The organism is Adlercreutzia sp. (assembly GCF_056795635.1).
This window is the reverse complement of record NZ_JBQIIT010000015.1, coordinates 1-41,934: the sequence shown is the minus strand read 5'-3', so window position 1 is coordinate 41,934 and position 41,934 is coordinate 1. Positions and strand designations below refer to the sequence as shown.

General features: G+C 68.7%; 31 protein-coding genes. 27 read left to right on the top strand and 4 right to left on the bottom strand.

The genetic code is table 11. The annotated features are described in order from the left end of the window. The first annotated feature begins 191 nt into the window (after nt 1-191). A complete protein-coding gene (locus ACTOXK_RS09175) occupies nt 192-1,874 on the top strand; it encodes an FAD-dependent oxidoreductase (protein ID WP_482279420.1) in 1,683 nt (560 codons plus the stop codon). A gap of 63 nt (nt 1,875-1,937) precedes the next feature. After that, the gene (locus ACTOXK_RS09170; RefSeq protein ID WP_482276569.1) at nt 1,938-2,708 is read left to right on the top strand and encodes a hypothetical protein; all 771 of its coding nucleotides are present in this window, start codon (nt 1,938-1,940) and stop codon (nt 2,706-2,708) included. 16 nt (nt 2,709-2,724) lie between these two features. Here ACTOXK_RS09170 and ACTOXK_RS09165 read toward each other — a convergent pair whose 3' ends face one another. Next, on the bottom strand, nt 2,725-3,654 hold the full coding sequence (locus ACTOXK_RS09165; protein WP_482276570.1) for a MarR family transcriptional regulator: 930 nt from the start codon (nt 3,652-3,654) through the stop codon (nt 2,725-2,727). 213 nt (nt 3,655-3,867) lie between these two features. Beyond that, nucleotides 3,868-4,851, bottom strand: a complete 984-nt coding sequence (locus tag ACTOXK_RS09160; RefSeq protein ID WP_482276571.1) for an FAD:protein FMN transferase — start codon at nt 4,849-4,851, stop codon at nt 3,868-3,870. Nucleotides 4,852-5,129: 278 nt separating this feature from the next. Between ACTOXK_RS09160 and ACTOXK_RS09155 the strand changes: the two genes are divergently transcribed. The 5 genes from ACTOXK_RS09155 to ACTOXK_RS09135 all read left to right on the top strand — a co-directional run bounded on the left by ACTOXK_RS09155 (nt 5,130) and on the right by ACTOXK_RS09135 (nt 11,106). Further along, the gene (locus ACTOXK_RS09155) at nt 5,130-5,942 is read left to right on the top strand and encodes a UTP--glucose-1-phosphate uridylyltransferase (protein ID WP_482276572.1); all 813 of its coding nucleotides are present in this window, start codon (nt 5,130-5,132) and stop codon (nt 5,940-5,942) included. Nucleotides 5,943-6,527: 585 nt separating this feature from the next. Beyond that, complete coding sequence (folP, locus tag ACTOXK_RS09150) at nt 6,528-7,841, top strand: dihydropteroate synthase (protein ID WP_482276573.1); 1,314 nt, start codon at nt 6,528-6,530, stop codon at nt 7,839-7,841. Then, nucleotides 7,842-8,687 (top strand): biotin--[acetyl-CoA-carboxylase] ligase, encoded by an 846-nt coding sequence (locus tag ACTOXK_RS09145; protein ID WP_482276575.1) that lies wholly within the window; start codon nt 7,842-7,844, stop codon nt 8,685-8,687. A gap of 45 nt (nt 8,688-8,732) precedes the next feature. Further along, nucleotides 8,733-10,328, top strand: a complete 1,596-nt coding sequence (locus ACTOXK_RS09140) for an MATE family efflux transporter (RefSeq protein ID WP_482276576.1) — start codon at nt 8,733-8,735, stop codon at nt 10,326-10,328. A gap of 136 nt (nt 10,329-10,464) precedes the next feature. Beyond that, nucleotides 10,465-11,106: a biotin transporter BioY gene (locus ACTOXK_RS09135; protein WP_482276577.1), complete on the top strand. Its 642-nt coding sequence runs from the start codon at nt 10,465-10,467 to the stop codon at nt 11,104-11,106. Nucleotides 11,107-11,215: 109 nt separating this feature from the next. Here ACTOXK_RS09135 and ACTOXK_RS09130 read toward each other — a convergent pair whose 3' ends face one another. Further along, nucleotides 11,216-11,911 (bottom strand): response regulator transcription factor, encoded by a 696-nt coding sequence (locus tag ACTOXK_RS09130; protein WP_482276578.1) that lies wholly within the window; start codon nt 11,909-11,911, stop codon nt 11,216-11,218. 137 nt (nt 11,912-12,048) lie between these two features. Between ACTOXK_RS09130 and ACTOXK_RS09125 the strand changes: the two genes are divergently transcribed. The 16 genes from ACTOXK_RS09125 (at nt 12,049) to alaS (ending at nt 36,321) form a co-directional block, all read left to right on the top strand. Beyond that, on the top strand, nt 12,049-12,816 hold the full coding sequence (locus tag ACTOXK_RS09125) for a type III pantothenate kinase (protein ID WP_482276579.1): 768 nt from the start codon (nt 12,049-12,051) through the stop codon (nt 12,814-12,816). 175 nt (nt 12,817-12,991) lie between these two features. Then, nucleotides 12,992-14,680 (top strand): formate--tetrahydrofolate ligase, encoded by a 1,689-nt coding sequence (locus ACTOXK_RS09120; RefSeq protein ID WP_482276580.1) that lies wholly within the window; start codon nt 12,992-12,994, stop codon nt 14,678-14,680. A 374-nt stretch (nt 14,681-15,054) separates the two neighbouring features. Then, complete coding sequence (locus ACTOXK_RS09115) at nt 15,055-15,669, top strand: cyclodeaminase/cyclohydrolase family protein (protein ID WP_482276581.1); 615 nt, start codon at nt 15,055-15,057, stop codon at nt 15,667-15,669. Further along, a complete protein-coding gene (locus ACTOXK_RS09110; protein WP_482276582.1) occupies nt 15,669-16,529 on the top strand; it encodes a bifunctional 5,10-methylenetetrahydrofolate dehydrogenase/5,10-methenyltetrahydrofolate cyclohydrolase in 861 nt (286 codons plus the stop codon). The genes ACTOXK_RS09115 and ACTOXK_RS09110 overlap by 1 nt, the downstream gene beginning before the upstream one ends. A gap of 100 nt (nt 16,530-16,629) precedes the next feature. Continuing rightward, nucleotides 16,630-17,451 carry a formate/nitrite transporter family protein gene (locus ACTOXK_RS09105; protein ID WP_482276583.1) on the top strand — a complete coding sequence of 274 codons (822 nt, stop codon included), beginning with the start codon at nt 16,630-16,632 and terminating at the stop codon, nt 17,449-17,451. A gap of 115 nt (nt 17,452-17,566) precedes the next feature. After that, nucleotides 17,567-18,079 (top strand): tRNA (adenosine(37)-N6)-threonylcarbamoyltransferase complex ATPase subunit type 1 TsaE, encoded by a 513-nt coding sequence (gene tsaE / locus ACTOXK_RS09100; protein ID WP_482276584.1) that lies wholly within the window; start codon nt 17,567-17,569, stop codon nt 18,077-18,079. Between the two features lie 107 nt (nt 18,080-18,186). Beyond that, entirely contained in the window at nt 18,187-20,649 is a 2,463-nt protein-coding gene (tsaD, locus tag ACTOXK_RS09095) for a tRNA (adenosine(37)-N6)-threonylcarbamoyltransferase complex transferase subunit TsaD (RefSeq protein ID WP_482279909.1), read from the top strand. A 492-nt stretch (nt 20,650-21,141) separates the two neighbouring features. After that, nucleotides 21,142-22,929: a potassium-transporting ATPase subunit KdpA gene (gene kdpA, locus ACTOXK_RS09090; RefSeq protein WP_482276586.1), complete on the top strand. Its 1,788-nt coding sequence runs from the start codon at nt 21,142-21,144 to the stop codon at nt 22,927-22,929. A 15-nt stretch (nt 22,930-22,944) separates the two neighbouring features. Then, nucleotides 22,945-25,170, top strand: coding sequence for a potassium-transporting ATPase subunit KdpB (gene kdpB / locus ACTOXK_RS09085; protein ID WP_482276587.1), 2,226 nt, complete (start codon nt 22,945-22,947; stop codon nt 25,168-25,170). 15 nt (nt 25,171-25,185) lie between these two features. Further along, entirely contained in the window at nt 25,186-25,794 is a 609-nt protein-coding gene (locus ACTOXK_RS09080) for a potassium-transporting ATPase subunit C (RefSeq protein WP_482276588.1), read from the top strand. A 243-nt stretch (nt 25,795-26,037) separates the two neighbouring features. Next, nucleotides 26,038-28,869: an ATP-binding protein gene (locus ACTOXK_RS09075; RefSeq protein WP_482276589.1), complete on the top strand. Its 2,832-nt coding sequence runs from the start codon at nt 26,038-26,040 to the stop codon at nt 28,867-28,869. Further along, nucleotides 28,853-29,563, top strand: coding sequence for a response regulator (locus ACTOXK_RS09070; RefSeq protein ID WP_482276590.1), 711 nt, complete (start codon nt 28,853-28,855; stop codon nt 29,561-29,563). Before ACTOXK_RS09075 ends, ACTOXK_RS09070 begins: the two co-directional genes overlap by 17 nt. A 92-nt stretch (nt 29,564-29,655) precedes the next feature. Further along, nucleotides 29,656-30,966: a replication-associated recombination protein A gene (locus ACTOXK_RS09065; RefSeq protein ID WP_482276591.1), complete on the top strand. Its 1,311-nt coding sequence runs from the start codon at nt 29,656-29,658 to the stop codon at nt 30,964-30,966. A 150-nt stretch (nt 30,967-31,116) separates the two neighbouring features. Then, complete coding sequence (locus tag ACTOXK_RS09060; protein WP_482276592.1) at nt 31,117-31,965, top strand: DUF948 domain-containing protein; 849 nt, start codon at nt 31,117-31,119, stop codon at nt 31,963-31,965. A 22-nt stretch (nt 31,966-31,987) separates the two neighbouring features. Continuing rightward, on the top strand, nt 31,988-33,370 hold the full coding sequence (locus ACTOXK_RS09055) for an AI-2E family transporter (protein ID WP_482276593.1): 1,383 nt from the start codon (nt 31,988-31,990) through the stop codon (nt 33,368-33,370). Between the two features lie 314 nt (nt 33,371-33,684). Then, complete coding sequence (gene alaS, locus ACTOXK_RS09050) at nt 33,685-36,321, top strand: alanine--tRNA ligase (RefSeq protein WP_482276594.1); 2,637 nt, start codon at nt 33,685-33,687, stop codon at nt 36,319-36,321. Between the two features lie 89 nt (nt 36,322-36,410). Here the strand turns inward: alaS and ACTOXK_RS09045 are convergent, their stop codons facing one another. Further along, complete coding sequence (locus tag ACTOXK_RS09045; RefSeq protein WP_482276595.1) at nt 36,411-37,451, bottom strand: Fic family protein; 1,041 nt, start codon at nt 37,449-37,451, stop codon at nt 36,411-36,413. A 357-nt stretch (nt 37,452-37,808) separates the two neighbouring features. Here ACTOXK_RS09045 and ACTOXK_RS09040 point away from each other — a divergent pair, with 357 nt between their 5' ends. The 4 genes from ACTOXK_RS09040 to ACTOXK_RS09025 all read left to right on the top strand — a co-directional run. Further along, nucleotides 37,809-39,467, top strand: coding sequence for a 5-bromo-4-chloroindolyl phosphate hydrolysis family protein (locus tag ACTOXK_RS09040; protein ID WP_482276596.1), 1,659 nt, complete (start codon nt 37,809-37,811; stop codon nt 39,465-39,467). Between the two features lie 75 nt (nt 39,468-39,542). Continuing rightward, a complete protein-coding gene (locus ACTOXK_RS09035; protein ID WP_482276597.1) occupies nt 39,543-40,691 on the top strand; it encodes a toxic anion resistance protein in 1,149 nt (382 codons plus the stop codon). A 2-nt stretch (nt 40,692-40,693) separates the two neighbouring features. Next, on the top strand, nt 40,694-41,122 hold the full coding sequence (gene ruvX, locus ACTOXK_RS09030) for a Holliday junction resolvase RuvX (protein ID WP_482276598.1): 429 nt from the start codon (nt 40,694-40,696) through the stop codon (nt 41,120-41,122). 45 nt (nt 41,123-41,167) lie between these two features. Then, nucleotides 41,168-41,934, top strand: a 767-nt coding sequence (locus tag ACTOXK_RS09025) for an endolytic transglycosylase MltG (RefSeq protein WP_482279908.1), incomplete at its 3' end; no start/stop codon positions are given.

The following is a 41,934-nucleotide window of genomic DNA, read 5'->3' as shown; positions in this document are numbered from 1 at the left end:
TGTCGCGCACCGCCTTGAAATAGCCGGGCGAGGCGTTGCGCCAGGGCGAAAGGCCTTGCGCCAGACGCGCGGTTTCCTCCGGGTCGGCCCTGGCCGCGGCCGGGGCCGCTGCCGCAGGGCTGCTCGCTCCCGAGGCGGCCCTCGCCGCGAGCGCCGAGCGCCGGGGCGACTGGACGCGGGAGGGCGACCCCGTGGCCGCCTCCGACCCGAGCCATGCCACCAACGCGAGCGCCGCCGACGGCACCTTCCGGGAGCACGACGCCGCGAGCTTCCCCGCCAACGACGCCACGCCCATTCCGCCCCGGGCCGTGCCCGCAGCGTGGGACTACGAGTGCGACATCTGCGTGGTGGGCGCCGGAGGCGGTGGCCTGAACGCCGCGGCTCGCGCCTGCGAGCTGGGGGCCGAGGTCATCTGCGTGGAGGCCATGGGGCTTCCCGGCGGCAACGCCCAGGAGGCGGGCATGTGCGGCATCCTCGGCGGCTACTCCGGCCAGGAGGAGAAGAAGTTCGCCTTCCCGAGCTACCCCTTCTCGCCCCAGGCCCTGACCGACTGGGCCATGGACGAGTACCACTACGCGGCCGACCCCAAGCTCATCTACAAGATCGCCGAGGAAGGGGGCAGGAGCCTCGACTGGATGGCCGACTGCGGCGTGCACTGGCGCCTCGGCGAGGTGCCCGTGTACGTGGCCCCCAAGCGCTCGACGCTGGACCACCACGTGCTGAAGATGAAGGATGCCACCGATGCCATGTTCAACTACGGCTACAAGCACGGGGTGGAGTTCCTCTTCCAGAGCCCGGCGGTGGCGCTTGTGCAGGACGGGGACGGGCGCATCGTGGGCGTCGTGGTGAACGAGGACTACGGCGCGGAGAAGTTCATCCACGCGAAGCGCGCCGTCGTCCTCACGGCCGGCGGCTTCTGCAACAACAAGGCGCTGCTCGACAAGTACATCCCCACGGCGGCCATGGGCTGCGCCTCCAGCTATCTGACGGCCGGCGAGACCGGCGAGTGCTTCCGCATGGGGCTCGGAGTGGGGGCCGATGTGTCCGGCTTCAACAGCTCAGCCTCCTTCGACGGCGGTGTGGACTGGCAGGCCGAGGGCGGCACCTGGGCGCGGTTCCTCTACGACGGCATGACCCAGCTGTCGCGCCAGCCGTGGCTGACCATCGACCGCTGCGGCAACCGCCTGCGCTATATGGACTCCCGCGTGGCCGAGGACGGCGCCAACGCCATCTACGCCCTGGGCGACTTGGCCACCATCCAGATGACCCCGCCGGGCCACCGCTCCTACATCGTCTTCGACGCGAACTACGAGGATCACTTGGCGGGCTTCGCCCAGGAGCACTGCCGCAAGCTGCTGACCCCGGACCTGGAGCAGATCGAGAAGGTGCCCGAGCACTACCGCGACTGGCACCACGGCGTGGCCGATGCCATCGAGGCCGACGTGCTGAAGCGCCGCGACACCTTAGAAGAGCTGGAGGCCGACCTGGGCCTGGCCGAAGGGGTGCTCACCGAGGCCGTGGAGCGGTGGAATGCGGCCTGCGAGCGGGGCGAGGACGACTTCATGTACCCCATGCCGTCCGAGTGGCTGCACGCCATCACCACGCCGCCCTTCTACGGCTGCCGCATCGGCGGCAACCTCTACGGCACCAAGGCCGGCCTGCTCATCAACGACCAGATGCAGGTGGTGGGCACGAGCGGCCGCGTCATTCCGGGGCTCTACGCCGGCTGGCACACCGCGGGCGGCGCCTGCGGCGAGAACAGCTACATCGGCGATCCCATTCTGGGATCGCTCATGGGCGATGTGGGCTTGGCGTTCTGCGGCGGCTACCTCTGCGGTACCTCGGCGGTGGAAAACGAGATGGGCGAGGCCTAGGGCCGCGCTCGGAACGCGCGGGGCGCAGGACGTTCCGCGGGATTGCTTCGGAAGGAGCTGACTATGAACGATATGAAAGCAATGGCGCGGCCGTTTCTCACGCTGTACGCCATGGCGCTCGTGATGGCTATTCTGGCCCGCATCGGGCTTGCCGTGGCCGGGGGCACCGGCGTGCTCGCCTTCGACTACATCTCGGCGTCCGGCGTGCCCATTCTGGATGTGATCTGCTCCATCCTCACGGGCTCGGCCTTCGTGGCCTTCCTGTTCGCGGCGGGGCTCGCGCTCGTGGTGTCCACGGCCGGTCCGGTGCTCTACGGGGCGCTTGCGGCCCGCGGCGAGGGGCGGCCGCGCCCGGCAACGGCGTTTCTATGGGGCTGGGCCACGGCGCTGGTGGCCATTGTGTGCCTGGTCGTGGTGGTGCTCGGCATCCTGTCGGCGGTGCAGGTGGGCTCCATGAGCTCGAAGTTGCCGGGGCTGCCCGTCATTGTGCTGGGCGTTATCGCCTTCGCCGCTTTCCTGGGCACGCTGCTCGGCGCGGCATCGATGGTGGTGTGTGCCTGTGTGGCCCGCGCCCGTGCGGGGCACAGCTTGGGGACGAGCCTTGTGGCGGCCGCAGCTGGCTGCGGCGCGGTGGTAATGCTGCTCACCGTGGGCACCTTCTCGGCCCTGAACGTGGCGACGGTGAGCCTGCCGGTCCTCGGCGGCTGGGCGGCGGCCGACCTGGTCGTGAATGTGGCCCTGCTGTTCGGCTCCGCGGCCCTTATCCGCAAGCTGGAAGGCACTCCGGCGCCGAAGGCGAGCGTACCGGTGCAGCCAAAGGCGGCGCTGTCGTAGCGGGTGGCGAAATACCCTAGATTTCCTGGAGCAGGTCGTAGGCGGCCTGCTCCTTTGCTTGGCGGCGGGCGTCCAGCTCGGCCACCACGACGTGGCCGACGCGCTCGATGGCCTCGCGCTGGCCGGGGGTAAGGTGGGCCCACAGCTTCGTGGCGGCCAGCTCATTTACCGTGGCGCTGATGAGGAACCCCTGGTAGACGCCCTCGTCGGTGAGGGCTACGTAGACCGCCTTCTTATCGGCGGGCGACTTCAGGCGCCGCGCCCAGCCGCGCCCGACGAGGCGCTCGGTGGCCCGGGCGGCGTTCACCGGGGACAGGTGCAGGGCCGCCGCCAACTCGCCGACGCGCTCGGGGCGGTCGGTCTCGCTCAGGCGCTGCACGATGCGGCACTCGTTGAACGAGGCACCCGTGGCCTCGCGCAGGGTGCGCTCGGTCTCGGCCCGCAAAAGCTCGATGGACACGAGGGAGCGGGTGGCGGGGAAGCGGTTGGCCATCTCCGAATTCAGCGGCGGCTCGATCTGGGCCGCCGCTGCCACGGCCGCCTCCAAAATGGTGCGGTAGGTGGGGTTGGCCGTGGGGAAGTGCTCGTAGAGGCTCTCGACGAGGGCCTCGTTCACGGCGGCGACATGGGCCGCGCCGGCATCGGTGACGCGCAGAAAGCGGGTGCGCCCGTCGGCCCGACCGCTCTCCCGGGTTGCGAGCCCCCGGGCTTCCAGCGCATCCACGGCCTGGGTGATGCCGTTGGGTTTCATGCCGAGGAGTTTCCCCAGGGCGCCCTGGTTCACGGCCTCGCCGGCTTGCAGCAGCTTGGTGAGCACCCGGTACTGGGTGATGTTCAGATCGCTGGCAGCGGCCAAGCCCCGGGCCAGGGCCTCGTGGGCCATCTCGAAGGCCACGAAATAGGTGGAGTCCAGGTTGAACTTGTCTTTTTCGGAAGTGGCGCCCACGGCCCGGCTCCTTGCCTCGGGAATAGTTCATTACTGTAACAATTATAGCGCTCCGGGCGGGCGGCGGAAACGGCTCGGGCGAAAGACCACAGAGGTGCGAGCGGCCCGCTGCGCAGGGTGGGAAGACCCCAGGGGCGCGTGCGGGCTGGCGGTGCGAAAGGCTACAGGGGTTCTAGCGGTCCGGGACTGAGGGCGCGAAAGACCCGGGGGGCTTTAGCGGGCCGGGGTGATGCGCCCCTCCCGGTCCACGAAGAAGGCTTGCTGGATTTCCGGGTGCCGCTGCACGAGGGCACGACCGCGCTCGCTCCCCAAGGCGAGCAGGGTGGTGGAGAACCCCTCGGCGTCGATGGACTGCTCGCAGATGACGGTCACGCCGGCCACGTCCGTCGCGGCGGGCATGCCGGTGCGCGGGTCCAGGATATGGTGGTAGAAGGTGCCGTCGGGGGCGGTGAAGCAGCGCTCGTAGATGCCGCTCGTGACCGCCGAGCCCGCGGCCAGGGGCACGGCGCCGAGCAGGGTGGCCGGGTCGGCCGGGTTGCGCACCCCGATGCCCCAGGGCTCGCCCGAGGGCTTCGTTCCGCGCACGGCCACGTTGCCCCCCAGGTTCACGATGATGCCGTCGAGGTTATGGGCGGCCAGGGCCTCGATGAGCCGGTCGGCGATCCAGCCCTTGGCAATGCCGCCCGCATCCACGGCGGCTGCCGGGTCGGCCAGCTGGGCGTGGCAGGTGCCGCCCTCCTTCCACAGCTTCAGCTGGCGCCAGTCCACATGGCCCACGGCCTCGGCCAGGGCGTCGGGGTCGGGCACCGTGCCCTCGTGGAAGTTCCACAGGCCCACGGCCGGCCCTACGGTGATGTCGAAGACGCCCTCGCTGGCCGCGCAGTAGGCGACGGCGCGCGAGAGCAGGTCGTAGGTGAGGGGGTCTATGGCCACCGCCGCCCCGTCGGCGCCGTTCACGCGGGCGATATCGGAGTGGGGAAGCGTGCGGCTGAACAGGCGCTCGTAGGTGCGGCAGAGGGTGCGGGCCTCGTCGAAGGCGGCCGCGCAGGCCCCGTCTTCGCCGTAGGCCTCGATATCCACCACGGTGTTGAAGGCGAGGAAGCGCACGGCGGCCGGCTTGCCGGCTTCGGCGGCGCGGTACCGGACGAAGGCCTCGTCGGGAATGGGGTCGGTATGTTGCCCGTTTTCGTTTTCCATGGCCCCAGTATAAATGAAGGCCGGCGCTTGGGGCGGTGTGGCTTGGAAATGGAGGTTGTGCGACAAGATCGGCCCCTCGGGTGAGGGGTGCGCGATACCGCCCGGGCATTTCCCCTGGTGCATCATGGCCAGGAAGGGGCCGGCAGTCCCGAAGCGTCGCACAACCTCGATTTTCAAGCCACGGGGGGTCGTGCGGGAGCAGGCGGTGGTATCATGGGCCGACGATATGCGAAGACACGGGGCCCGCCCGGTGCGGCCCCCTCAGAGAAAGGCGCCCGATGAAGGCTCTCATTCCCGCGGCGGGGCTCGGCACCCGCTTCCTGCCGGCTACGAAGGCCCAGCCCAAGGAGATGCTGCTGGTGGTGGACCGCCCGGCCATCCAGTACGTGGTAGAGGAGGGCCTGGCCTCGGGGGCCGACGGGGTCGTCATCATCAACAGCCGCGAGAAGCGCGCCATCGAGGAGCACTTCTCCCCGAACCCCGAACTGGTGGCCCTGCTGCGCGAGCGCGGCAAGGACGCCTACGCCGATGCCGTGGAGGCCGTGGGCAACTACCCGGTGAGCTACGTGTACCAGGAAGAGGCCCTGGGGCTCGGCCACGCGGTGCGCTGCGCCGCCGAGGCCTGCGCCGGCGAGCCCTTCTACGTGCTGTTGGGCGACGTGCTCGTGCCCGACAACAAGATGCTGCCGGCCATGAAGGCGGTATCGGACGCCCACGGCGGGGCCAGCGTCATCGCCGTCATGCCCGTGCCCGACGACCAGGTGAGCCGCTTCGGCGTCATCGCCGGTGCGGCCGTGGCCGACGACGTGTGGAAGGTGGACTCGCTCGTGGAAAAGCCGGCGCTCGAGGACGCGCCGAGCAACCTGGCCGTGTTCGGCCGCTACCTGCTCTCGCCCCGGGTCATGGAGCTGCTCGCCGACGGAAAGCCGGGCGTGGGCGGCGAGATCCAGCTGACCGACGCCCTGGATGCGGTGCTCGCCGAAGAGGAGATGTACGCCCTCGTGGTGGATCCGGCCGACGGCTTCGACACCGGCACCGTGGAGAGCTGGCTCGAGACCAACAACATTCTGTTCCAGCGGAAAAACGGCTAGGGATCGCCGGCGCGGCCCGCGACGCCTGCGCCCCGCGACCCCCGAGGGCGCCGCGCGTTTCCGGGGGTCGCGGGTGAAGCTCGCGACAGCGGTGCGCTGCCGGTCTGCCGAAGCCGTGCGCAGGCTTTCCGGAAGCATCGCGCCGTCGGCCCTTGGGAGAGGCGCCTGCGTCCCGCTTCCGCGACCGTCGCGACGGCGTTGACGGGTTGTTACCGCTGATGGGAATTCTTCTCAATTCTGAAGAATTGCTTAAAGATGACCCGTTGAATCCACAAGTTCCCCACCTTCGCGTCATAGGGAATTCAAGGGCGGTTGTTATACTGAGCCCAGCAAGTGAGACAACCCCCTCCGATCACTTGCCTGCTTTGTCTCTGAAAAGCAGAAAGCGGCTCCTGAGAGAGTCGCATCCCCCCTCCTTCTGGCCCGGCTGGCCCCCTCCAGCCGGGCCGCTTCTTTTCTCGCCCTCGCTCTCGGAGCCCGCGCAGAGCCCGTACACGGGCCTTTCGCCCGAAAGTCAATGAAAAGCGGCGAGGTCGGCATTACACTGAGCGCTTAGGCTGGCAGACGGAAAGGCATTTTCCCTTCATGATTTGGCATTGCGGTCGCTTCGACTTCGATACATCGACGCCCATCGTCATGGGCATTCTGAACATCACGCCCGACTCGTTCTCCGACGGAGGCCTCTATCTCGATGCCGACGCGGCGGTGGAGCACGCCCTGGCCATGGTGGACGCTGGCGCGGCCATCATCGACGTGGGCGGCGAGTCCACCCGCCCCGGATCCGACCCGGTGGATCCGGCCGAGGAGTGGGAGCGCATCGGGGCCGTGATCGCGGCCTTGGCCGAGCGCGAGCTGTGCGTGTCGGTGGACACGCGCCACGCCGAGGTGGCCTCCCGGGCCCTGGCCGCGGGCGCCTCCATCGTCAACGACGTGTCCGGCTTCCGCGACCCGGCCATGGTGCAGGTCGTGGCGAAGAGCGGCTGCGGCTGCGTGGTGATGCACATGGCCGGCGAGCCGAAGACCATGCAGGACAACCCCGTCTACGACGACGTGGTGGCCGAGGTGCGCGACTACCTGCGCGACGCGGCCGCCGCCCTCGAGGAAGCGGGCGTCGACCATTCCCGCATCTGCATCGATCCGGGCCCCGGCTTCGGGAAGACCCCCAAGCAGACCATCGAGCTCATGCGCAACCTCCACGAGCTCGTGCACCTGGGCTATCCGGTCATGGTGGCCGCCTCCCGCAAGAGCTACGTGGGCTACGCCTACGGCGTGGAAGAGCCCCACGAGCGCGACGTGGCCTCGGCCGCCGAGGCGCTGCTCGCCTGCGAGCTGGGGGCGAGCGTGGTGCGCACCCACAACGTGCCCCTCACCGTGGCGGCCCTGGGCGACCTGCGCCCGGCCGTGGTGCTGGGCCTGGGCTCCAACGTGGCCCTGGTGGCCGAGCCCGGCGAGGAGACCGAGGCCAAGATCGCCCAGATCAATCTCGCCGTGGGACAGCTCTGCGCCCTGCCGGACACTCAGATCATCGACATGGCCCCCTTCTACGAGAGCGAGCCGGCCTACTACACCGACCAGGACGCCTTTGTGAACACCGTGGTGCTGCTGCGCACCGGGCTGCCCCCCAAGGAGCTGCTCGGCTACCTCCACGGCATCGAGAACTCCCTCGGCCGCGTGCGCACCGTGGAGAACGGCCCGCGCACCCTGGACCTGGATATCGTGGACTACCAGATGTACGTGGCCTCCGACGACGAGCTCACCCTGCCGCATCCCCGCGCTGTCGAGCGCGACTTCGTGGTGCGCCCCTTGCTCGATATCCTGCCCGGCTACGAGTTGGCCGACGGCACGGTCGCCGATGCGGTTCCGGCGGCCGAGCGCGTGGGGAAGGCGAGGCGGTTGTAGATGAAGCTCACGGTGATCGACGAGGTGACCTCGACCAACGAGGTGGTGAAGGAGGCCCTGCGCGAGGGCAAGGCCGAGGGGCTCGTGGTGCGGGCCCGGCGCCAGTCCGGCGGCTACGGCCGCCAGGGCCGCGGCTGGGACAGCCCCGAGGGCGGCCTGTACATGTCGCTGCTGCTGCGCCCCGACGTGGCCGGCAGCGGCCTGGCCACCTTAAGCCTGGTAGCGGGCCTGTCCGTGCAGCGGGCCCTCGCTTCCATGGCCGATCCGTCCCTCGAGGACGGCATCCAGCTGAAGTGGCCCAACGACGTAGTGTACATGCCCGCCGACTGCGAGCGGGCCGACGAGTACCGCAAGCTCTGCGGCATCTCGCTGGAGGCCTGCGGGGGAGGGGTGTGCGTGGGCATCGGCATCAACGTGTTCCCGCCCGATGTGGAGCGTCCCATCGAGGGCCGCAACATCCCCGAGTACCTGGCCGATCTCATGATGGATCCCGCTTCCGCCCCCGGCCATCCCGTCACCGTCCGCGCGGCCATCGAGGCGCTCGACGAGCCGGAGCAGGCGGCGCGCCGCGAGGAGCTCATCACCGACGTGCAGCGCGAGGTGCTCGCCCGGGTGCTCGTGAACTACGGCCGCTGGCGCGAACTGGGCTTCCAGCCCTCCCTGGCCACCTACGAGGCGGTGTCGTTCTTGGATGGGCGCCCCCTGCGCATCGAGACCATCGGCGGGGCGACCACGGTGGAGGGCGTCGGCGCCGGCGTGGACGAGCGCGGTCGGCTGCTCGTGCGCACCGCTGACGGCATAGTGCCCGTCGCCTCGGGGGAGGCCCACGTTATCCCGCTGCCCTAGGGGCTACAATGGCGCTCGGCGTTTTTGAGGAAAGGCACGAGCCCCATGGATGAACCGAAGCAGAGCGAACCGACCGAACCTATGACACCTTCCGACCGCACTCCGGGAGCCGACGGCCCCGGCGCGGGCGTTGCCGCGGCCGAGGACGGCTCCGGCCGCTCTTCGGGCGACGCGGCCCTGGACGACCGGGGAGAGGCGCTGCACGGCCGCTCGGCCGGCGACGAGAAGGTGCTCCGCATGGGCACCGCCTCCATCCCGCGGCTCATCACCGAGTTCGCCATCCCCTCGGTGGCCGGCATGCTCATCAACGGCTCCTACGCCATCATCGACTCGGTGTTCCTCGGCCACGCGGTGGGGGAGATCGGCCTGTCGGCCATGACCGTGGCCAACCCCATCATGATCGTGTTCATGGCCCTGGCCATGCTCATCGGCAACGGCGGCAACGCCCTGGCGGCCCTGCGCCTGGGGGAGGGCCGGCGCGAGGACGCGGAACGGGCCCTGGGCAACGTGGTGTCCCTGAGTCTCGTGGCCGCCGTGGTGGTGCTGTTCATCGGTTGGAACCCCCTGCTCGTGAACGGGGTGCTCGACCTGGCATCGGCCACCGAGGAAGTGCGCCCCTACGCCCTCACCTTCATCCAGATCCTCTGCTCGGGCTTCCTGTTCCAGTGCATCGGCATGGGCGTGAACAACTTCATCCGCACCTGCGGCGCCCCGAACCGGGCCCTCGGCACCATGGTGGTGGGCCTCGTGAGCTCGGTGGCCTTCAACTTCCTGTTCGTCATCATGCTCGGCTGGGGCGTGGCCGGCAGCGGCCTGGCCACGGTGCTCGGCTGGGCCTGCTCCTGCGCCACGGTGCTGTGGTACTTCTGCGGCCGGACCGATGTGCCCATGCGCCTGTCGGTGCGCTCCATGGTGCCGAGCGGGTCCCTCATCGGCACCATTTTGGGCTACGGGCTCCCGAGCTTCTGCGTGCAGGCCGGCATGGCCGTGGTGAACTTCGTCATCAACTTCCAGCTCGTGAAGTACGGCGCCCTCACCCCCATCGGTGCCGACGATGCCCTGGCGGCCATTGGGGTGGTGCAGCGTATCGGTCAGTTCACCGTCATGCCCCTCATCGGCATCGCCATCGCCCTGCAGCCGCTGCTCGGCTTCAACTACGGTGCCCGCAAGGTAGCCCGGGTGCGCAAGACGCTGTGGTACGGCATCGGGGCCGCCACCTCCATCGCCGTGGTCATGTTCGCCGGGGTGGAGCTGTTCGCCGCCCCCATCGCCCACGGCTTCGGCATCAAGCACGACGGGCTCGTGGACTTCACCGCCTTTGCCATCCGGGTGCAGTTCATCGTGCTGCCCTTCGTGGGCTTCCAAATCGTGAGCGCCAACTACTTCCAGGCCACGGGCCAGCCGGCCAAGTCGGTGTTCCTCACCCTGACGCGGCAGATCCTGTTCCTCGTGCCGCTGCTTTACCTGTTGCCCGAGGTGCTGCCCTCGGTGGCTTCGGGGCTCACGGGCCTCGATGCCCTGTACTTCGCCGCCCCCATCTCCGACCTGCTGGCCACCATCGTCACGGCCGTCTTCATCGGATGGGAGATGGCGCGCCTGCGCCGTCTGGCCCGGCTGTGCGCCCGGGGCGAGGAGGCCTGAGGCCGAGGCATTTTCATATTTTGTGCATTTGCTCAAAACTGAGCAAATCGCTTTCCATTGGCCGCTCAAGCGCGACTCTGGCGCCGGAAGCGCGCGGCGTCCCGTAGTATCTCCCTCGTCGAAAGGAGATATGACCATGGAAACTGTACGCACGAAAACCAGCGCTTCCGCGCGCACCCGTTCCGTGGCCTTTGTGGGCCTGACCATCGCCATTATGGCGGTATCGGCATGGGTGACCGTGCCGCTGGGGCCGGTGCCCTTCACGTTGCAGATGTTCGCCGTCACCTTCGCCATCGTGGTGCTGCGCCCCAAGGAGGCCATTGCCGCCATCGCGGGCTATCTGCTGCTCGGCGCCGTGGGCGTGCCGGTGTTCTCCGGCATGCGCGGGGGCATCGGGGTGCTGGCGGGCCCCACGGGCGGCTTTCTGTGGGGCTACCTCCTCGGTGTGAGCGCCGCGGTGCTGTTCCTGCACCTGGTGCGCACGGCCCGGGGCTCGGGCGCGGGGAGTGCTTCGCGCCCCACGGCCGCCGAGCGGGCCGCCCTCACCCCGGCCCAGCGGGCCGTGGCGTTCCTGCGCACCTTCGGGGCCGATCTGGCGGCCGGCCTCATCTTCACGGCCGTGGCCTACGTCTGCGGCTGCGCCCAGTATATGGCCGTGGGCCAGGTGGACCTCATGACGGCCTTCCTCACGGCCGTGGCCCCCTTCATGGTGGTGGACTTCTGCAAGATCGTGGCCGCCGTCATCTGCGCCGACGCCGTGAAGGCCGTGGTGAAGTAGGGCGGTTCGGGCGAATCGGCACATCCGCCGCTCCCGACCGAGAGGCGCGACCATAAGAAAGAGGCTCCCCGACGGGAGCCTCTTGACGTTCAAGATGGGTGTGCAGCGGTTACGCCTTGAAGCGGTAGCCGTAGCCGCGGACGGTCTCCACGAGGCCGGGATCGTAGCCGGCGGCGTGGATCTTGTCGCGCAGGCGCTTGATGTGGGTGTCCACGGTCTTGGTCTCGGTGAGGTACTCCCAGCCCCAGGCATCGCGGAGCAGGTCCTCGCGGGAGACCACCTTGCCGGCGCTCTTCATGAGGCTCGCGAGCAACTCGAACTCGCGCGGGGTGAGGTCGATCTCGCCGTGGTCGCCGGCGGCGGTATGGGCATCTTCGTCGAGCGTGATGCCCGAGGCGGTGATGGAATTGGAGGCACCCGGGAACTCGCCGCCCTGGCCGCGACGGAGCAGGGCGCGCACGCGGGCGATGAGCTCGCGGACACCGAAGGGCTTGGCCAGATAGTCGTCGCCGCCGATTTCCAGGCCGACGACCTTGTCGAGCTCGGTATCGCGGGCCGACAGGAACAGCACGGGAGCCGTGGTCTTGGAACGAAGGCGGCGGCACAGCTCGTAGCCGTCCATTCCCGGCAACATGATGTCGAGGACGAACAGATCGTAGTTGTTCGCGCTCGCGAGGGCGAAGGCCTCCTCGCCGTTGTCGACGATGTCGGCGTCGTAGCCTTCCTTCCGCAACGCGTAGCTGACGAATTCAGTGATCGATGGCTCGTCGTCAACGACAAGGATTCGGCTCGGTGTCTCAATCATAATCTTGCCTTTCTCTCGTCATGTCGACGATTGCCCCACGGGGGCAGATCGTTTAATCCTTGATATAATCAAGCACCGTGTTCACTATAAACACTGTGTCATATTTTACTGGAAAACTGAGGAAGATTGTCATAATTATGTTACTTGCTATTGACATAGGGAATACCCATACCGTTATCGGGGCCTACGACGGCGAGCGGCTCGCTGCCATGTGGCGCGTGGCCACCGATCGGTTGGTGACCGCCGACCAGCTGCGGGTGACCCTTTCCTCGCTTTTCGCCCTGGACGATCTCGCCCTAGCCGAGGTGCGGGCCTCGGCCGTGGCCTCGGTGGTGCCCCAGCTCAGCCGCGCGTGGATACAGGCCATCGCCGATGCCACGGGCACCGCGCCGCTCGTGTGCTCGGCCGAGACGGCGGCCGGGCTCTTCGAGGCGGACTACCCGCATCCCCACGAGATCGGGGCCGACCGCGTGGCCGATGCCGTGGCCGCCCGCAGTCTCTACGGGGCTCCGGTCGTGGTGGTCGATTTCGGCACCGCCACCAACATCGAGGTGATCGACGGCGAGGGGCGTTTCCGTGGCGGCATTATCGCGCCGGGCGTGCAGACCTCGGCCAACGCCCTGTTCACCCACGGGGCCCAGCTGCCCGACATCGCGCTGGTGGTGCCCCCGGCCCCCATCGGCACCTCCACGGTGGAGGCCATCCAAGCCGGCATCATGCTGGGGGAGGCCGATCGGGTGGACGGCCTCGTGCGCCGCATCTTCGCCCAGCTGGGCTACGAGGCCCCGGTCATCGCCACGGGCGGCCTGGCCCCGGTGGTGGCGCCCCATTCTGCCACCATCTCCACGGTGAACCCGGAACTGACCCTCCACGGCCTGCGCCTCATCGCCGAGCGGGCCCAATAGGGAAGAAGCCTCGGGGCCGTATCGGGGGGAAGTTGCGCCCTTGGGGGAACGGTGAGGGTCGCGGGGCGGTTCCATGGCTAGAATGGGGGCTGCGGCCCGCACGGGTGCGGGCGCATTCGTCAGAGGAGGCTGCCAGGACGTTCCCGGCGCCGTGACATGAGAAAGAGGGCCCGACGTGTTGACCGACATTGAAATTGCCCAGGCGACCGAACCGAAACCCATTGGCGAGATCGCCGCCATTGCCGGCGTCGACGAGAAGTACCTTGAGCTGTACGGCAACTACAAGGCCAAGGTGGATTTCAACCTGCTGCGCGAGGAGGAGCACGCTTCCGGCAAGCTCATCCTGGTGACCGCCATCAATCCCACGCCGGCCGGCGAGGGCAAGACCACCACCACCGTGGGTCTGGCCGACGCCCTGGCCCAGCGCGGGAAGAACGTGGTCGTGGCCCTGCGCGAGCCGTCGCTCGGCCCCGTGTTCGGCATCAAGGGCGGCGCTGCCGGCGGCGGCTATGCCCAGGTGGTGCCCATGGAGGACATCAACCTGCACTTCACCGGCGACTTCCATGCCATCGGCGCGGCGAACAACCTGCTCGCGGCTTTGCTGGACGCCCATATCCAGAACGGTAACGAGCTGAACATCGATGTCCGCAAGATCACCTGGAAGCGCGTGGTGGACATGAACGACCGCCAGCTGCGCCACATCGTGGACGGCCTGGGCGGCAAGGCCCACGGCGTGCCCCGCGAGGACGGCTTCGACATCACCGTGGCCAGCGAGGTCATGGCCATCTTCTGTTTGGCCACCTCCATTACCGACCTGAAGGAGCGTTTGGGCCGCATCGTGGTGGGCTACACCTACGACGATAAGCCGGTCACGGCCCACGACCTGAAGGCCGAGGGCGCCATGGCCGCGCTTTTGAAGGACGCCCTGAAGCCGAATCTCGTGCAGACCTTGGAAGGCACCCCGGCCTTCGTGCACGGCGGCCCCTTCGCCAACATCGCCCACGGCTGCAACTCCATCATGGCCACCCGCATGGCCATGGCCCTCGGCGACTACTGCGTGACCGAGGCCGGCTTCGGCGCCGATCTGGGCGCGGAGAAGTTCCTCGACATCAAGTGCCGCCTGGCGGGGCTTAAGCCCGATGCCGTGGTGGTTGTGGCTACCGTGCGCGCGCTCAAGAACCACGGCGGCGTGGCCAAGGCCGACCTGAACGAGGAGAACCTGGAGGCGCTGGAGGCGGGTCTGCCGAACTTGCTGCAGCACGTGGAGAACATCACCAACGTGTACAACCTGCCCTGCGTGGTGGCCATCAACGCCTTCCCGACCGACACCAAGGCCGAGCTGGACCTGGTGGAGGCCAAGTGCCGCGAGCTGGGCGTGAACGTGGCCCTGTCGGAGGTGTGGGCGCGCGGCGGCGAGGGCGGCCTGGCCCTGGCTGACGAGGTGGTGGCCCTCTGCGAGAACGGCGACGCGGCCGGCCGCTCGGCCGAGACCTTCGCGTTCTCCTATGAGGACGACCTGTCCATCGCCGAGAAGATCGAGGCCATTGCCCGTCGCGTCTACCGGGCCGACGGCGTGGTGTTCGAGCCCGCGGCGCAGAAGGAGATCGCGCAGCTGGAGGCGCTCGGCTTCGGCGATATGCCCGTGTGCATGGCCAAGACTCAGTACTCGTTCAGCGACGATGCCACCAAGCTCGGTGCCCCCCGCGGCTTCACCGTCACGGTGCGCCAGGTGAAGGTATCCGCCGGTGCCGGCTTCATCGTGGCGCTCACCGGCTCCATTATGACCATGCCCGGCCTGGGCAAGGCCCCGGCCGCCCACAAGATCGACGTGCTAGAAGACGGTACCATTGTGGGGTTGTTCTAAAGAACAACCCCACGCAGCTGCCGCTGCGGCTCCGACCGGCACCTGGCCTTGCACCTCACCGCTCTCCCTCGCGGCGCGAAGGCCGCTCGGCCGCGGTTCGGCCCAATGCCAGGCACCGGTCGAACCCTCGCTGACTTCCTTGGGCGAACCAGCGATTTTTGATATCTCGATTAAAAGGCCCGCAGCTTCAAGCTGGGGGCCTTGTTTGTTGCTAGAATAAAAAAAGAAAGCCCGGCGGCAACCGGGCTTAATCATTAACACCGCGCCGCCCGTACCAGGTCTAGCCACCTACGGGCTTTGCCAGTGCCCTTGTAGTATAACTGCTTCGGCGCCCTGGCGCAAGGAGGCGCGACCGCTCAAAGGGAGGAGCGAATATGGTAGATACCGAGTTCATCGACGCGCTGGCATCGAAGGCGCCCACGCCGGGCGGCGGCGGGGCGAGCGCCTACGCCGGGGCCCTGGCGAGCGCTTTGGCCTCCATGGTGGGCAACCTCACCGTGGGGAAGAAGAAGTACGCGGCGGTAGAGGAGCGCGTTCAGACTGAGCTGGCGGAACTTGAGGATACGCGCATCCGCCTGCTGGAGCTCATCGACGAGGACGCCGAGGCCTTCGCGCCCCTGGCGGCGGCCTACGGGCTGCCGCGGGGTACCGAGGAGGAGGCCGCTGCCCAGCGCGCGGCGCTCCAGGCGGCTCTCGTGGGTGCCTGTGAGGCGCCCCTGGCCATTATGGGCCAGTGCGTGCAGGTCATCGAATCCTGCGTGTTTTTGGCCCGTCACGGCTCGGTGCTGGCCGTGTCCGACGCCGGGGCCGGGGCGGTGCTGGCCAAGGCGGCCCTTCTGGCGGCCAGCCTGAACGTGCGCATCAACATCGGCTCCATGGACGACGAGGCCCGGGCCGCCGCCTACCGCGACCAGATGGAGGATCTCATCGCCGCTGGCAGCGCCCTGGCCGACGATGTGTACGCCGATGTGGTGGAGAGGTTGGGATAATGGCGAAGCTGCTTACCGGTAAGGAAGTGTCGGCGGCCCTGGCCGACGATCTGGTGCCGCGCATCGAGCGCCTCGCCGCGGCCGGCATGACCCCGACCCTGGCCATCGTGCGGGTGGGGGAGCGTCCCGACGACCTGTCCTACGAGCGCACCGCGCGCAAGCGGGCCGAGGCTCTCGGTATCGCCGTGCGCCGCTTCGAGCTGGCCGCTGAGGCGTCCCAGGCCGAGCTCGAGGCTGTCATCGAGGCGGTGAACGGCGACGAGGCCGTCCACGGCTGCCTGCTGTTCCGCCCCTTGCCCCCCTCCATGGACGAGCGCGCCGTCTGCGACCGTCTGGCTCCGGAAAAGGATATCGACGGTATCGGCTCCGCGTCGCTGGCGGGCGTGTTCGCCGACACGGGGGAGGGCTTTCCGCCGGCTACGGCCCAGGCCTGCCTGGAGATGCTGGACTTCTATGGCATTCCCGTGGCGGGCAAGCGGGTGGTGGTGCTCGGCCGCAGCCTGGTGATCGGGCGCCCGGTGGCCATGATGCTCTTGGCCCGCCATGCCACGGTCACCCTGGCCCATTCCCGCACCGAGGATGCGGCGGCCCACACGCGCGAGGCCGACATCGTGGTGTGCGCCACGGGCCGCGCCCGGGCCTTCGGGCCGGAGTTCTTCGCGCCGGGCCAGACGGTGCTCGACGTGGGCATCAACTTCGACGCCGACGGCAACCTCTGCGGGGACGTGGACTTCGACGCCGTGGAGTCCGTGCTGGGGCCCGAAGGCGCCATCACCCCGGTGCCCCGGGGCCTCGGCGGCGTGACCACGACGGTCACCATGGCCCACGTCGTGCGGGCTGCCGAGGCGGCCTGTCGGTAGGTCGTACCGCTGCCCGATTCCTCTGGGAGCCCCGTCTTTGGCGGGGCTTTCTCGTGAAATGATATGTCTTTCGCTGATATTCACGAGAAGGAGAGCGACCATGTCCATCTTCACGCCCACCGAGATCACCGATAACTACATGAAGGCTTCGGTGGGAAAGGCGGCATCGCCGGCGTGGCGCCTGTTCGTCCTCGCCGTGGCCGCGGGCCTGCTCATCGGCCTGGGCGGCGTGACCTCCTCCACGGCGGCCCACGCCCTCGACAACGCCGGCATGGTGCGCCTCGTCTCGGGCCTCATCTTCCCCGTGGGTCTCATGATGGTCATCCTCATGGGCACCGAGCTGTTCACGGGCAACGCCCTCATGATCACCGCCGCCCTCGACGGCAAGATCACCTGGGGGCGCCTCGGGCGCAACTGGGCCATCGTGTTCGCCGGCAACCTGGTGGGCGCGGTGCTCCTGGCCGCCTGCATGGCCTTCTTCGGCCAGCTGAACATCGGCGGGGGCGACTTGGCGGTGTACACGGCGAAGGTGGCCGCCACGAAGAACGGGCTGCCCTGGCTGAACGCCTTTGTGCTGGGCATCTTCTGCAACCTCATGGTGTGCATCGCGGTGTACCAGGCCAACACCGCCCAGGACACCGCCGGCCGCATCCTCGGCATCTTCTTCCCCATCATGGGCTTTGTGCTGGCCGGCTTCGAGCACTGCGTGGCCGACATGTACTACGTGCCCGCGGGCATCTTCGCCTATATGAACCCGGCCTACACCGGCATGATCGACGCGGCGGGCGTCAACACCGCCCTGCTCACCTTCGGCGACTTCATCACGGCGAACCTCATTCCCGTGACTCTGGGCAACATCGTGGGTGGCGTGGCCGTGGGCGTTGTCATGTACGCCTGCCACGCCACGAAGAAGCGGAAGTAGGCAACCGCTGACGAAATCGTCAGGGATGTCGGGGATGTGTGGGTTATCTGGTCAGGTTTTGCGGCTTCGGCCGTTTCGACTGATCAGCGCCGCGCGGGCGGGCTATGATAGCCCTATGGCCAACGGACTGACATACCAGCGCACAACCACCACCCCCGAGGCGACCAAGCAGCTCGCCTCCACCCTGGCGCCCTATCTGCACCCGGGCGACGTAGTGGTGCTCGACGGCGACTTGGGCGCCGGCAAGACCCAGTTCGTGCAAGGGGTGGCCGCCGCCCTCGGCGTGCGCTCGCCGGTGACGAGCCCCACCTTCAACATCCTGCTCGAGTACGGTGAGGGGCGCATTCCGGTATACCACTACGACCTGTACCGCCTCGACGATCGCTTCCAGCTGGAGGATATTGACTACTACAGCGCCATCGACGGCGATGGCGACGGGGTGGCCTTCGTGGAATGGGCCGAGAAGTTCCCCGAGGACATGCCCTACGACTACCTGGAGCTGACCGTCACCGTGGAGGGTGACGGCGCCCGCCGCATCGTGGCCCATTCCTACGGTGCCCGGTCGCGCCAGCTGCTCTGCGTGTGGGCCAACGACTCGAAATCCCGCCTGGGGAAGTGCAAGCTGTAGCCTCGCGCAACCGTCATTTTTGTCATCTCGCAGCGGCCGACGACCGCGCGCGGGGGCTGCGGTACAATACCGGGACGATATACCGACACGGCATGGAAGAGGTTTCCGTGAGTACAGCTGCGCGCTCCTTCGTTCTCGCTTTCGATACCGCCAACGAGGTCATTGCCCTGGGGCTCGGGCAGCTGTGCGCCGACAGGTCCGCGGTGACGGTCGTGGCCTCGGCGGAAGTGGAGGCGCGGCGAGCCTCGAACACCCAGCTCATTCCCCGCATTGACCGCCTGTGCGCCGAAGCGGGCGCGGCCCGCGACGAGATCGCCTGCGTGGCCGTGGGCCGCGGGCCGGGGTCGTTCACCGGCGTGCGCATTGCCCTCGCCACGGCCAAGGGCATCGCGAGCGCCCTGGGCGCGGCCCTTGTGGGGGTCTCTTCCCTGGATGCCGTGGCCTGGGGTCTGTGGGACGCGGGCCTGCGCGGCACCGGTGCCGTGGTGGCCGACGCCATGCGCCGGGAGGTATACCCGGTGCGCTTCGCGCTGACCGACGGCGGTGCGGTGCGCCTGACGGCCGACCGGGTGGTGAAGGCCGCCGAGGCCGCCGAAGAGCTGGCCGCGGGCGGTTCCCTGGATTTCGTGGCCGGCGATGGCCTGCGCAAGTACGGCGAGCTGTTTGCCGCGACGGCCCCCTGCGCCCCCGAGGCCCTCTGGGCGCCGACGGGCCGCGGCCTGCTCCAGGCGGTGCAGGCCGCTTGGCGGGCGGGGGAGTGCGACCCCCTCGACCGGGAGCGCCACGATCCGGGGCTGCTGCTGCCGGTATACACGCGCCTGTCCGACGCCGAGGAGAGCGAGCGGCAGCGCCTGGCCCGGGCCGATGGGGCTCTGGCGGGCACGCGCGGGTCGAGGCACGTGACCATGAACGACACGGCCATCGCCAACGCCCGGGCCAACGGCGAGGGCATTGCCTACAAGCCCCTGGACGCACGGCACGTGGCCGCCGTGGCCGCTTTGGAATCCCAGGTCATGGGATCGGATGCCTGGAGCGAGGCCCTCGTGGCCGACGAGCTGGGCCGTCCCGACCGCCTCTGGTGGGCCGCCTACGCCGCCGACCCGAAGATGCCGCTTACGGCCGACGCGCCCCTGGTGGGCTATGCCGGCGGCTGGGTGGTGGACGGCGACGTGCAGATCCTGAAGGTGGGGGTCGATCCGGCCTGGCGCCGCCACGGCATTGCCCGAATGCTGCTGGCCCGCGTGGCCGACGACGCCCGCAACCTGGGAGCCCGCACCTGCTCGCTGGAAGTGCGGGCGGCCAATGCGGGGGCCCAGGCGCTCTACGGGGCCCTCGGCCTGACCGTGGCGGGGAAGCGCCCGCGCTACTATTCCGACGGGGAAGACGCCGTCATCATGGCGGGCCCCTTGCCCACCCTGGCCCTGGCGGCCCTGCCCAACGGCGAGCCGGCCGCATCGGTGCCCGCGTCCGAGCCGGGATCGGGAACGGCGCCCTGCGGAAGCGCCCCGGAAGGGGAAGCAGCGGCCCCGGCGCACCCGCTCATCCTCGCCATCGAGTCGTCCTGCGACGAGACCGCCGCCGCCGTCATCGACGGTGCGGGCGTGCTGCGCAGCGACGTGGTGGCCACGCAGGTGGACTTCCATGCCCGCTTCGGCGGGGTGGTGCCCGAGATTGCCAGCCGCAAGCACATCGAGGCCATCTGCGGCGTGTGCGACGAGGCCCTGGACCGGGCCGCGGGAAGCCTCGGCCGGGGTGCCCTGGCCTGGCGCGATCTGGACGCCGTGGCCGTCACCTACGCCCCGGGGCTCGTGGGAGCGCTCGTGGTGGGCGTGGCCTTCGCCAAGGGGGCGGCCTGGGGCGCCGATCTCCCCTTCATCATCGTGAACCACCTGGAAGGGCACCTCTACGCCAACCGGATCGGCCTTGCGGACTTCGCGCCCCCGGCCGTGGTGTCGCTGGTGTCCGGCGGTAACACCATGCTCGTGTACATGGCCGGCTGGGGCGACTACCGCGTGCTCGGTGCCACCATCGACGATGCGGTGGGGGAGGCCTTCGACAAGGTGGCCAAGGCCCTGGGGCTCGGCTACCCGGGCGGCCCGGTGGTGTCGAAGTTCGCCGCCGAGGGCGACCCGGACGCCATTCCCTTCCCCCGAGCCATGCTGCATTCGGGGGATTTGCGCTTCTCTCTCTCGGGCCTGAAGACCGCCGTGGTCACCTATATCAACGGCGAGCGGGCCGCCGGCCGGGATCTGAACGTGCCCGACATCTGCGCGAGCTTCACGGCCGCCGTGGTGGACGTGCAGGTGGCCAAGGCCCGGACAGCTCTGGAAGAGACCGGGGCGCCGACGTTCTGCCTCGGGGGTGGCGTGGCGGCCAACCCCACGCTGCGGGCGGCCTACGAGCGGCTCTGCGCCGAGATGGGGGTGCGTCTCGTTATGCCCCCGCTCGCCTCCTGCGGCGACAACGCCGGCATGATCGCCGAGGTGGCCCTCGACCGCTACCGCGCCGGCGCCTTCGCCCCCCTCGACACCGACGCGGCGGCCCACGGCGATCTGGAAGAGCCCTACTAAGCCATCAATCCCATACCGATGACATCCCGCTGCGGAAGGGGAGGGCCCGCGGCGGACGTCTGAGCGCCCCTTGGAGAATGCGGCCGTTAAGAAGCAGATTCCACTTCAGCAGCAATGATGGCGGGATGGTACCGGCCTGCGTGCATCATCTTCTCTGCTTCTGTTGCCGCATTCGGAAAGGGACCAGCGCGAAGTCGGCCGCCGCGGGTCCTCCCCTTCCGCGATGCCGGGGCGGTCGGCTCTTTCCCATCTTAATACTCCCTTAATGCCCGAGCGCGAACCTTAAGGGCGCGTTTATCTCCCTTTTCCTAGACTGAGTTCATCCGGTGCGGAAGGCCGAGAGCGGCACCGCACCGTCGGTGACGGCGCGGCCCTGCGGGGCCCTGGACGAAAGGGGAGCGCCATGGCGTATGTGACGGCGGCGGTGGGCATGCTGGCCCTGGCCGCGATGGCGTACCTCGCGGTACTGCTGCTGAAAGACGGTGACGGGCGATGAGCGCGGAGGTGAGCGCGGCCCTGTTCACGGCGGCGGCCTACGGGGCCCTGCTGGTGGCCTGCGCGGTGCCGCTGTCCGGCTACCTCGTGAACGTGATGGAGGGCCGCCAGGCCCGGGCCCGGCGCATCGTCGGCCCGGTGGAGCGCGGCGCCTTCCGCCTTCTGCGGGTGAACCCGGACGACTCCATGGGCTGGAAGCGCTATCTGGTGTGCGTCGTGGCCTTCACGGGGGTGTCCATCGCGGGGCTGTTCGTGCTGCTGGTGGCCCAAGGGGCCCTGCCCGCCAACCCCGAGGGCTTCGGGGGGCTGCCCGCCGATACGGCCCTGAACATGGCCGTGAGCTTCGCGACCAACACCGATTGGCAGGCCGTGGCGGGGGAATCGCACCTCAGCTATTTGTCCCAGGCCGCGGGCCTGGCCGTGCAGAACTTCCTGTCACCGGCCGTGGGCATCGCCGTGGCCTTCGCCCTCATGCGGGGGCTGTGGTCGGCCGGCGACGGGCGGCTCGGGAACTTCTTCGCCGATGTGGTCCGCGTGACACTCTGCGTGCTTTTGCCCCTCTCCCTCGTTCTTTCCATAGCCCTGGCCTCCCAGGGCGTGCCCCAGACCTTCCAGGGCTACGAGACCGTGCAGCTGCTGGAACCTGTGGCCGTGGACGAGGCGGGCACCGTGGTGGCCGCCGACGATCCGGCGGCCGTGGAGGAGGTGACCGAGGCCGTGGTGCCCCTGGGCCCCCAGGCCTCTCAGGTGGCCATCAAGCAGCTGGGCACCAACGGCGGCGGTTTCAACGGGGCGAACTCCGCCTCGGCTCTGGAGAACCCCACGCCCTTGGCGAACCTGCTCGAATGCCTGGCCATTTTGCTTCTGCCCTTCACCCTCATCCTCAGCTTCGGGCGCATGGTGGCCGACCGGCGCCAGGGCCGGGCTCTGCTGGCCTGCGTGCTCATCCTGCTGGCTGCCGGCACCGCCGTGCTCGTGGGGGCGGAGTTCCAGGCCACGCCCCAGCTGTCTCAGGACGGGGCCGTCTACACGGGCTCCCTTTCCCAGGCCGCCGGCAACATGGAGGGGAAGGAGTGCCGCATCGGCACGGCCGGTTCCGCCATCTGGACCGCGTTCACCACGGCGGCGGCCAACGGGTCGACCAACGCCTCTCTGGAGGGGCTCACGCCCATCGGCACCCTGGTGCCGCTCGTGTTCATGGGGCTCGGCGAGGTGGTGGGCGGCGGGGCCGGCACGGGCCTGGCGGCCCTGGTGGGATTTGCCGTGCTCACGGTGTTCATCGCGAGCCTCATGGTGGGCCGCACCCCCGAGTACCTGGGGAAGAAGATCGGCCCGACCGAGATGCGCGCCGCCGTGGTGATGGTGACGGCCCCGGCCCTCGTGATCCTGCTCGCGGCCGCCGGGCTCTGCCTGGCCCCGGCCGGGGCCGTGCCCGTGGGCGAGGGCGGTCCGGCCGGCTTCGCCGAGGTGCTCTACGCCGCCGTGTCGGCCGGGGCCAATAACGGCTCGGCCCTCGCCGGGCTGGACGCCGATGCTCCCCTCGTGAACATCGTGCTGGCCGGGGCCATGGTGGCCGGCCGCCTCATTCCCGTGGCCTGCGCCCTGGGGCTGGCCGGCTCCCTGGCCCGGCGCGAGCCGGTGGCCGCCGGCCCCGGGTCGCTCTCCACAGCGAGCCCCCTGTTCGTGTTCCTCCTCCTGATGATCATCGTGCTCGTGGGCGCCCTCACGCTGCTGCCGGCCTTGGCCCTGGGGCCTCTGGCCGAGCAGCTCGGCACCCTCGCGTAGGAAAGGCAGTGCGCTATGACGACGTTGGCAAAGAGCGGGAAGGATCTCCGCGCGGCGGTCGAAAACGAGCCGGGCACGGGGAATGAAGCGGGCGCCGGGGCCACCCTCGACCCAGGTGCGGAAGCTGCCCCCGTCGGGGGGCGCCGGGGGGCGCCGGCCGTGGGGCCGTCCCCGGTGGGGCGGGCCCTGCGCGGGGCCGTGGCGAAGCTCTCGGTGCGGGACCAGGCCAAGAACCCCGTGATGTTCATGGTGTACCTGTCGGCCCTCTTGACCACGGCGCTGTTCCTGCTGGCTTTGGGCGGCATCTCCGATGCGCCGGCGGGCTACATCGCGGCCGTTGCCGCCATCCTGTGGGCCACAGTGCTCTTCGGCAACTTCGCCGAGGCCCTGGCCGAGGGGCGCGGCAAGGCCCAGGCCGATGCCCTGCGCTCGGCCAAGCGCGACGTGCAGGCTCGGCGCATCGACGGGGCCGTCCTCGCTGCGGCCGAGGGGGCCGACGACCCGCTCGCCCTGCTGCGGGATGCCTCCTCGGTCGTGTGCTCCACCGATCTGGCCCGGGGGGATGTGTACCTCGTGTGCGCCGGCGAGGCCGTGCCCGCCGATGGCGAGATCCTCATGGGCGCGGCCAGCGTGGACGAGAGCGCCATCACCGGCGAGTCGGCCCCGGTGGTGCGCGAGAGCGGCGGCGACCGCTCGGCGCTCACCGGGGGCACCACCGTGCTCTCCGACTGGCTCGTGGCCCGGGTGGCGGCCGAGGCCGGCCACAGCTTCCTCGACCAGATGATCGCCATGGTGGAGTCGGCGGCCCGCAAGAAGACCCCCAACGAGCGGGCCTTGGAGCTGCTGCTCATCGCGCTCACCCTGGTGTTTCTGACCGTGTCGGTGGCCCTGTACGCCTTCGGGTCGTTCACGGCCGGGGAAGCCGGTGTGGCCAACCCGCTGGGGCTCACCTCCCTCGTGGCCCTGTTCGTGTGCCTGGCGCCCACCACCATCGGCGCTCTGCTGTCGGCCATCGGCATCGCCGGCATGAGCCGCCTGAACCGGGCCAACGTGCTGGCCACGAGCGGCCGGGCCGTGGAGGCGGCCGGCGATGTGGACGTGCTGCTGCTGGACAAGACCGGCACCATTACCCTGGGCAACCGCCAGGCCGCGGCCTTCCTGCCCGTGGACGGCATCTCCGAGCGCGACCTGGCCGATGCCGCCCAGCTGGCGAGCCTGGCCGACGAGACCCCCGAGGGCCGCTCCGTGGTGGTGCTCGCCAAGGAGCGCTTCGGCATCCGCGAGCGCACCCTGGCCGGCGCGGGCTTTTCCGTGGTGCCCTTCACGGCCCAGACGCGCATGAGCGGGGTGGATTTCGGCGGTCACGAGATTCGCAAGGGGGCCGCCGATGCCGTGCGGGCCTACGTGGAGGAGCGCGGAGGCCGCTACAGCGCTCAGACCGCGGCCATTGCCGACGGCGTGGCCCGGGCCGGCGGCACCCCGCTCGTGGTGGCCCGGGACGGCCGGGTGCTCGGGGTCATCCACTTGAAGGACGTCATCAAGTCGGGCATTCGCGAGAACTTCGCTGATCTGCATGCCATGGGCATCAAGACCGTCATGGTCACCGGCGACAACCCGCTCACGGCCGCGGCCATCGCCGCCGAGGCGGGGTTGGACGACTTCATCGCCGAGGCCACTCCCGAGGCAAAACTGGAGGCCATCCGCCGCTACCAGGCCGAGGGGCACCTCGTGGCCATGACCGGCGACGGCACCAACGACGCGCCGGCCCTGGCCCAGGCCGATGTGGCCGTGGCCATGAACTCCGGCACCCAGGCGGCCAAGGAGGCGGGCAACATGGTGGACCTGGATTCCTCGCCCACCAAGCTCATCGAGATCGTGCGCATCGGCAAGCAGCTGCTCATGACCCGCGGCAGCCTGACCACCTTCTCCATCGCCAACGACCTGGCGAAGTACTTCGCGGTCATCCCGGCGCTGCTCGTGCCTTTGTACCCGGGCCTGGAGGCCCTGAACATCATGCACCTGGCCAGCCCCGCCTCGGCCATGCTGGCGGCCATCATCTACAACGCCCTCATCATCGTGGCCCTCATCCCGCTGGCCCTGCGCGGCGTGAAGTACCGCGAGGGCACGCCGGCCTCGCTTTTGGCCCGCAACCTCACGGTGTACGGCCTCGGCGGCGTGGCGGTGCCCTTCGTGGCCATCAAAGCGCTGGATATGGCCCTCGTGGCCCTGGGCGTGGCCTAGGGAAAGGAGAGAATCATGCATGGAAATCAGTGGGTGCGCGCCATCCTGCGCTCGGCGGTCCTTCTGCTCGCGGCCACGGCGCTGCTCGGGGTTCTGTACCCCCTCGCCGTCTGCGCCGTGGCCACGGCGGCCTTCCCCGCCCAGGCCACGGGATCCCTCATCGCGGTGGACGGCGTGACCTACGGCAGCGCTCTCGTGGGCCAGCCCTTCCGTGAGCCCGGCCATCTGTGGGGGCGCCCCACCGTGGCCGACGCCTCCACGTTCACCACCGAAGACGGCGAGCGGCTTCTGTGGTACGGCCCCGAGAACCTGAGTCCCGCCAGCGACGAGTTCGCCGAGCGCGTGGCCGCGCGGGTGGAGGCCGTGCGAGCGGCCCATCCCGACCAGGGCGACACACCGGTGCCGAGCGAGCTGGTGACCGTGTCCGGCTCCGGCTTCGACCCGCATATCTCGCCGGCCGCCGCCGAGTACCAAGTGGGACGCGTAGCTGTGGCCTGCGGCCGCACCGAGGAGGAGGTGCGGGCCATCATCCGCCAGTGCACCGAGCGGCCCCTACTCGGCGCCATCGGCGAGGCCCGGGTGAACGTGCTTAAGGTGAACCTCATGCTGGACGGCATCCTGTAACACGTTCGCCCTGACGGGGCGAACGCATTACGCCGACGCTGCGGCTCCGACCGGCGCCTGGCCTTGCACGGCACCGCTTTCCCTCGCGGCCGCGTTGGCCGCTCGGCCGCGGCTCAGCACAATGCCGGGCACCGGTTGGAGCCTCGCTGACTTCCTGAAGTGCTTCCCTGCCATTGGGTAACTGTTGAATGAACGAAACCATCGGGGGCCAGTGCGGTGATAGGATGAGGGAAACGGTAAGCAATGGAGCGGAAGGAGGGTGCGGTGACGCTGGGGCGCGACAACGGGGAGGCGGCTGAGGCGCGCCGCGATCCGGAGGCCATCCTGCACCGCCTGCGCGAGGAGGAGGCCGCCGCTCCGAGCGGCCGGGGGAAGCTGAAGGTGTTCTTCGGCTATGCGGCCGGGGTGGGCAAGACCTACGCCATGCTGAGCGAGGCCCATCGGGCCCAGGGCGCCGGCGCCGACATCGTGGTGGGCTACGTGGAGCCCCACACCCGCGCCGACACCCTGGCCCTCGTGGAAGGGCTCGAGGTGCTGCCCTGCCGCGAGCTGTCCCACCGCGGCATCGCCCTGCGGGAGTTCGACCTGGACGGGGCCCTGACCCGGCGTCCCCAGATCGTGCTCGTGGACGAGCTGGCCCACAGCAACGCGCCGGGATGCCGCCACCGCAAGCGCTACCAGGATGTGGAGGAGCTGCTCCGCGCCGGCATCGACGTGTACACCACGGTGAACGTGCAGCACCTCGAGGGGCTCAACGACAAGATCGCCGCCATCACCGCCGTGGCTCCCTCCGAGCGCATTCCCGACCGCATCTTCGACGCCGCCGACTCGGTGGAGCTCGTGGATTTGGAACCGGCCGACCTCATCGAGCGCCTGCAGGCGGGCAAGATCTACGCTCCGGAGCGGGTGGGCACGGCGCTGGCGCACTTCTTCTCCCGCACCAACCTCGCCGCCCTGCGCGAGGTGGCCCTGCGCCGGGCGGCCGATCGCCTCACCCGCAACGCCCCCGCCTCGGCGGTGCCCCACGCGGCCGGGGGCGAGGACGTGCTCGTGCTGGTGAGCGGCGAGGATGCCGCTGCCCGGGTCATCCGCACGGCGGCCTCCCTGGCCGAGGCCGCCCACGGCACCTTGACGGCCCTCGTCGTGGAATCGTCCGAGGAGGCCGCCGCCCCCGATGAGGTCGAAGGGCGCAAGCGGGCCGTGGCCCTCGCCGAGGAGCTCGGCGCCCGCGTGGTCACCCTCGCCGGCGACGATCCCGTGCAGCCCCTGGCCCTCTACGCCGCCACGGCCGGTATTCGCCGCATCGTGGTGCCCGCCGGTACGGGCCGCTCCCGGCTCTTCGGGCGCGGAGAGGTGGCCTGGCGGCTCATGCGGGCTGCCCCCGAGGCAGTGGTCACGGCGGTGCCGGCCGTGGACGCCCCCTCGGTGCTCAAGCGCCTCCATGCCTCCACGGGGTTTACGCCCACGGCTGCCGACGGGGTTCGGGCCTTGGGGGCCGTGGCCCTGGCCACGGCCGTGAGCGCGGTGGCCTGGGCCGTGAGCCCTGCCACCTCGGTGGTGCTCATGGTCTATCTGCTCGTGGCCCTGCTCGTGGCCACCCGGGCCGACGGCTTCCTCTACGCGGTGCTGGCGGCCCTGGGCAGCGTGGTGGCCTACAACTTCTTCTTCACGGCTCCCCGCTTCACCTTTCACGCCTACGGCCTGTCGGCGCCGGTGATCTTCGCCTTCCTGCTCATAGGTACTCTGGCGGCCTCGTCGCTGGCCATCCGCCTCAAGCGCCAGGCGGCCCAGGCGGCCCGCCGTTCCTACCGTACCGAAGTGCTCTTGGAGAGCAGCCGCAAGCTCCAGGCCGCCTCGACGCTGGACGGCTGCCTCGAGACGGCCGCCGCCCAGGTGGTGAAGATCCTCGACCGGCCCGTGGTCATCTACCGCGCCGACGATCTGGCCCCCTCGGGCCTGGCCGCCCCCCGGGTCTTCGACGTGCCGGGCACCGGCGGGGGCGATGCCGAGGCCGCCGCGCTCACGGCCCCCGGGGAGCGGGCCGTGGCCGCCTGGGTGGCCGCCAACGGCGAGCCGGCCGGAGCCACGACCGATACGCTGCGGGAGACCCGCTGCCTGTATCTGCCCATCCGCTCGGCCGAGCGCGTGTTCGCCGTGGCCGGCCTGGTCATGGAACGGGACAGCGGCGATTTCGGCTCCTTCGAGCGCAACCTGCTGGCCGCCCTTCTCGACGAGTGCGGCCAGCAGGCCCAGGCCCTGGTTCTGGCCCGGGAGCGGCGCAACCTCTCGGTGAAGGCCGAGAAGGAGGCCCTGCGGTCGAACCTGCTGCGGGCCATCTCCCACGATCTGCGCACGCCGCTCACGAGCATCTCCGGCGACGCCGATGTGCTCCTGACCGCGGGCGATGCCCTGGACGGCGCCCAGCGCCGCCGTCTGGCCGCCGACATCTACGAGGACGCGACCTGGCTCATCGACCTCGTGGAGAACTTGCTGTCGGTGACGCGCCTCGACGACGGAGCCGTGGAAGTGGCCCGGGCCCCCGAGCTGGTGGCCGACGTGCTCGACGATGCTTTGCGCCACGTCAGCCGAGCGGCGGCCGATCACGCCGTCGTCGTGGAAGTGGAGGATGAGCTGCTCATGGCCTCCATGGACGGCCGGCTCATCGTGCAGGTGGTGGTGAACCTCGTGAACAACGCCGTGGCCTACACCCCGCCTGGCTCCACTATCCGCGTGACGGCCGCCCGGCAGCGCTCGGGGGCGGGCGAGGCGCTCGTGGCCGTGGCGGTGGCCGACGACGGCCCCGGCATCTCGGACGGGGAGAAGGCCCGCGTCTTCGAGCTGTTCTACCACGGCTCGGCCGCCGGCGAGGGGCGGTCCGGGACTCCGGGCGAGGGGGGCGACAGCCGCCGCGGCATGGGCCTCGGGCTGTCCCTGTGCCGCTCGATTTTGCGGGCCCACGGCAGCGACATAACTCTGGCCGATGCGGTGCCCCACGGCTGCGTGTTCTCCTTCACCCTGCCCGAGGCCGCGGTTCCGACGATGGAGGGAGGCGAGGGCCATGGCAGTTCACGATGAGGGCGTCATCCTCGTGGTGGAGGACGACGGGGCCGTGCGCAACCTCGTGGCCACGGCCCTCGATGTGCACGGCTATGCCCACCGCGAGGCCGCCACGGCCACGGCGGCCCTCATGGAGCTGACGAGTGCGACCGACATCAACCTCGTCATTCTGGATCTGGGCCTGCCCGACCGCGACGGCGTGGAGGTCATCGGTGCCCTGCGCGGCTGGTCCCGCATGCCGGTCATCGTACTGTCGGCCCGCCAGGAGGACGCCGACAAGGTGGCCGCCCTGGATGCCGGGGCCGACGACTACCTCACGAAGCCCTTCTCTGTGGAGGAGCTCTTGGCCCGGGTGCGGGTGGCCCTGCGCCGCCTCGCCTACGACCAGCCGGCGCCCGAGGCGCCCGAGCGGTACCGCAACGGCGGCCTGGAGATCGATTTCGACGCCGGCGTAGCCCTCCGCGATGGAACCGAGCTGCACCTCACCCCCATCGAGTACAAGCTTCTGGCCCTCATGGCCCGCCATACGGGGAAGGTGCTCACCCACAACTACATCCTCAAGGAGGTGTGGGGCGCCGCCCTGGCCTCCGACCTGCCGAGCCTGCGGGTGTTTATGGCCACCCTGCGCAAGAAGATCGAGCCCGATCCCGCCAATCCGGTCTACCTCCAGACCCACGTCGGCATCGGCTACCGCATGATGCGGGTGGAATAGGGGAGGCGCCACATCCCGGCCCTCGGCTCCATAGGTAAACATTTGTTCGATTTCCTGTGGCTATTTGGGCGGCGCCGTGGTAGGATAGGTCCATGGATACTTTGTTTACAGCCATGGAGAACGATCGGCGGGCCACGGTGGCCCCCCTGGCCGTGCGCATGCGCCCCCGCACCCTCGACGAGGTGGTGGGCCAGGGCGAGGCCGTGGGCGAGGGCAGCTGGCTTCGGGCCGCCATTCAGAACGACAGCCTCAGCTCCGTCATCCTCTTCGGCCCCGCCGGCACGGGGAAGACCTCGCTCGCCCATGTCATCGCCGAGTCCACCCGCGCCACGTTCGTGGAGGTCTCGGCCATCGGGGGCACCGTCTCGGATTTGCGCCGCGAGATCGACGCGGCGGAGAAGCGGCTCGTCATGGGTGGCCTGCGCACCATCCTGTTCGTGGACGAGATTCACCGCTTCAACCGCAGCCAGCAGGATACGCTGCTCCACGCCGTGGAGGACCGGCTGCTCGTGCTCGTGGGGGCCACGACCGAGAATCCCTTCTTCGAGGTGAACTCGGCCCTCATCTCCCGGTCCCGGGTAGTGGAGCTGCACTCCCTGTCCGACGACGAGATCGCCGAGCTCGTGGGCCGGGCCGTGGCCGACGAGCGGGGGCTGGCGGGCCTCTATGTTCTGGAAGACGCCGCCCGCGACGCCATCGTCACCCTGGCCGGGGGCGATGGGCGCGGGGCGCTCACCACGCTTGAGCTGGCCGCCGGCATGGTGGCCCCCGGTACCCTTGAGGCCCCGGTCGCCATCACCGAGGCCATGGTGCGGGCCGCCACGCCCCATCGGGCGCTGCCCTACGACAAGAACAAGGACATGCACTACGACATCATCTCGGCGTTCATCAAGTCCATGCGCGGCAGCGACCCCGATGCCGCGGTGTACTGGCTCGCCCGCATGATCGACGGGGGAGAGGATCCGAAGTTCATCGCCCGCCGCATGTTCATCGCCGCCTCGGAGGATATCGGCAATGCCGACCCCCAGGCCCTGCTCGTGGCCGAGGCCGCCTTCCGCGCCGCTGAGGTCATCGGGTACCCCGAATGCCGCATCAACCTGGCCCAGGCCGCCATCTACCTGGCCCTGGCCCCCAAGTCCAACGCCGCCGAGGCCGCCATCGACGCCGCTCTCTCGGAGGTGCGTCACGGGCCGGCCCGCAAGGTGCCCGACTACCTGCGCGACCGCCATCGCCCCGGTTCCGAGAACTACGGCCAGTACCGATACCCCCACAACTATCCCGGCGGCTGGGTCGACCAACGGTACCTGCCCGACGGGCTCGAGCGGGGCTGCTTCTACCAGCCGAGCGAGCGGGGCTGGGAGGCCTGGCGCATCGATGCCGCCGCCCGGGATCGCGGGCAGTAGGCCCCGCGCCGGGCACGGTTGACGCGGTGTCTCCATCCGTTTACGGAATGGCTACTGTGTGGGAGCCTTCTGTGGAATGGGCCGGGCGCCTTATTAGAATGAGCGCGGTAATAGTATAGTCTGGTCTTCGGAACTATAAGGAGGCTCATCATGGAATTCGCCGCTCTTGTGGATATCGCGCTGCCGGTCGTCTACGTGCTCGTAGGTGCCGTGCTCGTCTGGTTCGTCGTGGAACTCGCCCTCACCATTCGCTCGACCCGGGCCACCATCGACGACGCCCACGAGGAACTGGTCCCCACCCTGCAGCATGTGGAGAAGATCACGGCTCAGGTGGAGCCCCTCGTCGGCAACGTCAATACTCTCATCGTCGAGCAGGTCACGCCCCTCATGGAGAAGGCGAACGTCCTGGCCGAGGAGGCCCGTCCGGCCGTGGGCCGGGTTGATCCCCTCGTGGAGCGCCTGTCTCTCACGGTGGACGCGGCGAATCTGGAGCTCATGCGGGTCGATCAGATCCTGGAGGACGTGACCCAGATCACCGATTCCGTCTCCAAGGCCGCCGGTGCCGTCGATACGGTGACGAGCGCCCCCATCGATCTCGTGAACACCCTCACGGGCAAGCTGCGCAGCAAGTTCAAGCCCCGCTACGCCTCCGATGAGTCGGTGCGCCTCGGCGGCGGCCCGGCGGCCCCCGAGGCCGGGCGCTCCGCTACCGTCGCCGATGCCGTGAGCGCCGTGGGCGACGCGGCCAGCGCCGTGGTGTCCGAGCAGAAGGCCCGCCATGCGGCCCGCAAGGCCGAGACCGCCTCCCGCGCTTCCCGCTCCGAGGCCTTCGAGAGCCAGCTGACCGATACCGCCGCCACTCTCACCAACGCCGCCGTGGACGCCGCCGGCGCCGATACCGAACCTGCGGGCGACCACGCCCGTGTGGTATCCCCCAACGCCGCCGCGGCCGAGGCCCCTGCGGCACCGGTCGGCCGCGATCCCTATTCCGTCCAGTAGCCCGATCTTCGAGGAACCATCTATGAGCACCGAGGTACCCGCTGACAATAACCCCCGCGCCGCGGCCGACCGCAGCCTGACGGCGCGCCAGGCCAAGGCCCGCATCCGCTTCCTCGACCTGTGGTCGGTCATCGCCGCCATCGTGCTGCTCGGGGGCGTCGTGTGGCTCATGGGCATCCTGTCGGTGCCCGTGGCCATTCTCATCTGGACGCTCATCATCGTGTTCTGCCTGCGGGGCATCGTGAACGGCCTCGAGCGCGTCCACGTGAATCGCGCCATCGGCACCACGGTGGCCTACGTGGTCATGGCTCTCGTGGTCGCCGTGGTGGGCTTTTTGCTGTTCTCCCCTATGTTCGGCCTGAACGCGCAGTTCAACGACTTGCTCACCAGCATGCCCCACTACGTGGACGCGGTCATCGCCTGGGGCAACGACATCTACGCCCGCTATGCGCCGGTCTTCGAGGACGATACGGTGAAGAACCTCATCGCCGAGGCCCAGAAGGCGGCCGCGTCCTGGGCCGCCGGCATCGCCCAGGGCAGCGCCAACGGCGTGGTGGCCTTCGGCACCACCCTCGCCAACGGGCTCATGGCCTTCGGCTTCGGCCTCGTCATCGCCTTCTGGGTGCTTATGGAGTTGCCGGCCATCGGCCGGGAGACCCGCCGCCTCATCGGCCCCAAGCATGCGGGGGACGCCGAGTTCTTCCACGCCACCTTCACCCGCGTTATGGGCGGCTACATCAAGGGGACGCTGTTCCAGTGCGCCATCATCGGCGTGGGCTGCGGCGTGCTGTTTGGCTTCATCGGCGTGCCCAACGCCGCCGTGCTGGGCCTTATCACCGGCGTCATGAACATCATCCCCATCATCGGCCCCTGGATCGGCGGCGCGCTCGCGGCCATCGTGGCCATCTTCTCCGGCCCCATGACCGCTGCCATCGCGCTGATCGGCACCATTATCATCCAGCAGCTCGTCTACACCTTCATCTCCCCGAAGATCATGGCGAACTCCGTGGACATCCACCCGGCCCTCACCCTGTTCGCCCTCATGGTGGGCTCGGCCCTGGGCGGGGCCATGAGCGGGCTGCTCGGCTCCCTTGTGGGCATGCTCGCCTCCATCCCGCTCGTGGCCGTGGCCAAGTCAGTCTTCGTGTACTACTTCGAAAAGCGCACCGGTCGCCATCTCGTGGCCGAGGACGGCGTGTTCTTCAAGGGCACGCCGGCCAACGCCGAGGAGGTGAATCCCATCGCCGACGCCACGGCCCCCAGTACCACGGGTACGCTGCGGCCCATTCGCCTCGACGGGGTTCCCGGCCTGAGCGGCCGCCTTCCCAAGTTGCGCCCCCCGAGTTCCGGCGGGGTGCCCCCTCGGCACTTCCGCGACGGGGACGAGCCCCGACGCAAGAGGTAGCCGTCCTGCCATAAATGTCCCCGGGCCCCGCCGACGCTGTGGGGCCCGTTTGCGTCTGGGGAGGGGGAGGGGTCGTGGCATCGATGGGCTGTGGGGCTCTCCAACGATGGAAGCACCGGCCGACGATGAGGGTGCCTGCTGGCGGAGGGAGGCCCAACGAAGAAGGGCGCTAGGTCCGTCCCTCCGGCCGCTTGCGTCTGCGGGCCGTCCCGCTCGGGATGGCGTTTAGAGGGAGGGGGCCCGTTTTCGGCCCGTTGCGCTATAATGCTCGGTTGGATATTTACGACGTGCCGTAAAGGACGGATAGGACACCTATGCAGTACATGACAACCGCTGAGATCCGCGAGAAGTACCTCGCTTACTTCGAGGAGAAGGGCTGCAAGCGCATGCCCTCGTCCTCCCTCATCCCCGACGACCCGTCGCTTCTGCTGACGAGTGCCGGCATGGTGCAGTTCAAGCCCTACTTCCTCCAGCAAAAGCAGCTGGAGGCGCCTTACATCGGCACGACCACGGTGCAGAAGTGCGTGCGCACCAACGACATCGACATCATCGGCACCACGGGCCGCCACCTCAGCTTCTTCGAGATGCTCGGCAACTTCTCCTTCGGCGAGTACTTCAAGGAGGAGATGTGCGCCTGGGCCTACGACTTCTCCGTGAACGTGCTGGGGCTGCCCCCGGAGCGCCTGTACTTCACCGTGTTCGAGGACGACGACGAGACCATCGAGATCTGGAAGAACCTGGGCGTGCCCGACGACCACATCTCCCGCCTCGGCGAGGACGACAACTTCTGGCGCGCCGGCCCCACGGGTCCCTGCGGCCCCTGCTCGGAGATCTACTTCGACCAGGGCCCCGACTTCGGCTGCGGCAGCCCCGACTGCGCGCCGGGCTGCGACTGCGACCGCTTCCTGGAGTTCTGGAACTGCGTGTTCACCCAGTACGACGGCCAGGAGGACGGCACGCTTTTGCCCCTGCCCAAGAAGAACATCGACACGGGCATGGGCCTGGAGCGCATGGCCGCTATCATGCAGGGGGTGCAGTCCAACTACGAGACCGATGTGCTGCGCAGCCTCGTGGCCGTGGGCGAGCGTTTGTCCGGCCGCACCTATGGGGAGGACGCCGAGGTGGATCTGGCCCTGCGCATCATCGCCGACCACTCCCGCTCGGTCACGTTCATGATCGCCGACGGCATTCTGCCGGGCAACGAGGGCCGCGGCTACGTGCTGCGCCGCCTGCTGCGCCGCGCCATCATGAAGGCCCAGATCATCGGCATCGAGGGCCACTTCCTCAACGAGTACGTGGACGAGATCGTGCGCCTTATGGGCGATGTGTACCCCGAGATCGTGGAGAACCGCGAGCTGGAGCGCGGTCTCATCATGGCCGAGGAGGATCGCTTCGGCGCCACCCTGCGCCAGGGCCAGGCCTACCTGGAAGAGGCCCTGGGCAAGCTTACGGGCGACACGCTCTCGGGCGAGGAGGCCTTCACCCTGCACGACACCTACGGCTTCCCCGTGGAAGTGACCCAGGAGATCGCCGAGGGCCGCGGCGTGAAGGTGGATATGGAGGGCTTCGAGCGCTCCATGGCCGCCCAGCGCGAGCGCGCCCGTGCCGCCGGCGCCAAGGACGCCGAGGCCGCCTGGTCCACCTACGGCGGCGTGTACGCCGATCTGCTGCGCGAACTGGGCCCCACGGCCTTCGTCGGCTACGACGCCACGGCCGCTGAGACCACCGTGGTCGCCCTCGTGCGCGACGGCGAGCGGGTGGACGCGCTGGCCGCCGGCGAGACCGGCGAGGCGCTTCTGGCCGCCACCCCCTTCTACGCCGAGATGGGCGGCGAGGTGGGCGACACCGGCCTCATGGAGAACGGCGCCGGCCGCGTGGCCGTGCTGGACACCCGCGCTCCCGAGGCGGGGCTGTTCGTGCACGCAGTGCGCGTGGACGAGGGTTCTCTGGCCGTGGGCGATACGGTGGTGGCCCGCGTGGATGCCAATCGCCGCGCCGCCATCGAGCGCAACCACACGGCCACGCACATCCTGCACGCCGCCCTGCGCCGCGTGCTGGGCGATCACGTGAAGCAGGCCGGCTCCTATGTGGGCCCCGACCGCCTGCGCTTCGACTTCACCCATTTCGAGGCCTGCACGGCCGAGCAGCTGGCCGAGGTGGAGCGCGAGGCCAACGACCACATCATGGCCGCCGTGCCCACGACCATTTACGAGACCTCTCTGGAGGAGGCCCGCGCGGCCGGCATCACGGGGCTGTTCGGCGAGAAGTACGGCGAAGTGGTGCGCGTCGTGGAGGCGGGCGACAAATCCCGCGAGCTCTGCGGCGGCTGCCATGTGGGCAACACCGCCGAGATCGGCTTCTTGAAGATCACGAGCGAGTCGTCCGTGGGCGCCAACGTGCGCCGCATCGAGGCCGTGACGAGCTTCGGGGCGCTCGCCTATGTGAACAAGGTGGAGGCCGAACTGAAGGAGGCCGCCGCCATCCTGCGCGTGCCCCCCTTCGACGTGTCCGAGCGCGTGGCCGCCGACCAGAAGGCTCTGAAGGACTTCCGCAGCAAGGGCAAGCGCGCCAAGGAGATGATCGGCGGCGATGTGTTCAACGAGCTGCTCGCCCAGGTGCAGATGGCCCCGGCCGGCTACCCGGTCATCATCGCCCGCACCGAGGTGCGCGAAGGCGGCCAGCTGCGCAATTTGTGGGACGTGCTCAAGAGCCGCATGGAGGCTCCGGGCGCGATCGTCGTGGCGGGCGTGAAGGACGGCAAGCCCCTGCTCATGGCCGCAGGCACCGACGAGGCCGTGGCCGCGGGCTTCGACGCCGGCGCGCTCATCAAGGCCATGGGCCCGGCGGTTCAGGGCGGTGGCGGCGGCAAGCCCACCATGGCCCAGGCCGGCGGCAAGAACGCCGAGGGCATCGACGAGGCCCTGGAAATCGCCCGGAACATGGTGCTGTAAAAGTATCGCTTAAACGCGCAATTGCCACGAGTGAGGGCGGCCCAGGGCCGCCCTCACTCGTACTGCACCTCGCTCGACTCTACAGATTCTCAATGATCGCTGCGCTTGTATCGTTGCTTCGGACTATTCGGCTTTTCCGGGATAGTGCGCTCAATGAGTTTTGCCTCAAGGGCTGGCTTAAGGTACTCATTGTTGAAATTGTTCCTGTCGGTGAGCTTCAGCCGGTCGCGAAGGTCTTGTGCGGAGCACTCTTCTGAGCCCAAAGCATCAAGAAGAGCCCTTACCTGCCATGAAAGCTTGCTGGGTACTTGCTGGGTACTTGCTGGGTTTTCCGTATCCTGGGGAGTGGCGTCAACCGTTTCTTCTTGAGCGGAAAATGTTTCGGCGAGGGTCTTCTCTATCATGTCAAGCATGAACTCTACGAATGCCGCCGAATCGCCTCCTGAGGAGCCCGCATCGCCAAGCGCCTTATAGTACTCTTGCTGATGCTGGGCAACGAGGCTTTCGATGGGAAGCCATGCGAAAACCTTCTGCCAATTTTGCAGTAAAAGGGAATGCCACAGCCTGCCAGTTCTGCCATTGCCGTCCGAGAAGGGATGGATGAATTCAAACTCATAGTGAAATACACATGATGCAATAAGCGGGTGAAGATCGGTGTGCTTGATCCAATCGAACAGATCTTGCATAACTTCGGGGACGTAGCGTGCGGGGGTTCCTGCATGAATCAATCTCTCGCCATCGAAAACGCCGACGTTGCCCGATCTGAAGCAGCCGGCATCCCTTATCAGGCCGCTCATCATGAATTTATGGGACCTGAGCAAATCGCTCAGGGAATAAGGATCCATCTGGGAAAGGGTTTCGTATGCTTCGTAAGCGTTCTGCACCTCATGAATGTCCTTTGGCGGTGCTAGAACTCGTTTGCCGTGAAGGACGGCGGTAACTTGGTCGATTGTCAGAGTGTTGGCCTCAATGGCAAGCGAGGAGTGTATGGACTTCAAGCGGGAGATGCGTCTTAGCTGAGGGCTTGGAGAAAGCTTGTCAAAAGCAGAGACCTGACCGACAAGCTGGCCGATTTCCACAATGCTGCTCATCATACGGTTGGTGAGGGTGAACAGGGGGGTGTAGGCCATCAAATCCTCCCTCTCAGCAATATTCTGCCCAAGCGCCCTTGATATTTTCGGTAATTCTATCTTACGTTGATGAGGGGCAGCGAAGGAGTCGGACTTTTCCATCAAGGACGCAATTCGCCTCGGCTCTCTGTTGCGGGAGCGGGTACGATGGCGTCGGAAAACCGTAGCCTCGTTTTCTGCGACTTTTTCGAGGAGGATAGTTGCTCCGCGTCTGCAGTCGCCCCCAGCTGTGCTCGCTCTTTCGCCCTTGCTGATTGCGTGGGATGGGGCGGGGTGGGGGCGGCCCGTGGTAAGATGGCGGGGAATTTGACGGGGGCGCGGCCGAAGGGTCGTGCCGGCACAGTGGGAGTTTGTCGCATGAATCCGCAGAGTTCGGGAAGTGCGGGGCCGCAGCGGCCCCAAGGCAGCGGGGGAGGGCCGCAGCGGCCCTACAACGGCGCTGGCCGGCCGCAGCAGCCGGGTGTTCCGCAGCAGCCCGGGCCCGAGTACGTGTACGAGACTCCCGACGAGTTCCAGAATGCAGGCGGTGCGGGCTGGGGAAATCCCGCGGGCGGCGGTGCCTCCAACGGCGCCGGCTCCGCAGGCTCGCCCGGCGGCGCGAAGGCATCGGGCCCGGGTTCCGCCTCGACGGGGCCGTGGGCGACGCGTCCGGGCGAGAGCCCGGTGCCTGGCATGTCTGCCAAGGACTTCGAGCGCCTGTGCCACTCGGTGGACAAGGCGTTCTCCCAGTTCGCCAAAGCGGTGGAAAAGGGTGCGGGCGAGGTGGCCGAAGCTCTGGGATCGAAACCCGAGGACAATCTGCGGGCCTACGAGGAGATGGCCCGCAAGCGCCAGGCGAAGGCGCGGAAGCGCCAGGCCAAGCGGGAGCGCAAGGCGGTCGAGGCCCAGTACCGCGCCGCCCAGGCCCAGGCGGCCGCCCAGGCAGCCTGGCAGGCCCAGCAGGCCCAAGCGCAGGCCCAAGCTGGCAGGGGCCGGGGCGTTCCCACCGCTCCCGCCCCCGCGCCGGCCTACCCCGGTCCCACGGCCCTTGCCAAAGGGCGGTTCCGCTCCTCCGGCGGCCTGACGGCGTCCGGTGTGATCATGACAGCCATCGGCGGCGCGTGCACCTTCGCCTTCGGCACCTTTACGGCTGTGGGCATCGTTGCGGGGCTCGCCACGGGTCCTGCCGGCGTGGTGACGGCGGTGCTGTTCGGCACGCTCACGGCGGCCGGAGCGGCGCTGCTCGCCGGAGGCATCGATCGCTTGCGCACCGCCTCGCAGCTCAAGTCGTTCCGGCGCATCTTCGGCGACCGCGAGGCCTGCACCTTCGATGACATTGCCGCCCGCGCTCTGATCAGCCGACCCAAGGCTCTGGCCCGGGCCCGCAAGCTGCTCAAGCGCGGGCTCATTCCCCACGGGCGCATCGACGACGAGGCCACCACCCTCATGGTGACCGAGAACGCCTACCGCCAGTACTGCACGTTGCAGCAGCATCAGCGCCAGATCGCCGAGAACCAGCGGGCCGCCGAAGCGGTCGCGGCCGCCGAGGTCGCCGCGCGCCAGGACCGCGAGCGTGACCTTCGCGACCGCCTCACGCCGGATCAGCGCGCCTTCGTCACGGCGGGTTGGGACTACCTGGGCCAGCTTCGCCGCTTGGACGAGGCCATCGATGACGAAGCCGTGAGCGAGCGCATCGTGGCCATCGAGGAGGTGGTGGGCCGCATTCTCGCCCGGGCCGAGGAGGCGCCCGAGGTCATCGCCGGCCTCGATCGCCTGACCGCCTATTACCTGCCCACGACGGTGAAGCTGCTCGCGGCCTACGAGAGCCTGGAGGAGCAACCGGTCCAGGGCGAGAACATCTCCTCCTCGCGCCGCGAGATCGAGCACACCTTAGGAGTGCTCCACAGCGCCTTCGAGAAGCTCTTTGACGATACCTACCAGGATCTGTCCCTCGATGTGTCCGCCGATATCACGGTGCTCCAGGCCATGCTGGCCCAGGAGGGGCTGGTAGAGGGGCCCTTCGATGTGAAACCCTGATAACCTATCGCGCCGCCGCGCCCATCGCGCGCCGCGGCCCCGTTCCGTTTTCGACCCCGCCCGAAAGGAATTCCCATGAACGACGAGCTGACGAACCTCACGAACATTCCCGCCCCCACCCTCACCCTGGACCCGGTGGCCGAGGACACCACCGTCAAGGCGTCCATCATCGAGGTGGAGGCCCCCGCCGCTCCCTCCCTCGCCGATTCGCTCTCGGCCGAGGAGCTGGCCCAGGTGGACGCCTTCGCCCAGCAGATCGACATCGCCAACTCCCAGCAGGTGCTCACCTTCGGTTCCGGCGCCCAGAAGAAGATGGCCGACTTCTCCGAGACGGCCCTCGAGCGCGTGCGCACCCAGGATCTGGGCGAGGCCGGCGATCTGATCGCCGGGGTGGTGACCGAGCTGAAGAGCTTCGATGCCGATGAGGAGAGCAAGGGGCTGTTCGGCCTGTTCAAGCGCCAGGCGAACAAGATCGTGGCCCTGAAGGCCCGCTACGACAGCGCCGAGGCCAACGTGGACAAGATCGCCCGAGCCCTGGAGGCCCACCAGGTGACCCTCATGAAGGACGCCGCCACCATGGACAAGCTCTACGAGCTGAACCTTACCTATTTCAAGGAGCTGACCATGTACTTGCTGGCCGGCCGCCAGCGCCTGGCCGAGGTGCGCGAGGGCGAGCTGGCCGCGCTGGCCGCCAAGGCCCAGGCCTCGGCCTCCACCGAGGATGCCGAGGCAGTGCAGAAGCTGTCGGCGGCCTGCAACCGCTTCGAGAAGAAGCTCTCCGACCTGGATCTGTCCCGCACCGTGGCCATGCAGATGGCCCCGCAGATCCGTCTCGTGCAGAACAACGAGATGCTCATGATCGAGAAGATCCAGACGACGCTCGTGAACACCATCCCGCTGTGGAAGAGCCAGATGCTTCTGGCCCTGGGGCTCGCCAACAACGAGGCGGCGCTCAAGGCCCAGTCTGCCGTCACCGACATGACCAACGAACTGCTGCGCAAGAACGCCGAGAAATTGAAGCAGTCCACGGTGGAGGTGGCCCGCGAGTCCGAGCGGGGCATCGTGGACATCGAGACTTTGAAGGCCACCAACGAGAACCTCATCCAGACCTTCGACGAGGTGATGAAGATTCAGGCCGAGGGCCGCGCCAAGCGCGCCGAGGCCGAGGTGGAGATGCGCCGCATGGAAGCGGAGCTGCGCCAGAAACTGCTGGAGGTGCGCTAGCCGTGCGGGTCATGGCCCTCGATATCGGAGAAGTGCGCGTGGGAGTGGCTGTGAGCGACCCGGGCGAGCGGGTGGCGAGCCCCGTGGCCGTGCTGCCCGCCGTCGAGGTGACGGGCGCGGCCAAGCCCTTCCGGCGCCTGCTGGAGGATTGGGAGCCGGAGCTGTTCGTCTGCGGGCTGCCGCGCACCCTATCTGGCGAGGAGGGCCCCCAGGCGACCTGTATCCGCAAGGCTGCCGCGTGCATTAGCGATGCCTGCGGCATTCCCCACGTTTTCGCAGATGAGCGCCTGAGCTCGGCCGAGGCCAAGCGGAGTTTGCGTGAAAAGGGCCTGAGCGAGCGCGAGATGCGCGGAAAAGTGGATATGATAGCCGCGAGTTTGTTTCTGCAATCGTGGCTCGACGAGCGCGCTCGCGCCGAGGGGAGGCGCTGAGCCGCCAGGCGCTTTCGGTCGGGCTGAGGAGAGAAAGGCTGTTCTGTGGCCCTTCATAAGAAGACGGTAACCTATTCCTCCCGACCTACCCATGCGGCCCGCGCGGCCCATGCCAAGGGCGATCGGGAGTTCCGCACCTACGACACGAGCGCCATCATGCCCAAGCGCGATCCGAAGCCGGCCATCTTCCTCGGGGTGTTCGCGCTCATCGTGCTCGCCGCGGTGTGCTTCTTCGCCTTCAAGGCCTGCTCGGGCACCGAGCTCTTGCAGCCCGGCGAGACCGTGGAGGTGACGATCACGGAAGGGGAGAGCGCCACTTCCATCGGCGATGCCCTGGCCGCGGCGCACCTCATCGGCAGCGCCCAGGATTTCACGAACGAGGTGACGCGCCTGGAGGCCGCCGCCGCGCTCATTCCCGGTACCTACACTTTCGAGGGCGGCAGCACCCCCGAGGCCCTGGTGCGGGCCATCATGGCCGGCCCGGCCACCGTGGGCGATACGCTCGCCGTGCCTGAGGACATCACCCGCGCCGAACTGTCCGATCTCGTGGCCAGCGCCACGGGCGGCCGCATCACGGCCGAGGCCTTCCTGGCCGCCTCCGAGAACGCGAGCGCCTACGTTGCCGACTATCCCTTCCTGGAGAGCGCCGGGGAGAACTCCCTCGAGGGCTTCCTGTTCCCCAAGACCTATGCCGTGACCGAGGAGATGGATGCCGAGGCCGTGGTGCGCATGATGCTCGATCAGTTCGGCGCCGAGACCGCCGGCATTTTCGGCGACTTCGCCAACAGCTATCCGGCGAGCCAGGGGCTCTC

Excerpts from the sequence above, each read along its gene's own strand:
- ACTOXK_RS09170 (WP_482276569.1), top strand. The coding sequence starts at position 1,938 with ATGAACGATATGAAAGCAATGGCGCGGCCGTTTCTCACGCTGTACGCC.
- ACTOXK_RS09160 (WP_482276571.1), bottom strand. The coding sequence starts at position 4,851 with ATGGAAAACGAAAACGGGCAACATACCGACCCCATTCCCGACGAGGCC.
- ACTOXK_RS09155 (WP_482276572.1), top strand. The coding sequence starts at position 5,130 with ATGAAGGCTCTCATTCCCGCGGCGGGGCTCGGCACCCGCTTCCTGCCG.
- folP (WP_482276573.1), top strand. The coding sequence starts at position 6,528 with ATGATTTGGCATTGCGGTCGCTTCGACTTCGATACATCGACGCCCATC.
- ACTOXK_RS09145 (WP_482276575.1), top strand. The coding sequence starts at position 7,842 with ATGAAGCTCACGGTGATCGACGAGGTGACCTCGACCAACGAGGTGGTG.
- ACTOXK_RS09140 (WP_482276576.1), top strand. The coding sequence starts at position 8,733 with ATGGATGAACCGAAGCAGAGCGAACCGACCGAACCTATGACACCTTCC.
- ACTOXK_RS09135 (WP_482276577.1), top strand. The coding sequence starts at position 10,465 with ATGGAAACTGTACGCACGAAAACCAGCGCTTCCGCGCGCACCCGTTCC.
- ACTOXK_RS09130 (WP_482276578.1), bottom strand. The coding sequence starts at position 11,911 with ATGATTGAGACACCGAGCCGAATCCTTGTCGTTGACGACGAGCCATCG.
- ACTOXK_RS09125 (WP_482276579.1), top strand. The coding sequence starts at position 12,049 with ATGTTACTTGCTATTGACATAGGGAATACCCATACCGTTATCGGGGCC.
- ACTOXK_RS09115 (WP_482276581.1), top strand. The coding sequence starts at position 15,055 with ATGGTAGATACCGAGTTCATCGACGCGCTGGCATCGAAGGCGCCCACG.
- ACTOXK_RS09110 (WP_482276582.1), top strand. The coding sequence starts at position 15,669 with ATGGCGAAGCTGCTTACCGGTAAGGAAGTGTCGGCGGCCCTGGCCGAC.
- ACTOXK_RS09105 (WP_482276583.1), top strand. The coding sequence starts at position 16,630 with ATGTCCATCTTCACGCCCACCGAGATCACCGATAACTACATGAAGGCT.
- tsaE (WP_482276584.1), top strand. The coding sequence starts at position 17,567 with ATGGCCAACGGACTGACATACCAGCGCACAACCACCACCCCCGAGGCG.
- kdpA (WP_482276586.1), top strand. The coding sequence starts at position 21,142 with ATGAGCGCGGAGGTGAGCGCGGCCCTGTTCACGGCGGCGGCCTACGGG.
- kdpB (WP_482276587.1), top strand. The coding sequence starts at position 22,945 with ATGACGACGTTGGCAAAGAGCGGGAAGGATCTCCGCGCGGCGGTCGAA.
- ACTOXK_RS09080 (WP_482276588.1), top strand. The coding sequence starts at position 25,186 with ATGCATGGAAATCAGTGGGTGCGCGCCATCCTGCGCTCGGCGGTCCTT.
- ACTOXK_RS09075 (WP_482276589.1), top strand. The coding sequence starts at position 26,038 with ATGGAGCGGAAGGAGGGTGCGGTGACGCTGGGGCGCGACAACGGGGAG.
- ACTOXK_RS09070 (WP_482276590.1), top strand. The coding sequence starts at position 28,853 with ATGGCAGTTCACGATGAGGGCGTCATCCTCGTGGTGGAGGACGACGGG.
- ACTOXK_RS09065 (WP_482276591.1), top strand. The coding sequence starts at position 29,656 with ATGGATACTTTGTTTACAGCCATGGAGAACGATCGGCGGGCCACGGTG.
- ACTOXK_RS09060 (WP_482276592.1), top strand. The coding sequence starts at position 31,117 with ATGGAATTCGCCGCTCTTGTGGATATCGCGCTGCCGGTCGTCTACGTG.
- ACTOXK_RS09055 (WP_482276593.1), top strand. The coding sequence starts at position 31,988 with ATGAGCACCGAGGTACCCGCTGACAATAACCCCCGCGCCGCGGCCGAC.
- alaS (WP_482276594.1), top strand. The coding sequence starts at position 33,685 with ATGCAGTACATGACAACCGCTGAGATCCGCGAGAAGTACCTCGCTTAC.
- ACTOXK_RS09045 (WP_482276595.1), bottom strand. The coding sequence starts at position 37,451 with ATGGCCTACACCCCCCTGTTCACCCTCACCAACCGTATGATGAGCAGC.
- ACTOXK_RS09040 (WP_482276596.1), top strand. The coding sequence starts at position 37,809 with ATGAATCCGCAGAGTTCGGGAAGTGCGGGGCCGCAGCGGCCCCAAGGC.
- ACTOXK_RS09035 (WP_482276597.1), top strand. The coding sequence starts at position 39,543 with ATGAACGACGAGCTGACGAACCTCACGAACATTCCCGCCCCCACCCTC.